The sequence below is a fragment of the Rhodanobacter sp. L36 genome, from assembly GCF_009765755.1.
Taxonomy (GTDB): Bacteria; Pseudomonadota; Gammaproteobacteria; order Xanthomonadales; family Rhodanobacteraceae; genus Rhodanobacter.
Genome location: NZ_LMUV01000011.1, coordinates 1,322,375 through 1,378,603, shown reverse-complemented (window position 1 = coordinate 1,378,603; position 56,229 = coordinate 1,322,375). Strand labels below are relative to the sequence as shown.

At 61.7% G+C, this 56,229-nt stretch carries 54 protein-coding genes (2 of these 54 only partly in view); 29 read left to right on the top strand and 25 right to left on the bottom strand.

Annotation, left to right across the window (positions count from 1 at the left end):
* From GSQ73_RS16000 to GSQ73_RS15990, 3 genes are all read left to right on the top strand, one after another.
* Positions 1 to 613, top strand: partial view of a YggS family pyridoxal phosphate-dependent enzyme gene (locus GSQ73_RS16000; RefSeq protein ID WP_158885753.1) — the 3' portion only. It extends 89 nt beyond the left edge of the window; 613 of the gene's 702 nt are visible here — the last part of the coding sequence; the start codon falls outside the window, past its left edge; the stop codon is at positions 611 to 613.
* Between the two features lie 469 nt (positions 614 to 1,082).
* Positions 1,083 to 1,790: a C40 family peptidase gene (locus GSQ73_RS15995; RefSeq protein ID WP_158886550.1), complete on the top strand. Its 708-nt coding sequence runs from the start codon at positions 1,083 to 1,085 to the stop codon at positions 1,788 to 1,790.
* A gap of 184 nt (positions 1,791 to 1,974) precedes the next feature.
* Positions 1,975 to 2,640 carry a rhomboid family intramembrane serine protease gene (locus tag GSQ73_RS15990; protein WP_158885751.1) on the top strand — a complete coding sequence of 222 codons (666 nt, stop codon included), beginning with the start codon at positions 1,975 to 1,977 and terminating at the stop codon, positions 2,638 to 2,640.
* A 3-nt stretch (positions 2,641 to 2,643) separates the two neighbouring features.
* Here the strand turns inward: GSQ73_RS15990 and rapA are convergent, their stop codons facing one another.
* The 6 genes from rapA to GSQ73_RS15960 form a co-directional block, all read right to left on the bottom strand.
* On the bottom strand, positions 2,644 to 5,484 hold the full coding sequence (rapA, locus tag GSQ73_RS15985; RefSeq protein ID WP_158885749.1) for an RNA polymerase-associated protein RapA: 2,841 nt from the start codon (positions 5,482 to 5,484) through the stop codon (positions 2,644 to 2,646).
* 113 nt (positions 5,485 to 5,597) lie between these two features.
* Positions 5,598 to 6,275 (bottom strand): Fe2+-dependent dioxygenase, encoded by a 678-nt coding sequence (locus GSQ73_RS15980; RefSeq protein ID WP_158885747.1) that lies wholly within the window; start codon positions 6,273 to 6,275, stop codon positions 5,598 to 5,600.
* A gap of 52 nt (positions 6,276 to 6,327) precedes the next feature.
* A complete protein-coding gene (locus tag GSQ73_RS15975; protein WP_158885745.1) occupies positions 6,328 to 8,676 on the bottom strand; it encodes a catecholate siderophore receptor Fiu in 2,349 nt (782 codons plus the stop codon).
* 343 nt (positions 8,677 to 9,019) lie between these two features.
* The gene (locus GSQ73_RS15970) at positions 9,020 to 11,167 is read right to left on the bottom strand and encodes a M13 family metallopeptidase (protein ID WP_158885743.1); all 2,148 of its coding nucleotides are present in this window, start codon (positions 11,165 to 11,167) and stop codon (positions 9,020 to 9,022) included.
* 160 nt (positions 11,168 to 11,327) lie between these two features.
* Entirely contained in the window at positions 11,328 to 13,130 is a 1,803-nt protein-coding gene (locus GSQ73_RS15965; RefSeq protein WP_158886548.1) for a M14 family metallopeptidase, read from the bottom strand.
* Positions 13,131 to 13,132: 2 nt separating this feature from the next.
* The gene (locus GSQ73_RS15960) at positions 13,133 to 13,810 is read right to left on the bottom strand and encodes a DUF502 domain-containing protein (RefSeq protein ID WP_158885741.1); all 678 of its coding nucleotides are present in this window, start codon (positions 13,808 to 13,810) and stop codon (positions 13,133 to 13,135) included.
* A 260-nt stretch (positions 13,811 to 14,070) separates the two neighbouring features.
* Here GSQ73_RS15960 and GSQ73_RS15955 point away from each other — a divergent pair, with 260 nt between their 5' ends.
* The 3 genes from GSQ73_RS15955 (at position 14,071) to GSQ73_RS15945 (ending at position 15,996) form a co-directional block, all read left to right on the top strand.
* Positions 14,071 to 14,556 (top strand): hypothetical protein, encoded by a 486-nt coding sequence (locus GSQ73_RS15955; RefSeq protein ID WP_158885739.1) that lies wholly within the window; start codon positions 14,071 to 14,073, stop codon positions 14,554 to 14,556.
* Between the two features lie 262 nt (positions 14,557 to 14,818).
* A complete protein-coding gene (locus tag GSQ73_RS15950) occupies positions 14,819 to 15,343 on the top strand; it encodes a sigma-70 family RNA polymerase sigma factor (protein ID WP_158885737.1) in 525 nt (174 codons plus the stop codon).
* 2 nt (positions 15,344 to 15,345) lie between these two features.
* The gene (locus tag GSQ73_RS15945; RefSeq protein ID WP_158885735.1) at positions 15,346 to 15,996 is read left to right on the top strand and encodes a serine/threonine protein kinase; all 651 of its coding nucleotides are present in this window, start codon (positions 15,346 to 15,348) and stop codon (positions 15,994 to 15,996) included.
* A 19-nt stretch (positions 15,997 to 16,015) separates the two neighbouring features.
* Here the strand turns inward: GSQ73_RS15945 and GSQ73_RS15940 are convergent, their stop codons facing one another.
* Positions 16,016 to 16,468 (bottom strand): DUF4442 domain-containing protein, encoded by a 453-nt coding sequence (locus GSQ73_RS15940; protein ID WP_158885733.1) that lies wholly within the window; start codon positions 16,466 to 16,468, stop codon positions 16,016 to 16,018.
* Entirely contained in the window at positions 16,468 to 17,334 is an 867-nt protein-coding gene (gene trxA / locus GSQ73_RS15935) for a thioredoxin (RefSeq protein ID WP_158885731.1), read from the bottom strand. The genes GSQ73_RS15940 and trxA overlap by 1 nt, the downstream gene beginning before the upstream one ends.
* Positions 17,335 to 17,470: 136 nt before the next feature.
* Here trxA and GSQ73_RS15930 point away from each other — a divergent pair, with 136 nt between their 5' ends.
* The 8 genes from GSQ73_RS15930 to nadD all read left to right on the top strand — a co-directional run bounded on the left by GSQ73_RS15930 (position 17,471) and on the right by nadD (position 26,171).
* Entirely contained in the window at positions 17,471 to 18,088 is a 618-nt protein-coding gene (locus GSQ73_RS15930; protein ID WP_158885729.1) for a paraquat-inducible protein A, read from the top strand.
* Positions 18,085 to 18,738 carry a paraquat-inducible protein A gene (locus tag GSQ73_RS15925; RefSeq protein ID WP_158885727.1) on the top strand — a complete coding sequence of 218 codons (654 nt, stop codon included), beginning with the start codon at positions 18,085 to 18,087 and terminating at the stop codon, positions 18,736 to 18,738. Before GSQ73_RS15930 ends, GSQ73_RS15925 begins: the two co-directional genes overlap by 4 nt.
* Positions 18,731 to 20,446, top strand: coding sequence for an MlaD family protein (locus tag GSQ73_RS15920; protein WP_158885725.1), 1,716 nt, complete (start codon positions 18,731 to 18,733; stop codon positions 20,444 to 20,446). Before GSQ73_RS15925 ends, GSQ73_RS15920 begins: the two co-directional genes overlap by 8 nt.
* Positions 20,443 to 21,063 carry a PqiC family protein gene (locus GSQ73_RS15915; protein ID WP_158885723.1) on the top strand — a complete coding sequence of 207 codons (621 nt, stop codon included), beginning with the start codon at positions 20,443 to 20,445 and terminating at the stop codon, positions 21,061 to 21,063. Before GSQ73_RS15920 ends, GSQ73_RS15915 begins: the two co-directional genes overlap by 4 nt.
* A 105-nt stretch (positions 21,064 to 21,168) precedes the next feature.
* Positions 21,169 to 23,976 (top strand): leucine--tRNA ligase, encoded by a 2,808-nt coding sequence (gene leuS, locus GSQ73_RS15910; protein ID WP_158885721.1) that lies wholly within the window; start codon positions 21,169 to 21,171, stop codon positions 23,974 to 23,976.
* A 4-nt stretch (positions 23,977 to 23,980) separates the two neighbouring features.
* On the top strand, positions 23,981 to 24,529 hold the full coding sequence (lptE, locus tag GSQ73_RS15905; RefSeq protein ID WP_158885719.1) for an LPS assembly lipoprotein LptE: 549 nt from the start codon (positions 23,981 to 23,983) through the stop codon (positions 24,527 to 24,529).
* Complete coding sequence (gene holA, locus GSQ73_RS15900; protein WP_158885717.1) at positions 24,529 to 25,539, top strand: DNA polymerase III subunit delta; 1,011 nt, start codon at positions 24,529 to 24,531, stop codon at positions 25,537 to 25,539. Before lptE ends, holA begins: the two co-directional genes overlap by 1 nt.
* A complete protein-coding gene (gene nadD / locus GSQ73_RS15895) occupies positions 25,536 to 26,171 on the top strand; it encodes a nicotinate-nucleotide adenylyltransferase (RefSeq protein ID WP_158885715.1) in 636 nt (211 codons plus the stop codon). The genes holA and nadD overlap by 4 nt, the downstream gene beginning before the upstream one ends.
* Positions 26,172 to 26,179: 8 nt before the next feature.
* On the opposite strand, the gene GSQ73_RS15890 is transcribed toward nadD, so the two are convergent.
* The 7 genes from GSQ73_RS15890 to GSQ73_RS15860 form a co-directional block, all read right to left on the bottom strand.
* The gene (locus tag GSQ73_RS15890; RefSeq protein WP_158885713.1) at positions 26,180 to 27,721 is read right to left on the bottom strand and encodes a PepSY-associated TM helix domain-containing protein; all 1,542 of its coding nucleotides are present in this window, start codon (positions 27,719 to 27,721) and stop codon (positions 26,180 to 26,182) included.
* A gap of 10 nt (positions 27,722 to 27,731) precedes the next feature.
* Entirely contained in the window at positions 27,732 to 28,046 is a 315-nt protein-coding gene (locus GSQ73_RS15885; protein ID WP_343160852.1) for a hypothetical protein, read from the bottom strand.
* Entirely contained in the window at positions 27,995 to 28,279 is a 285-nt protein-coding gene (locus tag GSQ73_RS15880; protein WP_158885711.1) for a hypothetical protein, read from the bottom strand. The genes GSQ73_RS15885 and GSQ73_RS15880 overlap by 52 nt, the downstream gene beginning before the upstream one ends.
* 10 nt (positions 28,280 to 28,289) lie before the next feature.
* Positions 28,290 to 30,485 (bottom strand): TonB-dependent siderophore receptor, encoded by a 2,196-nt coding sequence (locus GSQ73_RS15875; protein ID WP_254063428.1) that lies wholly within the window; start codon positions 30,483 to 30,485, stop codon positions 28,290 to 28,292.
* A gap of 148 nt (positions 30,486 to 30,633) precedes the next feature.
* Positions 30,634 to 31,107, bottom strand: a complete 474-nt coding sequence (gene msrB, locus GSQ73_RS15870) for a peptide-methionine (R)-S-oxide reductase MsrB (protein WP_158885709.1) — start codon at positions 31,105 to 31,107, stop codon at positions 30,634 to 30,636.
* A gap of 115 nt (positions 31,108 to 31,222) precedes the next feature.
* Positions 31,223 to 33,094: a 3'-5' exonuclease gene (locus GSQ73_RS15865; protein ID WP_254063427.1), complete on the bottom strand. Its 1,872-nt coding sequence runs from the start codon at positions 33,092 to 33,094 to the stop codon at positions 31,223 to 31,225.
* 71 nt (positions 33,095 to 33,165) lie between these two features.
* Positions 33,166 to 33,591, bottom strand: a complete 426-nt coding sequence (locus GSQ73_RS15860) for an OsmC family protein (RefSeq protein WP_158885707.1) — start codon at positions 33,589 to 33,591, stop codon at positions 33,166 to 33,168.
* Positions 33,592 to 33,735: 144 nt separating this feature from the next.
* Between GSQ73_RS15860 and GSQ73_RS15855 the strand changes: the two genes are divergently transcribed.
* The 7 genes from GSQ73_RS15855 to GSQ73_RS15825 all read left to right on the top strand — a co-directional run bounded on the left by GSQ73_RS15855 (position 33,736) and on the right by GSQ73_RS15825 (position 37,926).
* The gene (locus tag GSQ73_RS15855; protein ID WP_158885705.1) at positions 33,736 to 34,011 is read left to right on the top strand and encodes a GNAT family N-acetyltransferase; all 276 of its coding nucleotides are present in this window, start codon (positions 33,736 to 33,738) and stop codon (positions 34,009 to 34,011) included.
* A 156-nt stretch (positions 34,012 to 34,167) separates the two neighbouring features.
* Positions 34,168 to 34,755 (top strand): DUF1345 domain-containing protein, encoded by a 588-nt coding sequence (locus tag GSQ73_RS15850; RefSeq protein ID WP_158886539.1) that lies wholly within the window; start codon positions 34,168 to 34,170, stop codon positions 34,753 to 34,755.
* 58 nt (positions 34,756 to 34,813) lie between these two features.
* Positions 34,814 to 35,896 carry a nitronate monooxygenase gene (locus GSQ73_RS15845; protein ID WP_158885703.1) on the top strand — a complete coding sequence of 361 codons (1,083 nt, stop codon included), beginning with the start codon at positions 34,814 to 34,816 and terminating at the stop codon, positions 35,894 to 35,896.
* A gap of 76 nt (positions 35,897 to 35,972) precedes the next feature.
* Complete coding sequence (gene rsfS, locus GSQ73_RS15840) at positions 35,973 to 36,356, top strand: ribosome silencing factor (protein WP_158885701.1); 384 nt, start codon at positions 35,973 to 35,975, stop codon at positions 36,354 to 36,356.
* A gap of 17 nt (positions 36,357 to 36,373) precedes the next feature.
* On the top strand, positions 36,374 to 36,844 hold the full coding sequence (gene rlmH, locus GSQ73_RS15835; RefSeq protein ID WP_158885699.1) for a 23S rRNA (pseudouridine(1915)-N(3))-methyltransferase RlmH: 471 nt from the start codon (positions 36,374 to 36,376) through the stop codon (positions 36,842 to 36,844).
* Positions 36,845 to 36,871: 27 nt separating this feature from the next.
* The gene (locus GSQ73_RS15830; protein ID WP_158885697.1) at positions 36,872 to 37,324 is read left to right on the top strand and encodes a GNAT family N-acetyltransferase; all 453 of its coding nucleotides are present in this window, start codon (positions 36,872 to 36,874) and stop codon (positions 37,322 to 37,324) included.
* A 29-nt stretch (positions 37,325 to 37,353) separates the two neighbouring features.
* Positions 37,354 to 37,926: a Maf family protein gene (locus GSQ73_RS15825; RefSeq protein WP_158885695.1), complete on the top strand. Its 573-nt coding sequence runs from the start codon at positions 37,354 to 37,356 to the stop codon at positions 37,924 to 37,926.
* Positions 37,927 to 37,941: 15 nt separating this feature from the next.
* On the opposite strand, the gene GSQ73_RS15820 is transcribed toward GSQ73_RS15825, so the two are convergent.
* Positions 37,942 to 38,793 carry a type II CAAX endopeptidase family protein gene (locus tag GSQ73_RS15820; protein WP_158885694.1) on the bottom strand — a complete coding sequence of 284 codons (852 nt, stop codon included), beginning with the start codon at positions 38,791 to 38,793 and terminating at the stop codon, positions 37,942 to 37,944.
* 147 nt (positions 38,794 to 38,940) lie between these two features.
* Here GSQ73_RS15820 and GSQ73_RS15815 point away from each other — a divergent pair, with 147 nt between their 5' ends.
* Positions 38,941 to 39,717, top strand: coding sequence for a class I SAM-dependent methyltransferase (locus GSQ73_RS15815; RefSeq protein ID WP_158885691.1), 777 nt, complete (start codon positions 38,941 to 38,943; stop codon positions 39,715 to 39,717).
* 24 nt (positions 39,718 to 39,741) lie between these two features.
* On the opposite strand, the gene GSQ73_RS15810 is transcribed toward GSQ73_RS15815, so the two are convergent.
* A complete protein-coding gene (locus tag GSQ73_RS15810) occupies positions 39,742 to 40,134 on the bottom strand; it encodes an MAPEG family protein (protein WP_158885689.1) in 393 nt (130 codons plus the stop codon).
* Positions 40,135 to 40,246: 112 nt separating this feature from the next.
* Between GSQ73_RS15810 and GSQ73_RS15805 the strand changes: the two genes are divergently transcribed.
* Both GSQ73_RS15805 and GSQ73_RS15800 read left to right on the top strand, forming a co-directional pair.
* Entirely contained in the window at positions 40,247 to 41,119 is an 873-nt protein-coding gene (locus tag GSQ73_RS15805; protein ID WP_158885687.1) for a neutral zinc metallopeptidase, read from the top strand.
* 96 nt (positions 41,120 to 41,215) lie between these two features.
* Positions 41,216 to 41,590 carry a YkgJ family cysteine cluster protein gene (locus tag GSQ73_RS15800; RefSeq protein ID WP_158885685.1) on the top strand — a complete coding sequence of 125 codons (375 nt, stop codon included), beginning with the start codon at positions 41,216 to 41,218 and terminating at the stop codon, positions 41,588 to 41,590.
* Between the two features lie 7 nt (positions 41,591 to 41,597).
* Here the strand turns inward: GSQ73_RS15800 and GSQ73_RS15795 are convergent, their stop codons facing one another.
* Positions 41,598 to 42,380, bottom strand: a complete 783-nt coding sequence (locus tag GSQ73_RS15795) for a class III extradiol ring-cleavage dioxygenase (protein WP_158885683.1) — start codon at positions 42,378 to 42,380, stop codon at positions 41,598 to 41,600.
* A 123-nt stretch (positions 42,381 to 42,503) separates the two neighbouring features.
* Entirely contained in the window at positions 42,504 to 44,426 is a 1,923-nt protein-coding gene (locus GSQ73_RS15790; RefSeq protein ID WP_158885681.1) for a DEAD/DEAH box helicase, read from the bottom strand.
* Between the two features lie 149 nt (positions 44,427 to 44,575).
* On the opposite strand from GSQ73_RS15790, the gene fghA reads away from it, so the two are divergent.
* Positions 44,576 to 45,424, top strand: coding sequence for an S-formylglutathione hydrolase (gene fghA / locus GSQ73_RS15785; RefSeq protein WP_158885679.1), 849 nt, complete (start codon positions 44,576 to 44,578; stop codon positions 45,422 to 45,424).
* Between the two features lie 410 nt (positions 45,425 to 45,834).
* Here the strand turns inward: fghA and GSQ73_RS15780 are convergent, their stop codons facing one another.
* Entirely contained in the window at positions 45,835 to 47,160 is a 1,326-nt protein-coding gene (locus GSQ73_RS15780; protein WP_158885677.1) for a DEAD/DEAH box helicase, read from the bottom strand.
* Between the two features lie 244 nt (positions 47,161 to 47,404).
* On the opposite strand from GSQ73_RS15780, the gene GSQ73_RS15775 reads away from it, so the two are divergent.
* The gene (locus GSQ73_RS15775) at positions 47,405 to 48,643 is read left to right on the top strand and encodes an MFS transporter (RefSeq protein WP_158885675.1); all 1,239 of its coding nucleotides are present in this window, start codon (positions 47,405 to 47,407) and stop codon (positions 48,641 to 48,643) included.
* Positions 48,644 to 48,691: 48 nt separating this feature from the next.
* Positions 48,692 to 49,177, top strand: a complete 486-nt coding sequence (locus GSQ73_RS15770; protein ID WP_158885673.1) for a peptidylprolyl isomerase — start codon at positions 48,692 to 48,694, stop codon at positions 49,175 to 49,177.
* Positions 49,178 to 49,373: 196 nt separating this feature from the next.
* On the opposite strand, the gene GSQ73_RS15765 is transcribed toward GSQ73_RS15770, so the two are convergent.
* The 3 genes from GSQ73_RS15765 to GSQ73_RS15755 form a co-directional block, all read right to left on the bottom strand.
* Positions 49,374 to 49,946, bottom strand: a complete 573-nt coding sequence (locus GSQ73_RS15765) for a C40 family peptidase (RefSeq protein ID WP_158885671.1) — start codon at positions 49,944 to 49,946, stop codon at positions 49,374 to 49,376.
* Between the two features lie 88 nt (positions 49,947 to 50,034).
* Positions 50,035 to 51,366: a hypothetical protein gene (locus GSQ73_RS15760; RefSeq protein ID WP_158885669.1), complete on the bottom strand. Its 1,332-nt coding sequence runs from the start codon at positions 51,364 to 51,366 to the stop codon at positions 50,035 to 50,037.
* Between the two features lie 133 nt (positions 51,367 to 51,499).
* On the bottom strand, positions 51,500 to 52,678 hold the full coding sequence (locus GSQ73_RS15755) for a hypothetical protein (RefSeq protein ID WP_254063426.1): 1,179 nt from the start codon (positions 52,676 to 52,678) through the stop codon (positions 51,500 to 51,502).
* Positions 52,679 to 53,042: 364 nt separating this feature from the next.
* Here GSQ73_RS15755 and gorA point away from each other — a divergent pair, with 364 nt between their 5' ends.
* Positions 53,043 to 54,389: a glutathione-disulfide reductase gene (gene gorA / locus GSQ73_RS15750; RefSeq protein WP_158885665.1), complete on the top strand. Its 1,347-nt coding sequence runs from the start codon at positions 53,043 to 53,045 to the stop codon at positions 54,387 to 54,389.
* Positions 54,390 to 54,403: 14 nt separating this feature from the next.
* Complete coding sequence (gene hutG / locus GSQ73_RS15745; RefSeq protein WP_158885663.1) at positions 54,404 to 55,183, top strand: N-formylglutamate deformylase; 780 nt, start codon at positions 54,404 to 54,406, stop codon at positions 55,181 to 55,183.
* Between the two features lie 523 nt (positions 55,184 to 55,706).
* Here the strand turns inward: hutG and GSQ73_RS15740 are convergent.
* Together GSQ73_RS15740 and can are read right to left on the bottom strand one after the other, a co-directional pair.
* Entirely contained in the window at positions 55,707 to 56,135 is a 429-nt protein-coding gene (locus GSQ73_RS15740) for a Rid family hydrolase (RefSeq protein ID WP_158885661.1), read from the bottom strand.
* Positions 56,132 to 56,229, bottom strand: the 3' portion of a protein-coding gene (gene can / locus GSQ73_RS15735) for a carbonate dehydratase (RefSeq protein ID WP_158885659.1). The gene runs 571 nt beyond the window's last position; 98 of the gene's 669 nt are visible here — the last part of the coding sequence; its start codon lies off the right edge, out of view — the gene reads right to left on this strand; its stop codon occupies positions 56,132 to 56,134. Before can ends, GSQ73_RS15740 begins: the two co-directional genes overlap by 4 nt.

Sequence of the window (56,229 nt, the reverse complement as noted above, 5' to 3'; positions counted from 1 at the left end):
GGCTTCGGTCAACATCCTGCCGGTCAGCAAGACGTTCGGAGCGGAGACGGTTCGTTCCGCAGCCAGCCTGGGATTGCATCGCTTCGGCGAGAACAAGGTGCAGGAAATCCGCGACAAGGCGCTGGCGCTGGCCGATCTCGACCTCGATTGGGTGGTGATCGGTCATCTGCAGACCAACAAGGCCAAGGACGTAGCGCGGCTGGCCAGCGAAGTGCAAACCCTGGACCGGCGCGAACTCGCCGAGGCGCTGCATCGTCGCCTTGAGGCGGAAGGACGAACGATCGACGTGCTGGTTCAGGTCAAGACATCGCCGGAGCCGAGCAAGCATGGCCTGCCTCCCGACCAGCTAGCTGACTTTCTGAGAAGCCTGAAAAGTTTTGGCAGCTTGCGCGTCGGCGGGCTGATGACTCTGGCAATCAACTCGCCACGCCCCCAGGAGGTGCGTGATTGCTTCCGGCATTTGCGCGAACTGCGCGACCGGGCGGAGCAGGACGGTCATCGCTTACCCAGGCTTTCGATGGGCATGAGCGGGGATTTCGCGCTCGCCATTGCCGAAGGAGCAACAGAGATACGCATTGGTACGGCTATCTTCGGCGGGCGTGCCAACGCCTGAAGCTTCACGATTCTCGCATTCGCCGGAAACAATTTTCCCTATCGCGAACATTGCCGGAAAAACAAATAATTCAACATCTTGCGACGAAATGCGCAGTAGTTTGCGCTTTTTCAAAACGACGGAGTTCACTTAACCTCAATCGAACATACGGCCTATGTCTTCTTGGTAATTTCACAGCTCAGTCACGTCGTCAGCTCTGCAGACGGCCAATCCTGATGTCGTTCAAGGGATTTCCCGCATGCAAAAAAGATTGACCGCCCTGTTAGCGCTTGCCTCCGCACTGCTTGTGTCCGCACCGTTGCAGGCCCACGCCAAAGCACATCACGCCAAGCCAGTTCACGCAAAGCACGCGCAGCAGAAACAGGCCCACACCAGCCGTGCACACACGAAGCACAGCCAGCTCGCCGCAACCAAGCACAAGGCAGTCGGTCGGCATCATCACCAGACTCATCTCGCTGCTGCCACCCGAATGGCGCACGTCGATGTTCAGACGGCCCTCGACAGCATCGTGCTGAAGCCTGACACCGCACTGACCCTGTCCGGATCGCAATACCTCACCGCGCATGACGCGGGCTCCACCAACACCGTTCCCGCCTGGCTTGGCCACACGCCGTCGTTCGATGCCGCGCAGATGATGGCGCAGGCCGATGTCCCGACCTATTTCGCCAAATTCGGCAACAGCGTTACCGAGACCCGCATTAGCGCATCCAGCAAGGCCAGCGTCGCGATTTCGGATCAGGACGTTTCGGCAGCCGTGGGCAGCGGCGACAACGCCGCCGTGCGTCAGGCGCTGATCGCCTTCGCGATGCAGCTGCGCGACATTCGCTATGTACGCGGCGGTCATGATCCGGCCACGGGTTTCGATTGCAGCGGCTTCGTGCGTTACGTGTTTGCTCACGCCATCGGCATGCAGTTGCCGACCAATTCCGCCTCCCAATTCCTCGCCGGCCTGCGCGTCAAGCGCGCGGACATGAAGCCGGGTGATCTGGTGTTCTTCCACACGCACGGCAAGCGCCGCATTTCGCATGTGGGCATCTATATCTCCGATGGCCGTTTCATCCACTCGCCCACCAGCGGCAAGTCGGTGCAAATCTCCAGCCTGGACGAAGATTACTGGGCCAGGCATTTCGCTGGCGCCAAGCGTCCGCAGGCGATCGCCATGGCTGCACGTGGCTGAGCTTCGCAGCTAGCAGGAACAATCAAATTTCCGATGGCCGCCGCAAGGCGGCTTTTTTATTCCGGCGTAAGAACCGAACGATCCGGCATTGCATCGGTCTATCGGGCGCTCCACATCAAGCATTACGCCATGGCGACAATGCTCCGTCGTAGCTACGCTTGCGCTCCTTCAAGGACATGACCCGATGCCTTTCGATCTTCCACCCGTCACCCGCAACCTGCTGATCGCGAACGTGGTGGTGTTTCTGTTGCAGATGATGCTGCACGATTTGACCAGCTTGGCCTTGACCCAACATTTCGCTCTGTGGCCGCTGGGACCCGATGTCACCGATGCATCGCCCGATGGCAACATGATCACTGGCGGTTTCCGCATTTGGCAGCTGGTCACTTACGCTTTCATGCACGAAAGCTTTCTGCACATCGCATCCAACATGTTCGGGCTGCTGATGTTTGGCGGCATCATCGAGCGCACACTAGGCGCTCGGAACTTTCTCGTCTATTACTTCACCTGCGCCGTCACGGCAGCTCTCGTGCAATTGATCGTGGTGAAATTCTTCATTCCCGGCTTTTATCCGACGCTTGGCGCATCCGGTGCAATCTTCGGCATTCTTCTAGCGCTGGGCATGCTGTATCCACACGAAAAATTGATGGTGATTCCGATTCCCGTGCCGATGCCCGCATGGGTGTTGGTGACTGGCTATGCCGTGATCGAGCTGGTGACAGGCGTAACAGGGACGCTGTCGGGTATAGCCCACTTCGCACACCTCGGCGGCATGCTTGGAGGCATCGTGTTGATCCAGTACTGGCGTGGCCGCCTGCCGATCAAACCGAAGCGCGTGTTTCTGCGCTGACGCTCAACGCAGCGCCAGGAAATCGCCGCTGACCACGAAGCGCACGGCGTCAAGCCGCAGACGTGATTGCGGAAGCGCCGCCAGCAAGGCCGAGCGCTCGTCGGTGACTGCGGTGATTTCCGTGTCGCTGACCGATGGATTGACCGCTTTCAATGCGTGAAGCCGCGAAAGTTCGGCATCCAGCATGTCGGTGGCCAGCGCTAGCGCTTCATCGATGCTGCCCTGGCCGCGTTCGGTGGCAATTTTCTCTGCACGCTCGAGCATCGGCGGCACCAGCTTGCCGAGAAATTTGCGGTAACGCGCGACTTCGATATTGCGATCGCCCGCCTTGCGTAACGCTGCGTCGCTGGGGGTGAAATCCGCACGCTCGGACAAGCGCGTGTCCACCGTTACCACGATCGGCAAGGTCGGCAGAAAACGTTCGGCGTCGAGCTTGCGATCGGCCACGCACTCCAGCACGTACACCGACTGCAGCAGGGCCGTGCGCGCCGGCAGCACATCGTCGACCATGAAGGCGGCGTTGCCCTGTTCGCCGGACAGCGCGAGATCCATCGCGCCGGCGACCAGCGGATGATCGAGACGAAGCAGCGGCAGGTCTTCCCGCGCAAGTGCCACATCACGATCGAACGTCACCGATTGCGGGCCTTCCGCGAAACCGGGCAGGGCATCGGTGGATAGGTATTGCGGATCGAGCAGCAGCACCTTGCCGCCGAGCTCTTCCGGATGAATGCCGAACGCTTCGAGCAAACGCTGCACAAAGGCATCGCGACTTGGGTCGTTGTCCTCGCGCGAGAACGCCTGCTGCAGTTCGTCGGCGTGCAGATCGCGGCTCGCGGCGAGTTCGAGCAGATGATCGCGACCGGCGCTGATCAACTGCGCCATCTGCTCGTGACTTGAACGTGTCTCGGCCAGCAGCACGTCGAGTTCCTGATCGCGGTTGTCGTCGCCACGCGAATGTTCGTCGGCCAGCCGCGCGAGCGGTTCGCCGAAACGACGCAGCAGTTCGCGGCCATCGGCCGGACTCATGCGAAACGCATCCACGCCTTCGTCATACCAACGCGCCAGAACGTGCTGCGCGCTATCGGCGACTGCCACGATATGAATACTGATGTCGTGTTTCTGTCCGATGCGATCGAGACGGCCGATGCGCTGTTCGAGCAGGTCCGGATCGAGCGGCAGATCCCACAGCACGAGACGATGCGCGAACTGGAAGTTGCGCCCCTCTGAACCGATCTCCGAACACAGCAGGAGTCGCGCGCCGTCGGGTTGCGCGAAGTAGGCCGCGTTGCGATCGCGCTGCACGATGCCGAGGCCTTCGTGGAATCGCGCCACGCCGACACCGCTCTTCGTGCGCAGGGTTTCCTCGAGCGCCAGCACCTTCGCCTGGCTGCGGCAGATCAGCAGGAATTTATCCTGCGGATGCGCGTCGAGCAGTTCGATCAGCGCATCGACGCGCGGGTCGGCGCTGTAGTCGACTTCGATCAGCGCAGGCGGCTGCTGGATGTCCGCGTGGAATTCGCCCAGCAACGACTGGCGCGTGCCTTCGCCCAGCTTGCCCGCGTCGATCAAATGCCATTCGGGCAGGCGCTTCGGAAAACCGCCGATGCCCGCGCGACGATTGCGGAACATCGCGCGTCCCGTGCCATGACGGTCGATGAGCGCGGCAAGCAGTTCGCGCGCATTTGCGGGCTTGGTTGACTCGGCGAGCTGCGCGGTGAGTGTTTCATCACCGCGGAACGCCTCGGCCAGCGTCGCGCGTTGATCGTCGTTCAACGCTTCGCCATCGAGCAGTCGGTCGGCAATCTTCGACAGCGTCTGATAGGTATCGGACTCCGCGAGATAACCATCGAGATCGTGATAACGCTGCGGATCGAGCAGTCGCAGGCGCGCGAAATGTCCGCTGCGGCCAAGTTGTTCCGGCGTAGCGGTGAGCAAGACAACCCCGGGGATTTTGTTCGCCAGTCGCTCAACCATCGCATAACGCGGGCTGACGGTTTCCGGCGACCAGGCGAGGTGATGCGCTTCATCGACAACCAGCAAATCCCATGGCGCATCCAGCAATTGCTGCGCATGTTTCGGCGAGTTTTCGAGAAAGCTGAAATCGGCGATCACCAGTTGCTCGTCCTCGAAAGGATTGGTGTCATCACCGGATTGCTCCAGTGCTTCGCAGCGTTCCTCGTCGTAGATCGCAAAGCTCAGGTTGAACCGGCGCAGCAGTTCGACAAACCACTGGTAGACGAGCGTGTCCGGCAACAGCAACAGCACGCGCGATGCGCGGCCGGTCGCGAGTTGGCGCGCGATGATCATGCCCGCTTCGATGGTCTTGCCGAGCCCGACTTCGTCGGCCAGCAGCACGCGTGGCGGGCGACGTGCGGCGGCGATGCCGGCGACGCGTAGTTGGTGCGGAATCAGGCCGATGCGCGCGGCGCCAAGACCCCACGCAGGCGAGCGACGCGCGGCGGCGCGACGTCGCAATCCATCAAGTCGCAATTCGAATTGCGCGACCGGATCAGTGCGTCCGCCGATCAGGCGATCGTCGGCCTGGCTCACGCTCTGCTCGTCGTCCAGCTGGCCTTCTTCGAGTTCACGGCCTTCGCCGCGATAGATCAGCAATTCGTCGCGGATTTCGACGCGTTCGACGAGAAAGGCGATGCCTTTGCCCGCGACGCGCTGGCCGGCGCGAAACTCTGCGCGCAGCAGCGGCGCGGAATCGATCGCATAGGGCCGAAGCACACCAGCTTTCGCGAAAAGTATCTGTACGCCGCGCCCCTCCACGCGGAGAACAGTGCCGAGACCGAGTTCGGGTTCGGCGGAAGAGATCCAGCGTTGACCAGGTACGAACATTGCACAGCCGTGTTGCATCGAGGGCCGACAATTATCCGCTCCATGGCGCCACGAGGGAACAACCGATTACGGATGCAGGCGTCGCATTGTTCCTGAAAACGCGATCTTGCAGCTCAGGTCTCGGCCCATTGCCGCAGCAGGTTGTGGTACACGCCGCTGAGTTGCAGCAGCGCCGCAGCGTCGGCGCCGGAGTGCGTCAATGTCTGGATCGAGGTATCCAGTTCGAACAGGATGCGGCGTCGGCTGTCGTCGCGGATCAGGCTTTGCACCCAGAAGAACGATGCGAGTCGCGTACCGCGCGTGACCTCCTGCACCCGATGCAAGCTGCTCGACGGATACACGATGAGGTCGCCGGCCGGCAGCTTCACTTCGTGCTCGCCGTAGGTGTCGTTGACGATCAGTTCGCCGCCGTCGTAGTCGTCGGGCTCGCTGAGAAAAAGCGTGCAGGAGATATCGCTGCGCAGTTGCTCCGCATCGGGCAGCGCCATCACGGCGCCGTCGACGTGAAATCCGTAATGGCCGCCGCCTTCGTAGCGATTGAAGCGCGGTGGCAGCGTTCGCAATGGCAGCGTGGCTGCGTGATAGAGCGGATGCTTCGCCAGTGCCGCCAGCACGATCGCGCCCAGCTCGCGACGCAATGGCGACGCATCGGACAGCTGCCGGTTTTGCTTCACCGCGGCACCTTGCGGGCCCACGGTTTCGCGGCCGTCGGTCCAGTCGGCCGCTTCCAGCGCGCTACGCAGCTGCATCACGTGTTCGCGATTCAGAACATCGGGAATGTGCAGCAGCATGGCGGTTTCCTGAGCAGACCTTCTCCCGTTGAGGAGAAGGTCTCGTGCAACATCAGAAGCGGAAGTTGGCGGTGAGCATCGCCGACCGCGGCGTGCCCGGAGTGTAACGGTAGCCACTCTTGTTGATCGCCGCGACGTAGTTCTTGTCGAACAGATTGTAGAGATTCAGCTGCAGGTCGAGATGCTTGTTGACCGGATAGCTGGCCATGGCGTCGAACACCCAGTAAGCCTCGGTGAAGGCAGGCGTGCCGACCGCGCTGTCGGTACCGCGTTTCATTTCGCCGGAGTAACGCGCGCCGCCGCCGATGGTGAGATCGAAGGGCAGGTGATAGGTCGTCCATGCGGTGAACGCTGTCTTCGGCGTATAGGCCAGATCACTCGAACCGTCCGTCGTCACGGCAGTACCATCGACGACCTTGGCGTTCATCGTGGTGAAGCCCGTGCTCACGGCCCAATTGTCGGTGATCTTGCCGACGGCGCCGAGTTCGATGCCCTGAACGCGCTTCTTGCCGATCTGGTAATAGTCCAGCGTGGTCGGATCCTGCACCAGATCGTTGGTGACCGTGGTGCTGTAGAGCGCGCCGGTCAGCAGCAGTTTTTCGCCGAGCAGATCCCACTTGGTACCGAACTCGATCGTGCGTGCCTTTTGCGGATCGAGATTCGGATTGTCGGCGCTGTTCGCCGATGTGCTCAACGTCAACGTGTTGCCGCCCGGCGGTTCCTGCGAGACGGCAAAGTTCGCATAGATGCTGCCGTTGGTTGCCGGCTTGTAGAGGATGCCGAGCTTGTAGTTGGGCAGGTTGCCCGATGCGTGACCGGCGGCGCCAGCCACGCCGGTGACGACGGTGCCCACCGGCAACGGTCCGCAAAGTGGAGCACGGGTGGCGCTACACACGACGGTGCTACCGAAATTGGTGGTGTAGTGATCCATGCGCACACCGGCGTTGACCTGCCATTGCGTACCGAATTTCAGTGTGTCGAAAAGGTACGCAGCTTCGGTGTTCGTTTTGCCCTGGCTACCGGAGCCATTCAGACCGTAGATCAATCCGGCAACATCGGGATTCGGATCATAGAGATTCGCCGCCGGCCACACACTGCCATTCAGCGCGCCCTTGCCGATGGTACTGACCTTTTCCTGCGTGAGCTCGATGCCCGCGCTGAGGTCCTGGGTCACGCTGCCGGAGTCGATCGTCGCGGTGACATTCGCCTGATCGGTCAGGATGCGGTTGACCTGATCCTTGAAGGTGGGGTTGCTGCGCGCGATGGTCCAGGTCGATGGATCAGTGGGGTCCGGCGTCAGCAGATTCGCGGCGCTGCCCATGAACGACGTGAGCAGATAGTCCTCGCGCGTGCGGCCCCAGCGCAACGTGTTGTGCAAGGTCGTGTCGGGCGAGAAATCATGCTCGACGATGGCGGTGAACATGTCCGCCTGCACGTTGTCGTGGTCGGCATCGGTGCCGTAGAAATTTTCCGGGTCGACCTTGTCGGCGTTACCGAGAAACGGTCGCGTCGGGTCCGGACTCGTATAACCGGGCAAACCGATCGTTGGCACGCCGCCATCGGGCACGTTGTTCTGCTTCACATGCAGGTAGTCGAGGTAGACGCGAGTCGCAGTCTTTAGTCCGAACGCGAGCGTGGGCGCAATGCCCCAGCGATCGTTCTCGACCTTGTCGCGGCCAGGTACGCCGCTGTCCTGGCCGACCACGTTGAGGCGGAAAGCCGAGCTTGCGCTCAGTGTCTGGTTCCAGTCGGCCGTCGCGCGCTTGTGATCAGCGCTGCCGTACGACACCGATCCGGAAACGCCATTGCCGAGTTGCGGCTGCTTGCTCACCATGTTGATCGCACCCGTCGGCGCGGTGCGGCCGTACTCGTTGCCGTCCGGGCCCTTGGTGACTTCGATCTGCTCGACATTGAAGACATCGCGCGAGATGGAGCCGAGATCGCGCACGCCATCGACAAAGATGCTGCCCGACGTATCGAACCCACGCATGTAGATGGCATCACCGGTATTGGTGGTGCCGTTTTCGCCGACATAGAACGTGCCCACGCCGGGGCTGTTGCGCAGTGCCTCGGTCAGCGTGGTCGCACCCTGCTGCTGGATCAGATCCTTGGTAATCACGCTGATGGTCTGCGTGGTGTCGAGCAACGGCTGGGTGAATTTCGGCGACGACACCTTGTCGACGCGGTAATCCGCAGCACGGTCCGCTTCCACATGGACACCCGGCAGCGTCTTTGCGTTGGTGACCTGTGGACTATCGGAAGAAGTCGTTGCGGCCATGTCGGTGGCACCGACAGGAAAGGCGAATGCCAGCCCGGTCAACAGCGTGGCAGTGGTGGCCATGCAGGCGTTCGAGGATTTGCGGGCGACAGGCGCGTGCTTTCGGCTTTTGATGAAGGCCATGGATTTTCCGTAATGAATGAGTGCGTGTCGACAAGGCCTGATGGGTCTGGCGAATGCGCATGTCTCGCAATGGCTGGATACAGGTTGGGCCGTTGTAACGCGCGCGGAATAAACGATGCGCGGTTGCCAGCGGTCTGGAACCAGGTCAACGCAAGGGCGTTCCCGTCGCGTCTAATCTGGCTCAAGCAGTTGCATACGATATTTTTAATGAGAATGATTTGCAATACCCAAAACACGCCTGGTCAGCTGATCGGCGCGTCGAGGCACAAAAAAAGCCCCGCATTCGCATGCGGGGCCTCAAGTGACACGACACCGCGATCAACGCGGTGATGGGTTTATCGACTTACCAGATCTTCACCTGTTTGTCGTCCGAGCGGACCATCACATCGCCCGCCTTGCACTGGAACGCAGTGGCAAAGGCCGGCATGTTGGATGGCGCACCCATGGCACGCAAGCTCTCGGGCGAGTGCGGGTCGGTGTTGAGCTGCAGGATCTCGGATTTCTCGCGCATGCTGCCGCGCCACACGCGCGCCCAGTTGAGGAAGAAACGCTGGTCCTGCGTATAGCCGTCGATCTTCTGCGCGGCCTCGGTCGGGTTGGCTTTCAAAGCCGTCTGCAGCGCGTCATACGCCACGTTCAGGCCGCCCAGGTCGGCGATGTTCTCGCCCAGGGTCAGCTTGCCGTTGACGTGCAGATCCGGCTTGTCCTTGATCGGCGTGTAGTCGTTGAACTGATTCACCAGCTTGCCGGTACGGGCCTCGAACTGCGTCTTGTCGGCCTTGGTCCACCAGTCGTTCTGGTTGCCGTCGCCATCGAACTGTGAACCCTGATCATCGAAACCGTGGCTCGACTCATGGCCGATCACCGCGCCAATGCCGCCGTAGTTGATCGCGTCATCCGCCTTGGCGTCGAAGAACGGCGGCTGCAAGATCGCGGCCGGGAAGTTGATCGTGTTGTCGCTCGGGTTGTAGTACGCGTTCACCGTCTGCGGGGTCATGCCCCATTCCTTGCGGTCGGTCGGCTTGCCGATGTGCGCAATGTCGTACTGGTAGTTGAACTTGCCGGCGGCTTCGATGTTCGCGTAGTAGTTGTCCGCCTTGATATCCAGACCCGACCAGTCGCGCCACTTGTCGGGGTAGCCGATCTTGGGCAGGAACTTGTTCCACTTGTCGATGGCCTTGGCCTTGGTTTCGGCGCTCATCCAGTCGAGGTTCTCGATGCGGGCCTTCAACGCATTGCGGATGTTGGTGACCAACTCTTCGGCGCGCTGCTTGGCTTCCGGCGTGAACGCCTTGGCCACGTACAACTGGCCGAGCGCTTCGCCCATGCTGCCGTTGACGGTGCGGAGCACGCGCTTCCAGCGCGGCTGCTGCTGCGGCTGACCGGCCAGCGTGGTGCCGTAGAACGCGAACTTGTTGTCCTGGAAATTCTTGCTCAGGTACGGCGAGGCATCGTCAATCGCATGGAAGCGCAGGTATGCCTGCCACTGGTCGACCGGCGTGCTGGCCAGCATCTTGTCGAACTGTGCGAAGAACTTCGGCTGCGACAGCGAGAAGCCCTTGTCGATCTTCACGCCCTGGGCGTCGAAGAATTTGTCCCAGCTGAAATGCGGGGTGACTTTGTCCGCTTCCTTGACGGTCACGAAGTGGTACTCGTTCTTGGTGTCGCGCTCTTCCACCGGTGACAACGAGGCGGCAGCGAGCTGGGTTTCGAACTTCAGCACGTCGTCGGCCTGCTTCTTCGCATCGGCTTCGGCCACGCCGGTGAGCTGCAGCGCCTTGGCGATATACGCCACGTACGCATCGCGGATCGCCTTGTAATCAGGCTGGGTGTAGTAGTCCTTGGTTGGCAGGCCCAGGCCGGCTTCGTTGGCGAAACCGATCTGCATGTCCGCGTGCTTGAAGTCGCCGCCCGCGCCGAACTGGAACACCTGCGCATCGCCTTCGGCGTAACGCTTGATGATGTAGCTGGAGACGTCCGCGCCGTTCTTCAGGCCGGCGATCTCGTCGAGTTTGGGCTTCAGCGGCTCGAAGCCGTTCTTCTCGATGGTGGCCTCGTCCATGCCCGAGCGGTACAGCCAGCCGATCTTTTGCTCGATCGTGCCGGCCTTGGCGCTGTCGGCGCCCTTGTTGGCGTCATCGACGATGGAGTGCTGGGTATTCAGGCTGGCATCGGCCAGCTTGTTGAACGCACCCCAGCTCGTGTGGTCGTTCGGGATCGGGTTGGCGGCAACCCACTTCGAATTGACGAAGCCGTTGAAGTCCTGGCAGGCGTGGATGTTCGGATCAAGCTCGCTGACGTCGAAAATGCTCTTGCCTGCATCGGCGACAGCGGTGGTGCTCGCGGCCGCCGGTGCAGTGCTGGCTGTCGTCGGCGCGGTGCTTGCCGGTGCCGGTGCCGGTGCGGAAGCCTGCTCGCTCTTGCCGCATGCGGCCAGCGACAGGGCCACGGTGACGGCCAGGGCCAGGGGCTTCAAGTATTGCTTGGTCATGGATTTCCCTCTGTGATGTTGTCGCCCATTGGGCGGGTACGGTGAATGGATGCTGGGGCGCGATCTCCCCGGAAATGCAGCCATGCCTGTCCACGCTAGGCCAAACGTCACGGGCCAGACAGTGTCAAAGGTCAGGGGCAGGGCGCAGTGAGATCAGAGGTCATTGGTTGGGCATCAGCGCCTGCAACTGCACGGCATCGAGGCGAAGCACGGGGTACGCGCCGACCTGTTGCACCGCGTACCACGGCGAGCGCTCGAAGAAAAACTCCAGCCGCGCTTCGGCGTTGGCGGCGAAAGCCGGATCATCGTGAAGCTTCTGCTCGAACTCGGTACGAAGCGCGGGACGTTTCGCCAGCATGTCGTGCGCCAGCTTTTCCAGCACGCGCGGCTCGCCGTATTCCTTGGCTTCGAAAATCGTGTCGAGATAACCCCAGCGCAGCAGTGAATCCGGCGCCTGCGGTTCGAGCAGTTCGATGGCCACGTTCGCAGCGCGCTGATCCATCGGCACGATCACCGACCCGGCTGGCAGGGTTACGTCGCGTGTCACGTCGTGCATGACGACATCGCGCACCATCAGGTGACCTTCGAATGGTTTGGCCATCCATTTCGGCTCGTCCAGTTGGTAGCCTCTGGCGTGAATCGTCAATGGCCGTTCGATGCGTCGATAGTGAATGCCGTGTGCGTCCAGCTTGTCGATGATCGCCGTCCACTGCGTCGGTATCGCATACGCCGCCGGCGGCGTGATGGAAACATCCGGCAGCAAGCCATTCCAGTTGTCGATGCTGTATGTCTGCGGCCGTGTCGGGTGGTACTGAATCCACAGGCTGTTGGAGATATCGCTGTGGGTTGTGGTGAATGCGAACCCCTTCAGATCAAAAGGCGTCGATCGCGGGTCGAGCTTGAAGGTGAGCGCCACGCGCGGCTGCGCATCGTGGGCACGAGCGATGGTGTCGGCATCGGCTTTTGCGGTGGCACGCAGCAATGCTGCCGGGTCGCGGTCGATCTGCTCCAGCATCAACTCGACCAGGTCGTAGCTGGCACGCACACGCGTGGCGTACGGCTTGAGCATGTGTGTCTCGATCAGCAACGCCGGGCGATTCTGCAACGCCGCGTAGCCCGTCGAAAAACGTGGGCCGGAACCGAAATTCTCTATGCCCTTGCGCGGATCGCGCCCGTTCTTGAACTCCAGATAGATCGACGCGAGGTGCCCGCGTTTTTCATACGCAGGCAATGCGTGGTCGACGAGCGCATCGCGTTGCCATGCGTCGATCGCCGGATCGAGCTTGTGCGCATCCTCGGTATACCAGGTCAGGTCGTACTGATAATCGGCGCCGTCGGTGGTATGCACGTCGATCAGGAAATCCGGCAGCCAGCGTTGCCAGAGTTTCAGCCACGCGCGCATCTCCGGCGCATCCGCCTTGACGTAGTCGCGGTTGAGGTTGAGGTACTGCGATTGCCCGCGAAAACCCATGCTTTGCGGGCCGTTCTGGTTGATGCGGTTGTACGGCGAACTGTTCTCGTGACCATCCACACTGAACACCGGGATGTAGACCAACACGAGGTGATCGAGCACATGCGGAAATTTGTGCTCGATCGCGATATCGCGCAACAACATCAGCCCGGCGTCCTTGCCTTCGATCTCGCCGGGATGGATGCCCGCCTGCACCAGCACCACCGGCTTGCCGGCCTTGCGTGCCGCCATGGGATCGAACGTGCCGTCAGCGCTGGCGATTACCACCGTCATCGGCCGACCTTCGGGCGTCGTGCCGAACGTCTCCACGCGAATCAAGCCAGGCGCCGTCAGCTGCAACCGCTGCAGGTACGCCAGCGTGTCGGCATAACTCGGCGTGGTGCGGAAATGCGCAATTTCCGCGGGCGTCGTGAAGTCGTGCTGGTTCGAGCTCGTTGCGTGAGCCATCAACGAAGCAAAGCAGAGCAACATGGTCGATAGAACACGAGGCATGCTCACGCGCGATCTTCCGTCTCATCGTGTGGCAGCGACACCGGCGACGCCGGCAATGTTTCGGGCGCCACCGCGCCGCCGGAAATGATGAAGGCCATCGCCTGATCCATCGTCCACTCCGTCGGCGTGAGTTCGTTCAACGGCACCACGACCAGATAACCACCCGTCGGATTCGGCGTTGTCGGTATGAAAACCGACGCCATCTCGCGGCCGCTGCCATCCTCGTTCATTACCCGCGTGACGAAACCGACCGTCTTCATGCCGCGACGTGGAAACTCCACCAGCACCACACGCTGCACGCCGGAGGGCTTGTTCTGCAGCACCGCCATCAGCTTCTTGGTGCCACCGTAAATCGTCTGCACCACCGGGATGCGCGCAAGTAATCCGTCGAACGTGGTGATGAAGCGTTGACCGATCACCCGGTTGGCAATCCACCCAAGCAGATAAAGCGCACCCAGCGTGATCAGCAACGCCAGCACGAACGTCAGCCATTCCGTGTTGAACACCGCTGCCGCTCGCGGCGCCACCGGCGCCAGCGCGGCCAGCAACGCATTCACCAGCGGCGCTCCGATCCCCGCCAGCATTCCCAGCACCAGTTTGAACACCGCCCATGTCACCCATAGCGGAATGAAAGTCAGCAAGCCGGTGAGCAGGTAGCGTTTGACGCGCAGGGAGCGCATGGGGTGATCCGACCGGGAGGATCGTTCATTGTAAACGGGTGAGTTGCTCACCATTCGCCGGATCGAACGGCGCAAATGTTCCCGACGACGGTCGTTGACGGCTGGCGCTTCGTCTTCGTGGCTGGTGATTGGCCGTGAGGTGCTGTTTTTTTCCGATAAGTGTCTTGGGCGGCAAAGGACGCTATCGAATGTCAGAAAGTGCCTGTACCCTCGCACGCGTCGACGTCGGGGCGACGTTCGTCATAACAGGGAGTGTTGGCATGATCAGCGACAATCGTATTTCGGCGGTGCTGTCCGAGCAGGATGTGGCAACGGTGCAAGGGGCGCTGGCGACCATGCGGGAGTTACTTCCGTTTCTGGTCACGCTGTCGGCGCAGGATCGACGCGAGATGCCGCGACTGGGGCTGAAGTCGGTGGGGTTCGACGAAAAGTGCGTCACGTACATGGCGAGCCGGGCGCAGTTCGTCCCTGGCTTCATCAACACCGCCGACTTGCAGAAGGATCGACAACTGCGCAGCCAGTTGATGCGCTTCGCAACCGAACTCCAGACACTGGCAATGAGTGTGGACGATACTTTGCAGTCGGTGTCCAGCGAACTGTGGATGGCTGATCTTGCGTATTACCAGAGCGTGCGCGAGGCGGCGCATCGCGGCCACGAAGATGCGCACGATGTCTACGAAGACCTGTCCCAGGGTTTCCCCGGCCCGCGCGTCGGCCGCGTTGCATCCGAGACAACTGCTGCCTGATCGGCGTGCCGACGGGGACGCCATGAAAAGCCTCCGCCGGCATGAGCGAAGCCACTACTGCGCTTCGTGAGATTTCCAAAGCAGTCACATAGACTTCCGCGTTGTTATTCGCCCCGCGTAGCAACCCTTCTGCTGGCATCGCCATGTCGATGCGGCGCTTGCCGTCGAGGCTTCGCATCCTCGGGTGGAGTTCCTGCCGACTGCACTGTGATTTTTTTCCGTACGCTGCGAATCATGGGTGGAACGGAGGGAAACGACGTCCATGACAGCCAGGCAGCAACAGCGGCGATTCGAGGAATTGCTGCACGAACATCGGCGCATCGTGTTCAAGGTGGCGGGGCTTTACAGCCGCAATGCCGCGGATCGCGATGATCTGGTGCAGGAAATCAGCACGCAGCTGTGGCGGTCGTTCGGTGGATACGACTCGGCGCGGGCGAAGTTTTCCACCTGGATGTATCGCATCGCGTTGAACGTGGCGATCTCGCAGGTGCGGCGCGAGCGCCGGCCGGAGTCGGATCGTTTCGAGCCGCTGGAAACGCATCACCTGGAAACGGTTGGCGGTGGCGACCCGATCGCCGAGCAGGACGAACGGCTGACTGCGCTCTACGCGTTCATCGGTCAGCTCGATCCGCTCAATCGCGCGTTGATCCTGCTGTATCTGGAAGACCGCAATTACACCGAGATGGCCGAGATCCTCGGCATCAGCGAAACCAATGTGGCGACCAAGATCAGCCGCATCAAACAGAAGCTGCGCGGCCAGATGACCGCCGGCGAATCCGGAGCATGACCATGGAACTCGATGACATGAAACTCGCCTGGCAAACCCTCGACCACCGGCTCGAACAGCAGCATGCATTGAACGTGCAGATTTTTCGCGATGGCCGGCTGGACACGATGCGTCGCGGACTGCGGCCGCTGGTGTGGGGGCAGGCGTTGCAGATGGCGATCGGCATCGCCGGCATCTGCATGTTCGCGCCGATCTGGGTGACGCATCTGCATGATCCGGCGGTGCTGATCGCCGGTGTCGTGATGCATCTTTATTGCCTGGGGCTGATCATCGTCGGCGCGATGGTGCAGGGGCATATCGCGCAGATCGATTACGCCGCGCCGGTGCTGACGATCCAGCGCCAACTGCTGAAACTGCGCCGCGTTTATGCGGTCGGCGGCGCCGTCGTGGTGGGCCTGCCTTGGTGGTTTCTTACGGCACCCTTGCTGGTGGTGCTGACGCGCGGCGCGATCATGCAGGTGGCGCCGTCGGTGATCTGGATTCAGCTCGCGGTCGGCGCGGCCGGCCTGCTCGCGACATGGTGGGTGCATCGCTGGACACGCCAGCCGCAACGCGCGGCACTCGCCCGCAAACTCGACCACACCAGCACCGGCAGCAGCATCCGCCGAGCGCAGGCGGCAGCGGGTGACATCGCGCGGTTCGAGCAGGAATAACTACAGCGTCGCGAAGTGCTCAGCGGGCGCGAGGTTTCAGCCGCACGTAAACCTGCTTGCGCACCCGCGCCACGACTTCGCCGCTGGCGGTGACGATGTCTGTTTCGAACCAGCGCAGCACTTTTTCGCCGTTCGCAGCCGCGGCGCGCAATTCATCGACCACGGATGTTTCGAGTTTGAAATGCGCGTAGACATCGGCGCGACCCGGCGCAACGAAATCGATCGCGCCGGACTTGTCCCACACGTAGTAGTCGTTGCCGAGCCGGTGCATCACCAGCAGCATCCAGAACGGATCGGCCATGGCGAACAGGTTGCCGCCGAACTGGCTGCGCACGTAGTTGCGGTTCCACGGACGCAACCGCAATACAACTTTCGCCTCGCTGTAATCATCGCTGAGCGATTGCAGGCGAATGGAATTGAACAGGAACGGCGGCCACAGGTTGAGCAGACGACGGAACGTGGATGCCTTCATCAAAACAGCAACGAGGCCATCTTGCGGCGATAGCGGCCGACAAGTTCTGCATCGTCGAGCGTGGCGAACGCAGCGAGCAAACGTTTCTTTGCCTGACCCTCGTTCCACGCGCGGTTGCGCTGCAGGATCGCAAGGAACTGATCGAGTCCGGCGACAGCGTCGCCTTCCAGCAACAAGCGCACGCCGAGCCAATCGCGCGCTTCCCAATCCGTATCGTCCGCCTGCACGCGTCGCTGCAATTCGGGCAATGGCGGCGCGTCTTTCAGAGCGTGGGCAAGTTCCAGTTCGCTGCGCAGGCGTTGCGCGCGCGCGTCGGTGGCGAGGTTGATCGGCAGCGCGTCGAGTTCCGCTTCGGCTGCACTGATCTGGCCGGCGCGCATCAACGCCACGGCAAGGTCGAGTTTGAGCTCGGCCTTGTCCGGCTCCATTGCGATGGCCTGTTGCAGGCGGCCGATGGCTTGTTCGGGTGTTTCCTTTACCGGTTCCTCGACCACTTCTTCCACTGGCGCTTCCAGTGGCTGCACATGGCGAGAGAGGAATTCGCGCAGCTGGCCTTCGGGTAGCGCACCGGCGAAACCATCGAGTACCTGGCCGTCTTTTACCAACATGACAGTCGGAATGCTGCGAATGCCGAACATACTGGCGAGTTCCTGCTGCTTGTCGACGTCGACCTTGCCCAGGCGAAATGCACCGTGATATTCGGCGGTGAGTTTTTCCAGCATCGGTCCGAGCGTTTTGCACGGTTCGCACCAGCTGGCCCAGAAATCGACCAGGACCGGCGTAGTCAGCGAGGCTTGCAAGACATCGGTCTCGAAAGTCTCCTGCTCCACGTCGAACACATGCGATGTGATGGCGGTGTCAGTCACGTCAAGCTCCATGAGTCGAATGACCCTTCAGGTCAGGGCATCGGATCAGCATATCAAGCGGTCGCGTGCAGTTCAGCGCGGGCACTGCAGATTTGCGAGAATGACCGATGGCAAGCCAGGGAATCCACACGGTCGCATGAGCACGACTCCACACGATGCGCTGATGATCTGCGAGCACTGCGACACGGTGTATCGCCGACGTGTGCTGACCCGTGGCGACGTGGCCAAGTGCGCGCGCTGCCAGGCGATTCTCGAACGTCATCACGGGTTGAGTCGCAACGCGATGCTCGCGCTGGTGCTGACGGCGATGATCATGTTCGTGCAGGCCAACATCTGGCCGATCGTCACGCTCGGACTCAACGGGCAGGAGAACAGTGCCACGTTGTGGGGCACGATCATTGCGATGTGGCAGCAGGACGCGAAAGTCGTTTCGGTGCTGGCGGCCGCGACGCTGTTCTTTTTCCCGCTCGTCAAGATGATCTCGATCGGATGGCTGCTGCTGTTCGCGCGCAGCGGTCGGCGTGCGCCGGGCTTCGTGCCGATGATGGTGACGCTGCATTACGTGGGCCCGTGGACGATGAGCGAAGTGTTCGTGCTTGGCGCGCTGGTGGCGATCGTCAAGGCGCGTGTGTATTTCGACGTGATCGCCGAGCCGGGCATCTATGCGTACGCGGTGCTGACACTGCTGATCACTGTGTTCGCCAGCGTCGACCTGCGTTCGCTGTGGGAACTCACGTCGGAGAAACCCGCGTGAGCGCGCTTCCACGCGCAAGTGATCTGGGCGTAATCGGCTGCCATGTCTGCCGGCTGGTGTCGAGCGACCCGTTCGACCACGATCATCCCGACCACGCCGGGCATGGCGATGTGGCGACCTGTCCACGCTGCGGCTCTGCACTGCACCGGCGCAAGGCAGCGAGTTATTCGCGCAGTTGGGCGCTGCTGATAGCCGCTTTCATGATGTACATCCCGGCGAACCTGATGCCGATCATGCGCACGGCCAGCCTCAACGACATCGACGACAACACCATCCTCAGCGGCGTGGTGGAGTTGTGGACGAAAGGCTCGCCGGATCTGGCGGTCATCGTTTTCACGGCAAGCATCGTGGTGCCCATGCTCAAATTCCTCGTGCTGGGCACGTTGCTGATCACCAGCCAGCGCGGCACCGACTGGGCGCGGCCGCAGCGCGCCAAGCTTTACCGGCTGGTGGAGCTGATCGGTTACTGGTCGATGCTGGATGTGTTCGTGGTGTCGTTGCTGACGGCACTGGTGCGTTTCAATGTGCTGAGCCTGGTCGAGCCGTTGCCCGGCGTGATCTTTTTCGGCCTCACCGTGGTATTGACCATGTTCGCTTCGATGACGTTCGACCCTCGTTTGATCTGGGATGGCAGGGAAACCCATGAGTGACGACCACAGCACCGATCCGAATCTTCCGGCAGGCGATGAGCCGCCGCGAGACGAATTGCCGCGGGACGAGTTGCCCAAACCGGTCATCCGGCACCGGCGTTTCAATGCTTCGCTGATCTGGCTGGTGCCGGCGCTCGCCGCGCTGGTGGGTTTATCGCTGGTGGTCAGCAACCGGTTGCAGGCCGGGCCGCACATCACCATCAGCTTTGAAAGTGCCGAAGGGCTGGACGCCGGCAAGACGCCGGTGAAATACAAGAACGTGGTGATCGGCAAGGTCGACAAGATCCATCTGAGCGATGATCGCAACCACGTACTGGTCGGCGTCGCGCTGGAGAAAAGTGCCGAGAGTTTCGCGGTCAAGGACACGCGTTTCTGGGTGGTGCGTCCGCGCATTGGATTGGGCGGCGTATCGGGCATCGACACGCTGCTTTCCGGCGCCTTCATCGGCGTTGATGTGGGCGACTCAAGCGACGCGGAAGACAGGTTCACGGGCCTGGAAACGCCACCGGCGGTGAACCATGGCTCACCCGGTCGTAGCTTCATGCTGCATGCGGACGATCTCGGCTCGCTGGATATCGGTTCGCCGGTTTACTACCGGCGCATCCAGGTCGGCCGCGTGGTGTCTTACCAGTTGGACAAGGACGGCAAGGGCGTATCGCTGCAGTTCTTCGTCGATGGCCCGAATGACCGCTATGTCACCACGGCCTCGCGGTTCTGGAATGCCAGTGGTGTCGATCTCTCGCTCGGTGCCAACGGACTGAAGGTGAACACGCAATCGCTCGCGTCGGTACTCGCCGGCGGCATCGCGTTCCAGGATCCGCGCGGTCCGCACGACAGCACGCCGGCACCGGAGAACACCAGCTATCAACTGTTCGGCGACGAAACCACGGCGATGGCGCCGCCCGATGGCGAGGCGCATTACATCCGCATGCGTTTCGAGCAGTCGGTGCGGGGCATGGCGGTGGATGCACCGGTGGAATTCCTCGGCATCAACATCGGCAAGGTCGTGTCGATCAACCTCGATTACGACGAAAGCCAGCAGCGTTTCCCGGTGATCGTGGGCGCGGTGGTCTATCCGCAACGCCTTGGCGGCGCGTACGACAAACTGGAAAGCCTCGCCAAGGCGCATGGCGAGAACCCCGATCTCTCGCAGCTGATGGGCCGTCTGGTTGATCACGGTCTGCGCGCGCAGGCACGTACCGGCAATCTGTTGACTGGCCAGCTGTATGTATCGCTCGATTTCGTGCCGCATACGCCGTCGGTGTCGTTCGATCCGAACGCGCGTCCTCTCACCATTCCGACCGTGGCCGGCAGCTTCGACAAGCTGCAGGAACAGCTGGCTCAGATCGTCGACAAGGTGGACAAGATTCCGTTCGACAGCATTGGTCGTAACCTCGACCAGACGCTGGCCGGGCTCAACGCCACCATGAAACAGGTCAACGGCCAGACCCTGCCGGAATTCAGGAACACGCTGAAGGGCGTGCAGAAAACCATGGGCACGGCCAGCGATGCGCTGTCCGGCGATTCGCCGTTGCAGCAGAACCTCGGCGGCACGCTGAGCGAACTGCAACGCATGGCGCGCTCGGTGCGCGTGCTCACCGATTATCTGGGCGGCCATCCGGAATCGCTGATCCGTGGTCGTCGCCCCGATGCCGCGCCCGCCGAACTGAAGCCCGCCACCGAAACGCCGCAAAGGAGTCAACCATGATTCGGACCGGACTGCGCCTTTGGACCTTGGCGACCGCGCTGACGCTGGTCGCCTGCGCCTCGGCACCACTGCATTACTACACGCTGATTCCGCCGGCCGGTGATATCGGCGAATCGGCTGCAGCGGCCAGCGGCCCGTCGATGCCGTTTGAATTGCTGGCTGTGAGCGTGCCGCCGCAGGTGGACCAGCCGCAGCTGGTGGTGCGCGAAGGCGGGCAGGGCGTGGCATTGCTCGACGGCGAACGCTGGATCGCGCCGCTCGGCGATGAAGTCCGCGGCGCGATGTCGGCTGACCTGTCACGTGAACTCCACGCCCAGGACGTGAGCAGCCTGCCGGGCAACGACAAGCCGCTGTTGCGGATCAAGCTGGATGTGCGCCGCTTCGATTCGCAACCCGGTAGTTACGCGCTGATCGAAGCGAGCTGGAGCCTGCGCGTGATGCACGGCGAGCACGAAAACGGCATCGCCTGCAGCAGCCGCATCAACAAGACGGTCGGCCCGGGTTACGACGCATTGGTTCAGGGTCATCAGCGTGCGTTGGCGGAACTGGCCGGGCAGATCGCGGTAGCGGCGAGGTCGCTCGGCAACGGGCAGGCGGCGGTTTGCCCGGTCCCTTGACGGGCCGGTTCAGGCTTGGCGCCCGGGCTGCGCTGGGCTAGTCTGCGCAGTTCACTGCAGCCGGTTGTCATCGCGCTGCGCCAACCGCATTACGGCGTCGGAATCATGCAGGACACACCATTCTCAGGCTCGACCGCAACGGGCGACGTCGCCGAACAGGCCGACGCCACCGGGCAGTACCGGCCACAGTCGCTGGAAGCGACCGCGCAAAGCTACTGGACTGCGCAACACGCGTATGAGGTGAAGGAGGACGACTCCCGCCCGAAGTTCTATTGCCTTTCGATGCTGCCCTATCCGTCGGGCGCATTGCACATGGGCCACGTGCGCAACTACACCATCGGCGACGTGATCAGCCGCTACCAGCGCATGAACGGTCGTAACGTGCTGCAGCCGATGGGCTGGGATGCGTTTGGCCTGCCCGCCGAAAACGCCGCGATCAAGAACAAGACCGCGCCGGCCAAGTGGACCTACGCCAACATCGAGCACATGCGCACGCAGTTGCAGTCGATGGGCTACGCGATCGACTGGTCGCGCGAGTTCGCCACCTGCCGTCCCGAGTACTACGTGCACGAGCAGCGGATGTTCGTGCGGTTGATGAAGAAAGGCCTGGCCTACCGCCGCAACGCGGTGGTGAACTGGGACCCGGTCGACCAGACCGTGCTGGCAAACGAGCAGGTGATCGACGGCCGCGGCTGGCGCACCGGCGCGGTGGTGGAGAAGCGCGAGATTCCGCAGTGGTTCCTCAAGATCACCGACTACGCGCAGGAACTACTCGACGGACTGGACACGCTGCCGGGCTGGCCCGACGCGGTCAAGACGATGCAGCGCAACTGGATCGGTCGCAGCGAAGGGCTGGAAATTCGTTTCGACGTGAACGACGCCGATGGCCAGGCGGTCGATCCGATCACAGTGTTCACCACGCGTCCCGACACGTTGATGGGCGTGACCTTTTTGTCCGTCGCTGCGGAGCATCCGCTCGCGCTGCGCGCGGCGAAAAGCAAACCGATACTGGCGGATTTCATCGCCGAGCTGCGCCAGGGCGGTGTTTCCGAAGCGGAACTGGAGACGCAGGAAAAGCGCGGTATGGACACGGGCCTGCACGCCATCCATCCGATCAGTGGTGAAGAGCTGCCGATCTACGTGGCGAATTTCGTGCTGATGAATTACGGCACCGGCGCGGTGATGGCGGTGCCAGCGCATGACCAGCGCGACTGGGAATTCGCCAGACGCTACAGCCTGCCGATCCGCATGGTGATCGTCGATCGCAGCGTGCTCGATGCGCTGGGGGAAATTCGCCGCGATCTCTCGTCGGGCGCAGGCAACGATGCGATGAGCGCGGCGCTCGACGGTGGCAGGATCGATACGTTCGAGACCGCCTCGGCGGTACGCATGATCGAGGACTTCGAGCAGCGCATCCAGCAAGAAGGCGCATACACCGAACGCGGCTGGCTGGTGAACTCTGGCGAGTACGACGGCCTCGATTTCCAGCAGGCGCTGGACGCACTGGCGAAACGCTTTGAAGCGGATGCGCGTGGCGAGCGTCGCGTCAACTTCCGCCTGCGCGACTGGGGCGTGAGCCGCCAGCGTTATTGGGGCTGCCCGATTCCGGTGATTCGCTGCGCGACGTGCGGCGACGTGCCAGTGCCCGAGGACCAGCTGCCGGTGATCCTGCCCGAAGACGTGGCCGACGCGTATTCGAAAGTCGGCAGCGTGCAATCGCCGATCAAGGCCGACCCCGAGTGGCGCAAGACCACGTGTCCGACCTGCGGCGGCGCGGCCGAACGCGAGACGGATACGTTCGACACGTTCATGGAATCGAGCTGGTATTACGCGCGCTACACCAGCCCCGGCGCATCCACGCAAGTCGACGAGCGCGCCAATTACTGGCTGCCGGTCGACCAGTACATCGGCGGCATCGAGCACGCGATCCTGCACCTGCTGTACTTCCGTTTCTATCACAAGCTGCTGCGCGACGAAGGGCTGGTGAAGTCGGATGAGCCGGCGACCAATCTGCTGTGCCAGGGCATGGTGATCGCCGAAACGTTTTACCGCGACAACGCCGATGGTTCGAAGGACTGGATTAATCCGGCCGACGTGGAACTCGAGCGCGACGAGCGTGCGCGAGTGATCGGCGCGAAGTTGAAATCCGACGGCCAGCCGGTGCAGATCGGCCCGACAGAAAAGATGTCCAAGTCGAAGAACAACGGCATCGATCCGCAGACGATGATCGGCAAGTACGGCGCCGATACCGTGCGGTTGTTCTCGATGTTCGCCGCGCCGCCGGAGCAGTCGCTGGAGTGGAACGAAGCCGGCGTCGAAGGCATGTTCCGTTTCCTCAAGCGCTTCTGGCGCGAAGTGACGACGCATGCGGCGAATCGGGATCATCCGATCGTGGATTCCGCTGTGTTGGATGCCGGTCAGAAAACCCTGCGTCGCCAGTTGCATGAAACCATCCAGAAAGTCGGCGACGACTTCGGTCGGCGTCATGCGTTCAATACGGCCATCGCCTCGCTGATGGAACTGTTGAACGCGCTGAACAAGTTCAGTGATCAGAGCGACCAGGGCCGCGCCGTGCGCCACGAAGCACTGGAATCGATGGTGCTGCTGCTCAACCCGGTGGTGCCGCACATCGCCCATGCGCTTTGGCAAGTGCTGGGCCATGCGGAAAGCGTGCTGGAGGATCAGCCCTGGCCGCAGCCGGATGCGTCGGCGCTGGTACGCGATACGCTCACGCTGGCGGTGCAGATCAACGGCAAGTTGCGCGCTACCATCGAAGTGGCGGCGAACGCCGCGAAGGAAGAGGCCGAGCAGCTCGCGTTGGCGCAGCCGCAAGTGGTGCACTTTCTTGAAGGCCTCAGCGTGCGCAAGGTCATTGTGGTTCCGGGCAAGATCGTCAACATCGTCGCAGGATGACTCCATGAATTTCATGCAAAAGATCCGCCCGATTCAAGCGCCGCTACTGCTGGCGCTGACGTTGGTGCTCGGCGCCTGCGGCTTCCATCTGCGCGAGAACGCCAACCTGCCGCCGCAGATGCAACGCGTGCACGTCAACGTTGCCGGTGGTGGAGAGTTCCAGCGCATGCTGACTCGCGCGCTCGAGGTTTCCGGTGCCACGGTCGAGGACGAAAGTGGTCCGGGCATTGCCGAGCTGCAGGTGCCGGTAGCAAGCTTCAGTACCGATTCGCTGAACAACGGCGGCTATGTGCGCATCACCGAATACGCGGTGCATTACCTGGTGCAGTTCGACGTTGCGGATGCCAACGGCCAAATGCTGATTCCCATTCAGCGCATCAACATGCAGCGCGAATACAGCTACGACGCAAGCAACACCATCGGCAACGCGTCGCAGGTGCAGGAAATTCAGCACAGTCTCAATGCCGATGCCGTGCAGGCGATCCTGTTCCGTCTGCAGGCTGCCGGTAAACACGACATCACCAAGCCGGCGACTGCTTCCAGCACGCACTGATGCCACTCAGCCAGGGCCAATGGCAAAAATCGCTGACGGCCGATCATCTCGCGCCGGTCTACTTGCTGGCGGGCGAGGAATTGCTGGTACTGGAAGCCGCCGATGCATTGCGCGCACAGGCGAAGAAACTCGGCTACAGCGAACGCGAAGTTATCGACGTCGGCCAGCATTTCGACTGGGACGATCTGGCGCGCTCTGCCGCGGGCATGTCGCTGTTCGCCACGCGTCGGCTGATCGACCTGCGCCTGCCCACCGGGCGGCCCGGGACCGAAGGCGCGAAGGCAATCAACGCGTTCAGCGCCGATCCGCCGCCGGATGTCACCTTGCTGATTACAGCAATGGAGTGGAGCAACAAACACGATGGTGCGTGGAGCAAGAAGCTCGACGCCAGCGGCACGATGGTGGTGTTCAACGCGCCGCGTCCGAACGAATGGGGTGCGTGGATCGGTGCACGACTCGCATCGCACAAGCTGACCGCCACGCCGGATGCGATCGCCTTGCTGGCCGAGCGCGTCGAAGGCAATCTGCTCGCCGCTGCGCAGGAAATCGACAAGCTCGTGGTGTTGCATGGCGAAGGTCGCATCGATGCCGCCGAGATGGAAACGCTCGTCGCCGACAGCGCGCGCTACGATGCTTTCAAGCTCACCGATGCCGCATTCGTCGGCGATGGCGCGCGCGCGTTGCGCATCCTTGCCGGGTTGCGTGCAGAGGGCGACGAACTCATCGCGCTGATGGGCTGGCTGGTGAACCAGTTGCAGCTCGCGTTGCGACTGGCCAATGCCAACGACCTCGCTGCGCAGGTTCGCATCGAGCATCTGTGGCCCGCACGCGAGCAACTGTTTCGCAAGGCGCTGCGCCGCGCACCGCGCGAACACTGGCTGCAATGTCTCGCGCGTGCTTCACGTATCGACCGCATGGCCAAGGGCCGCGAATTCGGAAATCCGTGGCAGGAGGCCGAGCGGTTGATCGCCGCCATTGCCGAACCTCGCGCGGCCGCCGCACTGGCATGAAGCCGCTGGCGATTTTCGGCGGCACGTTCGACCCGGTGCATATAGGGCATCTGAACGCGGCGTGGGAAGCTGCCGAAATGCTCGATGCCGAAGTACGCATGATGCCGGCCAGTGTGCCGCCGCATCGCACAGCACCGACTGCCAGCGCGGCTCAACGTGCCGATATGTTGCGAGCCGCGTTGCGCGGCCAGTCCCGCCTCATTCCGGATACGCGCGAACTCGATCGCGCTGGCCCGTCATACACCATCGATACGCTGCATGAACTGCGCGATGAAATCGGCAAGCGTCCGCTAATTCTGTTGCTTGGCGCGGATGCATTTGCAGGTTTGCCGGGCTGGCATCGCTGGCGCGAACTGTTCGACGTGGCGCATATCGCGGTGTTGCAGCGTCCCGGAGTGTCTGCGGAATTTCCCGACGAACTCGAGAAGGCGATGGCCAAGCGCCACCTTCGCGATCTGGCCGGTTTGCGGAAAACTTCGGCCGGTCATGTTGTCCAGCTGCAGATCACGCCGCTGGAAATTTCCGCGACGCGTATTCGCGAACTGCTGAAAGACGGTCGCGACGCGCGCTATCTGTTGCCCGTGGGATTGTTCGACGACGCGTCGTTGCTCGCTCCGTACCGACACGACTAATCGCCGCATCATGCAGGCTCGGCCCACACGCTGTTGGCATCGCCGCCACGCGCGCGCCGAGCCGTGACGCGAGCCAGTTCGACGAAGGCAAAGGCCAGCGCGACTGCAACCACGTCGACGGCGAACAGCGCAGCATGACCGGCCGCGGCGCTACGCCAGAACCACCAGCCCGTCGTGATGCCGTGTGCAATCGGAATCAGTGCGGTGACGATCGCTGCCAGCCAGAGCAGTTCGCGTGCCGCAACAACCGGCGACCGATGTGATGCCCACAACGCGCACATCGCCCAGCTGATGAAGCAACTCCAGCGCACGCCTGCAGGCCATAGTTGCGCTGCCACGAACGCAACCGAAATCGCCACACAGAATCCCAGGCAAATGCCGACCGTCGCGCGCGCCATGTTGATCTGTGCGCGTCCCTGTTCCAGTTGCCGACGTTTGCGACGCGATTCGATCCACAGCAGGTTGCCGGAGTAGAACAGGAAGGCGCCGCCGACTCCGAGCAGGAAATACAGCCAGCGCACAAGCACGTTGCCGTAGTCGCCGTAATGCAAACCATAAACGACGGCAAGCGTTGCGTGGTTTGCGTCGCGCTGTCCGGGCAACTGCGTGGCAAGCGGGGCTCCAGTGGTGGCATCGAGCGCGATAGCGCTCATGGTGCCGAGTGCATGGGCCGATGCGCCGGTGATTTCGACGACGGCGTGCGCGTCGCCTGCGTTTGCGAGTTTGAGATATGCCGGCTCGAAATCATCGACACCTTGCGCGCGAGCCAGTTCGATCGAGCGCGCGTACCACTGGGCCAGCGGCGTCATCGCGTGCGCAACATCCGCTTTCGCGATCGTCGGCGCGGTATCCATCGCGGCGCCGGATGCGGCCATCAACTTGCCGCCGTAGATCAGCGGATCCAGCGCCATCATCAGCACGAACAGAAGGCAAATCACGGCGCCGGTCATGGCGAACATGATGTGGAACGGCAGGCTGAGTACACCGATTACGTTGTGCGCGTCCTGCCAGAAGCGCTTAAGGTTGCGCCCGGCGCGCAGCGCGAAAAAATCCTTCGTCAGTCGCGGCAGGTGGATCACGAACCCGCTGACCAGCGCGACACCGTAGAGCAGGCTTACCCCACCCATCAGCCACGTACCGATCACCGGAATGCCCAGCGAGAAATGCAGCTCGTTGATGAGCTCCGGCAACGCGGCGAGCGGGCGGGTCGGGCCGCCGTCGAGATTGTCGAGACCGGCGTATAGCCAGCTGCCGTGGCGGTTCATCCAGTACGCCACTGGCTGGGGCGATTCATGTCCTGGAAACAGCATGCCGAGAAACTCGTGTGCCTCCGGGTGCTTTGCCAGAACACCATCAAGCAATCGCTGCGCATCGCCCAGCGAACCAATACCGATATCGACGGCGTGCGGCGTTGCCCATTGCTGCAGCGGTTGCTGGAACATGGTGATCGCGCCAGCGTAGAACGCGACGAACAAGGCGAACCCAGCCACCAGTCCGACCCATGAATGCAACGTGGTGAAGCTGCGCAAGGTGGTCGATTTCAATTTCATGCGGAAGGACTCACTGCACCCAGCCGAATGATTGCAGCGCCCAGAGCAGGATCAAGCCAGCCAACGCGATACCGCCAAGCCAGAGCCACGCGTGCCTGCCGTTGCGGAACAGAAAGCCAGTGCAGATCACGCCGATCCACAACGGCAGAAACGCCACGAGGCCCGGCACCATCGTGCGTTGCCAAGGTCCCGGGAACGACCAGCACACCAGCCCGATCAGCGCCGCGCTGACAAAGAATCCGGCCAGCACGCCGGCGCTGGCGCGTGCCCACATCAGTCGTGTTTCCTGCTCGTCTTCGATGAAGAAGTGCGCAGTGCAATCCATGGCAACACGATCATCGTCAGCATGCCGGTACCCAACATTGCGCCGAGCCCGACGCCAATGCCGAATGTGTTAATCCAAGCAGCGATCGACAGCACGCAAAGCAGCAAGGCGAGCGACATCGACCACCGCCGCCATCGATGCATGGACGGCCAAAGGCAGTTCGACGACGTGGCGTAGAAAGCCGTCGCAGCGAGCACGGAAGTCGCCAGAGCCAGCGCGGACAACATGCTCATCGTTCAGTCCTTACCAGCGGTAACGCGCGCTGAGCGTGACCTGGCGCGAGTAGCCGTAGTAACACCAGACATTGCTGTTGCATACGGAAACGTAGTCCTTGTCGAACAGGTTGCTGGCATTCAACTGCAGGCGCCATCCTTTGATGTCGTAGTGAACGGCGGCATCGAACAGCGTGTAAGCAGGCGTCTTCCATTGATTGTAGATGTCGCCGTAGTGATCGCCGACATAGCGCACGCCGCCGCCGAATCCGAGCCCGGCAAGCGGGCCCGAGACAATCGTGTAATCCGCGCCCAGCGATGCCTGCTGTTTCGGCAGCAACGCAATCTGCTTACCCAGCGAGGCCAGGTCGTTGGTCTTGGTGACGCGCGAATGACTGTACGTGTAATCGCCATATACGCTGAGGTTGCTGCCGATATTCCAGCGGCCTTCCAGCTCCAGACCGCGCAAGCGCGTCTCGCCCTGCTGCACCTGGAACAGCGTGTGGTTGGGGTCGATGGTGAGCGCGTTCTGCTGGGTGATCTGGTACGTCGCCAGCGTCAGCAGACCTTGTCCATCGGCGGGCTGATACTTCACGCCGGCTTCGTACTGATCGCCGGTGGTCGGCTTGAATGCATCGCCCGAAAAATTGCTGCCGACCGTCGGCTGGAACGAGTGCGAGTACGACACGTACGGCGACACACCGCTGTCGAACAGATAGTTGAGACCGACGCGCCCGGAGAACGCGTCGTCCTTCTGCGTTGCGCTGGTCTGCACGCCGATCAGATTGTCGGTATCGGTTTTTACATGATCCTGGCGGCCGCCGATGGTGAGCATCCAGCGATCGATCTTGATCTGGTCCTGCAGGTAGACGCCGAGTTGCGTCTGCGTCTGCACGGTTCGGCTGGTATAGGCCGGCACGGTGATCGGGCTGCCGTAAACCGGATTGAAAACGTCCAGCGGCGCCACGCCGAAAGCGAACGCCGACGAGTAGTCGTCATGTCCACGCCGATAGTCCACGCCGGCAAGCAGCGTGTGCTGAAGTGCGCCGGTGTCGAATGCGTATTGCAGGTTGTTGTCGACACCGAAGGTCTTGGTGTGATCTTCATTCGGGAACAGATAGCGCAGCAGCGTGCGCTCGTCCGAGAGCAGGCCGAAGGCACCGACGTTGCCGCCGTTGTTGTCCACGTCGGTCTTGCCGTAGCGCAGATTCTGGCTGAACGCCACGCCGTTGGTGAAGTCGTGATGGAACGCGTAGCCGATCGTGGCGATGGTCTTGTCGTAGTCGTTCTGACCTGGCTCGCCGGTGAAACGGTGGCGCGAAATCTTGCCGTAAGGATTCGGCAGCAAGGTACCTTCGGCGGGAAGAAAACCCGCGGCGGCAGTGGTGTCGCCTTTCTGAAAGCGCGACAACAGGGTTAGCGACGTCGAATCGTCCGGTTTCCAGGTGAGTGCCGGCGCAATGTAGTAACGGTCGTCCTTGATGTAGTCGGTCTCGGTGTCGCTTTTGCGCGCCAGTGCGGTGAGGCGATACAGCCAGTGGCCCGAATCATCCAGCGGCCCGCCGAAATCAAAGGTCGCTTCGTGCAAGTCGTAGCTGCCGACCTGCAGGCCGACTTCATGCAGCGGTTGCTCGGTCGGCTGCTTGCTGACCATGTTGACCATGCCACCCGGCGGCATTTCGCCGTAGACGACCGAGGACGGACCCTTCAGTACTTCCAGTCGTTCGAGCCCGTAAGGTTCAATGCGCGTGATGCCGGTGCCCGATCCGTCGGCCAGCGCAAGGCCGTCCAGGTAACGAGCCGGCGTGAAGCCACGCACCAACAACCAGTCGCTGCGCGAATCGCTGCCGTAACCGCCGCCTTGCGCGCCAGCGGTGTACCACACGGCTTCCTCGATGCCATGCACGCCGCGTTCGCTGAGCTGGTCGGCAGTGATCACCGACACCGACTGCGGAATCTCGACGATCCGCGTATCGGTCTTGGTCACCGAGCCGGTGTCCTTCGCGATCGCTGTGACCTGCACGTTGCCCAGCGTGGTGACGGGTTTGCGTGTAGTCGTTGTGGAATCGGTTGTCGTGTCCTGTGCAGGTTCCGCTGCACGCGTGGCCGAGAAGGGCAGCATTGCGGCGGCGATCAGCGGCAAGCCCAGCAGCGCGTGACGGATGGATGTCGTAAGGAACGGCGCGCGCCGACTGACGCGAAGGTTCGATTCGTAAGGTGTAGACATGGCCGCCCTGCGTGCAGTGAATCAGCGACACCTGCAACGGATGCGGTGACGACTGGAAGGGATGCCAGCGGTCTGTCGCAATATATTGCAAGTGAGAATGATTCTTATTGTAAGCGAAGCGAGCGCACGCGGCAATGAGCAGACGAGGTCAGTGCGCCATATCCGGCTGACCTTCCGGTGATCTGCGTTCGAGTACGTCGGGCAAGGCATCGCCGCTTTCGGTGAAAGCCAGCGACACCGAGTTCAGGCAATGCCGGTCGCCAGTCGGCGGCGGGCCATCCGGAAACACGTGGCCAAGATGGCTGCCGCAGCGCGCACAGACTTCCTCGACGCGGATCATGCCGTAGCTGGTGTCGCGCACGAGCTTGATGTGCGAGGAATCGTAAGGCTGGAAGAAACTCGGCCAGCCGGTGCCGGAATCAAACTTTGCGCTGGAGCGGAACAACGGCAGGCCGCAGAAACGGCACGTGTAGACGCCGTCCTTGTGGTTGTCGAGAAACACACCGCAAAACGCCGCTTCGGTGCCGTGTTCGAGCAGCACGCGACGTTCGTCGGCGGACAATCCGGCCGTGATGGTCTTGCGCTGCGTATCGGTGGGCGGGTTGAGATCAAAGGCGGACATCGCGAACTCCAGTCTGAAAGGCGAGGGCAAGTGTTCTTCGTTTCATTCCAGATGGACGTTACATGTCACCGGATCAAGTGCCGGTGAGTTGGTGCGATCACGACGCCGAAGAAACTCAGGGTGATTCGTGCAACTGCGTCTGCACTTCGTTGATCGAATCGCGAATGCGTTTGCTGAACACTGAATCGTCGTGATGGATCAGCAGCAGATGCTCGGTCGCGCGCGTCATCGCCACGTAGAGCAGGCGGGCTTCATCGGCTTCGGTCTGGCCGGGTTTGGGCAGCGAGCCGAGGCCGGGAATGATCACGAACGGAAATTCCAGGCCCTTGCTGGAATGCATCGTCACCAGCTTGACGCTGTCCCCGGCTGTGAAAAGGTTTTGCTTGCCGACGCCTTCGGCGAGCTGGCTCGGGACGCCGATGCGCTGCAAGGCCTCATGCAGTTTTTCGCCTTCCCATTGATTGCGGAACAACACGGCCATGTCGGAATACGGTCGGCCGTGTGCATGCTCGTCGCGCAGCCGCGCGATCAACACATCGAGCTGTGCGCTGGCCGTGTCGGTTCGCACGAGTTCGGGTAGGGCGCCGCGACGGCCCGCGCTTTCCGGCGAGATCAGCGGAACGCCGTCGTCATCGTCGCCGCGCGATTGCAGCAATTCGCTGGCGAACACGCGTGCCACCGAGAGGATCTCCAGCGTGTTGCGGTAGTTGAGCTTGAGAATCGTGGTGCGGCCCTGCGCCTGCACACCGAGGCTTTTCCAGCTGATGCGACGGCGATCGGCGTTGCCGTAGATGTTCTGCGCATCGTCGTACAACACGAGGAGCGAGTTGGTCGCCGGGTCGATCATCTGCACGATGAGCTTGTACCACTCCGGTTCGAAGTCATGCCCTTCGTCGATCAGCACGGCGCCGTACTGGAAGCGCGGAATCTGGCCGCGATCCACGCCGGCGATCACAGCGGGTGGCAACGCATCGGCGAAAACTTTTCCGTTACCCGATGGCAGCGGCTCGTTGTACGCCACCAGCATTTTCCGGCACCACTTGTGGAAGTTGTAGACCTGTACTTTTTCGCTGAGCCCGCGCTCGCCGATCAGTTGTTCGAGCCGTGCGGCCAGTGTCTTGTTGTAGCAGAGCACCAGGATGGGCTTTCCCATGTCACGCGCGAGCTGCATGGCGCGGAAGCCGAGGATCATCGTCTTGCCGGAGCCGGCGACGCCGTGGATCACGCGATGCTCGCCGCCGATCGAGCGCGCCAGTTGCTCTTGCTGCGAATCCATCACCTTGACCAGGTCGGGAATTTCCAGCGGACGCACGGCCGCGTCGGTGGGACCGAACAGACCGAACTGGCCGCTGCCCGCTTCCACGCGCAATTCCGGAAACAGATGCCAACGCACCCGATCGATCTGCGGCAAGGTCAGCGTGACCGGAAACACTTGCGGGAACATTGCCCACAGCCGTTCCTGAAACGCTTCGGCGTCGACCGTTTCGTACAGTTCATCACGGCAGATCACCAGATGATCGGGCAGCACGTCGCCCAGAGCACCTTCATCGAATTGCTTGCGAGTGATGTTGGCCATCACCACGCCCCAGGCCCACGGCATGATCAGCTTGCCCGTGTGACGCGAGCCCTCGGGATGGCGCAGCGCCGGATCCCGTTCCAGTACCACGCCGATTTCCAGCGCGTACGCGCGCGCTTGCAGCAGCGGGTTGGTTTCCTTCACCAGTCCGCGATCGGTAACCAAAGTGAACTGCGTGCTGTCGGCATGACGGATGGTGTCGACTTTCCAGTCCTTCACTTCCAGAACCAGCAGGCCGCGGCGTGGATGGAATACCACGAAATCCGGATGGCGCTGCTTCACCCCGACCGGCACGTCGTACCAGAGCAGGTAGTCGTCTTCGAGTTTCTGTTCCAGCCGCTCGGAAACGCGCTTCTCGCCGCCGGTCATGCGCGGCAGGCAGCTGTTGCGTGTGGGAATGAGAGTTGCCACCGGAGCCCCTGCGGTTCACGTACCCAGCGGACGTTAGCCGAACCGCGGGGGCTGTCAATGCCGTGCGTGGATCAACTCTCGAGCGTGGCGTCCAGCGAGATGCTCGCCTTGAGTACCTTGGAAACCGGACAGGCCAGCTTGGTTTCCTGCGCGATCTTGTCGAACGTGGCCGCATCGGTACCGGGCACCTTCGCTTTGCAGGTCAGGTGCGAAGTGGTGATCGAGAAACCGTCGCCGTCCTTGTCCAGCGTTACCACGGCCTTGGTATCGATGCTGTCGGCAGTGAGGCCCGCGTTGCCCAGCCCGAGCGACAGCGCCATGGTGAAACACGCGGCGTGAGCGGCGGCGATCAGCTCTTCCGGATTGGTGCCCGGGCCATCTTCGAAGCGCGACTTGAAGCCATACGGCGCTTCACGCAGCACGCCGGTTTCGGTCGAGATGCTGCCCTGGCCGTCCTTGATGCCGCCGGACCAGTGGGCGGATGCGGATTTCTTCATGGGGTTCTCCGTGGGTGATGAACAGAACGGCGAGTATGGCCCGCGATCCATACAGAAAATGCGAACCCAGCGATCGCCTGGCTTCACCTGCGGTTACCGTTCGTGGCACGTATGCTTGCGCCTTTCCGCCGCACAGGATTTCGCATGACACCCGCCATCCAGCATGACCGCGCCGCCCACCGATTCGAAACCATCGTTGAGGGTTCGCATTGCGAACTCGATTACATGCTCGCCGCCGGTGTGATGACGATCACCCACACCGGCGTGCCCGATGCGGTGGGCGGACGCGGCATCGCCTCGGCCCTGGTGGAAGCAGCGCTGACGACGGCGCGCCAGGAAGGTTGGAAGGTCGTGCCGGCCTGTTCGTACGCGGTGGCGTGGATGCGCCGCCATCCCGGCTTCGACGACCTGCGATCCTGAAACCGTTCGCTATCATGGGCGGATACGCGGCTGTCGTGCCGCACTCGGGAGCAGCGTGTGAGCAATGACGAATCGGCTGTGGCAGCGCGGCGCAAGAAGCGCGGATGGCGACCGTTTCGCTATTTGAAATCCCGCCCGAGAACGATTCTCTCGCTGATGATCTTCGTGCTCGCGGCGGCGGCGCTGCTGGCGCTGGATTTCCGTCCGGCCACCGCCGTGCTGCTTGCTTTCGATCTGGCTGCCATCGTGTTCCTGAGCATCATGGCGCACATGTTCAACAAGGCGAACACCGCTCACATGCGCACGCAGGCGAAGGCGATGGACACCGGTCGCTGGGGCATTCTCTGGAGCGGCATCGTGTTGTCGACGGTCGTACTGGTGGCGCTGAGCAACGAGCTGCACGCGGCGAAGGTCGGCGGCGTGCTTGCACTGGTGATCGGTGCGATCAGCGTGGTGCTGAGTTGGTTGTTCCTCAACACCATGTTCGCCATTCACTACGCGCACGGTTTCTACGGTGATTTCGGCGACAAGCACACGGGCCTCGATTTTCCCGAAACGCCGCATCCCGATTACTGGGATTTCACTTATTTCGCGATCGTCATCGGCATGTGCTTCCAGGTATCCGACGTGCAAGTCACCAGCCGTTATCTGCGCCGCGTGGTGCTGCTGCACAGCGTGATCGCGTTCTTCTTCAACGTGTTCATCATCGCGATCACGGTGAACATCGTCGCTGGCCAGAGCTAGCGCGCGATGTCCTTCGCGGTCATCGGCGTGTCAACGAATCGCTGGAGGCTGATGGACCATGAATGATTCCTTCGCACGACGTCTGGGCATCGAGCATCCGCTGATCCAGGCGCCGATGGCGGGTTCCACCACGCCTGCACTGGTGTCCGCGGTGTCGAACGCAGGCGGACTCGGTTCGGTCGGCGCAGGTTATCTGGAACCGCAGGCGATCCTCGATCAGGCGCAGGCGATCGGCGCACTGACCGATCGCCCGTATGCGATCGGCCTTTTCGTGTTGCCCGATGAATTCGATGCGGACATGGCTGCCGTGGCGAAAGCGCGCGAACAACTTGATGCGCTGATGGCACGCGAAGGCCTCGACGTGCGCACCAGCCTGCCGATGCGCTGGGCCCCGCGCGCGTCCGATCAGTTCGCGGCGCTCTGCGAAGCACGGCCCGCAGCAGCGAGCTTCGCCTTCGGCGTGATCAGTCCGACGCAATTGCGCGCGTTGCACGAGCGAGACATCTACGTGATCGGCACCGCGACCACCGTGGCCGAAGCGCTGGCCTGGGCAGATGGCGGCGCTGATGCGGTGTGCGTGCAAGGCGCGGAGGCGGGTGGTCATCGCAGTACATTCCTGCACGATGCGGAGGACGCAATGATCGGCCTGTTCGCGCTGCTGCCGCTGACCGTTCGCGCGCTCGCAGCGCACGACAGGAACATTCCAGTGATCGCTGCCGGTGGCATCATGGATGGTCGAGGCATGCTTGCGACGGAAGTGCTTGGCGCGGCCGGCAGCCAGCTCGGTACGGCCTTCCTCACATGTCCCGAATGTTCCGCCGCCGAGGCGTGGAAGCGCGACCTGCCGCAGGTGCAGGTTCACCAGGTGACCACTATCCGCGGCTTTTCGGGTCGCGCCGCCAGAGGCCTGCGCAACCGCTTTGTCGAAGCCATGCCAGAGGCCGCGCAAGGCCTGCCGTATCCGGTGTTGAACGCACTGACTGCGCCACTTCGACGCGCCGCAGCTGCCGCCGGGCGAGGCGATCTGCTGTCCGAATGGTGCGGCCAGGCGGCTAGCATGGTTCGGCCTCAACCGGCGGCCGAACTGGTGACCCGCCTGATGCACGAGTACCGCCTGGCGAAACGCGAACTGGCACATTGACTTGCCCGCCATGGCGGGGCGGTATACTGCGCCCGCCATCGCACCTGCGATCCGCACGAGGCCAGACCACTTGAGCATGACTCAACGCAGTAAATCGACCGTCACCACACCCGTCCTTCGCAAGCACGTCATCGACGCGCTGGAAGATCTCAAGGCCAAGGACATCCGCGAGATCGACGTTCGCGGCAAAACCTCCATCGCCGACCTGCTGGTCATCGCGTCGGGCACGTCCGCCCGCCACGTCAAATCCATCGCCGACGAAGTCACCCGCGGCGCCAAGAAAGCGGGCGTCATGCCGCTGGGCGTCGAAGGCGAAGTGGAAGGCGAATGGGTATTGGTGGATCTGGGCGACGTGATCGTGCACGTGATGCTGCCACGCATCCGCGAGTTCTACGGACTCGAGCGACTGTGGACGGTGGGCGACCGTGGCCACGAAGCCGACGCTGCCCAAGCTGGCTGAAGCGACAGATCGCCGGCATGCGCGCACGACTGATTGCCGTCGGCGAACGCATGCCCGGCTGGGTCGCCGAGGGTTTCGCGGAATATCGCAAACGCCTTTCGCACGATCTGCCCATCGAACTTGTCGAACTGAAACCCGGCCTGCGTGGCAAGGGTCGCGACGACGTGCGCGCGATGCAGGATGAAGGCGCCGCGATCCTCGCCGCGCTTCCGCACGACACGCATGTCGTCGCGCTCGACGGGCGCGGCAAGGCATGGTCCAGCGAGGAACTCGCCGGGCAGCTCGTCAGCTGGCGCATGGCCGGTCGTGATCTCGCGTTTCTGATCGGTGGTCCGGACGGCCACGCAGCCGACGTTCTCGCGCGTGCAAATCAACGCTGGTCGCTCGGTCCGTTGACGTTGCCACATATGCTGGTGCGGCTGGTGCTGGCAGAACAGCTTTACCGCGCCACCACCATCGTCGCCGGGCATCCCTATCACCGCGCGTGAGCGCCATTCGTCGAGGAGCGTGTCGCCATGTCGTTGCAGATTCGGGAAGCCACACTTCGGGACATCAATGCCGTCACTGTCTTGTTCGATGGCTATCGACAGTTCTACGGACAGCCCGCGGACATTTCGCGCGCACGCGACTTTCTCGCCGAGCGCATCGCCAATCGCGAATCGCTCATCCTGCTCGCGCGTGGCGAAGGCGATGAAGCGGCGCTCGGATTCACCCAGCTGTATCCGCTGTTTTCATCGGTGCGCACGGTGCGCACCTGGCTGCTCAACGATTTGTTCGTTGCGTCCGCAGCGCGGCGCCGTGGCGTGGCTGCCGCCTTGATCAACGCTGCGGTCGATGCAGCGCGCGCACGCGGTGCGGCCAGTCTGTCGTTGTCCACGGCGCTGGACAACGCACCAGCGCAGGCGCTGTACGAATCGATGGGTTGGCAGCGCGACCGACAGTTCTGCGAGTACATGCTCACGCTTTGATTCGTTCGCGGCCTTCGCCTGGAATAACGATGCTCTATCTTGCTTCCCAATCGCCGCGTCGACGCCAGTTGCTGGAGCAACTCGGCTTTCCGTTCAATGTGCTTGATGTCGATGTAGCAGAACACCGCGAACCGAACGAATCCCCACACGATTACGTTAGCCGCGTGGCACGCGACAAAGCGCGCGCCGGCCTGCGAAAACTTGCTGGTATCGAAGGTGTCTGCGTGCTTGGTGCCGATACCGAGGTGGTGTTGGACAATGATGTTTTCGGCAAGCCGGCCAGTGACGCCGACGCCGCTGCGATGTTGCGTCGGCTGTCGGGGCGACCGCATGCGGTCATCTCGATCGTGTGGCTGGTCAGCGCCTCTGGCGAGCAATGCGCGGTGAGCACATCGCAAGTTCGCTTCGCCGCGCTCAGCGAAAAAGTGATCGCTGACTATGTCGCTACCGGCGAGCCGTTCGGCAAGGCTGGCGCTTATGCGATCCAGGGCCGTGGGGGTATGTTGATCGAGCATCTCGAAGGCAGCTATTCCGGCGTCATGGGGCTGCCGGTTTTTGAAACGTCGCAGTTGCTTCGCGAGTTCGGCATCTTGCCAAGGTGATGTGTCGAGCTGCGATCAACCCGGCTTGATCACCAAGAACCAGGCCAGCATCGCCAGCGCGTTGTTCGTTGCATGCGTGAGCACGGCCGGCCAGATCGAGCCGGATTTCAGGCGTATCCACGACAGTGCCAGCGCAAGCAGGAACAGATCGGGCAGCGCGTACCACTGGAGTTTCAGTCCCGGCAGGTGGATGAGCACGAACAACAGCGACGTGACAGCCACGGCCCAGCCCACCTGCCATCGACGCATCAGGGCGGACAGCAGCAGGCCGCGAAAAAGCAGCTCTTCGACGATCGGCCCCAGCGTAGCCACCATCAACGCAAGCACCACGCGCGTTCCAATTTGCGCCTGCGCGCCAAGCTGCTGGATGTCCTGCGACACCGGATGATCGCCGGCCAATACGTGTGTCACCGCGCCACCAAGCATCGGTGCGGCAATACCCAAAGCGATCGCCACGATGAAAAACGCGGACGCGTTTGGCATCGCAAAACCGAATCCCGGCGGGTCCGGCATCGACCAGAATCTCGGCCATTTCTTCCACGCCATCCACAACGTCAGCAGCGCCGAGCCGACCAGTACCGCAATGATCAGCGCTGCATGGATATCCGGCTGTTCGAGCGTGGTCTGGACGCGCGGCTCCAGTCCTGCGAGCGCCGCCCATCCTCCATGCAGAAAGGCCTGCACGCCGACGATGACGGCGACCACCAGTCCGGCAACCAGGCCCAGCCCGATCTGCAGCAGGAAATACATCGCGATGAAGCCGATCGCCACGCCAAGACCCGGCGCACGCGGCGATGCAGACGGCGGCGACGCTCGCATCGGCAAGGGCGGCGGCGACGTGGGTACGTTGTGGAGGAGAGTGTCCATTCGAGTCGTGGCAATCCTTGGCGAGCCGTGATGTGTACAGTGCGAATGCATGTTCGCATGCCTGGCGCCAGCGATATATTAGGGCTGCTTTCCTCGCCGCCGAGTTCGGGTAGCGGCCAACGACAATCGGATAAAGGGGGCGTGGGCATGACCATCGATTTCGGCAGGGCGGCAGGTGACTACGCACGACATCGCGCAGGGTTTCCCGAGGCGTTCTTCGATCGACTAATGAGCGACGGAACCGTGCGACGCGACGACGTCGTGCTGGATCTGGGAACAGGCACCGGAACGGTTGCGCGCGGACTGGCGTTGCGCGGATGCGATGTCACCGGGCTTGATCCTTCCGCGCCGCTGCTGGCGCAGGCAGCCGAACTCGATCAGGCCGCTGGCGTCACGGTGAAACAAGTGCGAGCGCGCGTGGAGAATGCCGAGTTCGATCCGGCATCGTTCGACGTGATCACGGCAGGACAGTGCTGGCACTGGTTCGACCGACCCAAGGCAGCCACATTGGCGCGCCGCTGGCTGAAAGCGAACGGACGCCTGGTGATCGCGCATTTCGACTGGCTGCCGCTGGCTGGCAATCTGGTGCAGGCCACCGAACGCCTGATCCTCGCGCATAACCCGGGCTGGACCATGCACAGTGGCAGCGGCATCTATCCGGCGTGGATGAAAGATGTGGCCGAAGCGGGTTTCGTCGAACTGCAGACCCACTCATTCGACATCGATGTGCCTTACAGCCACGAAGCATGGCGGGGGCGCATCCGTGCCAGCGCCGGTGTCGGCGCGAGTCTCGACGATGCGAAAGTGCAGCGATTCGATGCGGAGCTCGCCGCGCTGATGGCGAAGAATTATTCCGCGCAGCCGATGGCAGTTCCGCATCGGGTCTGGTTTCTCAGTGCGGTGAATCCCGGCCAGTCCGACTAAGCGGATCAGATCAGCGCGGCGCCATCAACCCAGCATCATGGCGCGCCCGACGCCGAAGCACGCCAGCAACAGCAGCACAGCCCAGGCCACCATCGAAACCGTGTAACCCCCGGCGCGTTTTTCGGCGGCGCCGAGATACGCCACCGCGTACCACACGCGCCCGACGAGCCACACCAATCCGATCAATCCGGCCCAGCCGGTGAAACCGTAATTAGCGGCCAGCCACAGTAGGGGCAGGAACATCACGGTGTTTTCCAGCGTGTTCATCTGCACGCGATAAGCGCGCTCGAACGCAGGATGGCCCACTGTCGCCGGCGCCTTGATGTCGTACTTGTAGCGTGCCTTTCCGGCCACCCAGACGGTACCGAACAACAGCAACATGGTGAGCAGGGTAACCAGGGCGGGCAGCTGAGTCATCGGTGGGTCCTCGTGAAAAGTCACCTACTGTAACTGCAGCGAATGCGTGGCGTGATGCCGCGCAAGGCGCTATCTTCGCGCGGACATCGACAGATTGATCAGCGAGGGACGTATGGATTGGCAGAAGGGTGAAAGCAGCGACAACGTCGAGGTCGACAGCGGCGGTGGTGGCGGTGGCGGCCCGCGCTTTGGCGGCGGTCGCGGCATGGGTCTGGGCGGCTTGATCGTGCTGGCGCTGATCGGCTGGATCTTCTTCAAGAATCCGCTGGCATTGCTCGATCAGGGCGGCGGTCAGTCGTCGTCCTACGCGCCTACGCAGGCGGGCACGCCGGCGCAGGTCGATCCGCAGCAGAAGGAGTTCGTCAGTCGCATCCTCGGCTCGACCGAGAAAACCTGGGGCGATATTTTCGCGGCCAGCGGCAAGACGTATGTCGATCCCAAGCTTGATCTCTTCACCGGCGGTGTGAATACGGCATGCGGCGCGGCTTCCACTGCGGTCGGTCCGTTCTATTGCCCGGGCGATCAGAAAGTCTATCTCGACGTGGCGTTCTTCCAGGAATTGCAGGATCGCTTCCACGCCTCCGGCGATTTCGCGCGCGCGTATGTGATCGCCCATGAAGTCGGGCACCACGTGCAGAAACTGACCGGCATCTTCGACAAGGTCGATGACGCCCGGCGCCGCGGCGCGCCGATGGATGGCGCCGATGGCTTGTCGGTGCGGCAGGAATTGCAAGCGGATTGCTTCGCCGGCGTGTGGGCAAACCACAGCCAGCAGCGCCTGCAATGGTTGCAGCCAGGCGACATCGAGTCGGCTTTGAATGCAGCCAGCCAGATCGGCGACGATAACCTGCAGAAGCAGGCGCAAGGTCGCGTGGTGCCCGACTCGTTCACGCACGGCACGTCGGCGCAACGCGTGAAGTGGTTCAAGGCCGGTTTCGACAGCGGCGACATGGGCCAATGCAATACGTTTGCCGGAGAACCTTGAGCCGGTTGCATCAAGTTTTCGAAAGCCCGCCGATTGGCGGGCTTTCATCTTGTGCGTTGACGAACGCCGCGTCGTGATTGTCTGTCAGTCGAACCGATGAAACATCCCTGCCTCCATTGCGGCGCGTGCTGCGCTTATTTTCGCGTCGCATTCCATTGGTCGGAAGCCGATGCGTCGCTAGGTGGCGTCGTGCCGTCTGAACTCACGGAGAAACTTGATCCGCATCGTCTCGCCATGCGCGGCACCAACGCCTCGAAACCGCGTTGCGTCGCGTTGCGTGGCACGGTGGGCGAGGCGGCGCATTGCGGCATCTACGCGGAGCGACCCTCGGTGTGTCGCGAGGTACAACCGTCCTGGGAATCAGGCGCGGTAAGCGCGCAATGCGACAAGGCGCGCCTCGCTCATGGACTTGCGTTGCTCACGCCGCAGGACTGGTTGCAGCCATACGACACCGATGTAACGTCCGACTGACTGCGACTCAGTCGAATCGGTAGATGTCCATCGCCAGGAAACCCATGTCGACGCCTGCATCGATGCGCTGCGCATGTGCCTTGTCGCCCGCCGCACCCAGTGCGACGAACAGCGGCAGCAGATGTTCATCGGTGGGATGCGCGCGTTCGGCGAACGGCGCCTGCTTTCGATAGTCGAGCAGTGCATCAACATCGCCTGCCGCCAGCTTTTGCTCGATCCACTCGATGAAAGGACGCACGTACGGCGCCTGCCGCTCGTCGCTGTAACCCGCGCCGAAGTCATGCAGGTTATGCGTGATGCTGCCCGAGCCGATCACCAGCACGCCTTCGTCGCGAAGCGGTGCCAGCGCCTGGCCGATCGCGTATGGATGCGTGGGCCCGAGTTCCGGCTGAATCGAGATCGTCACCACCGGAATGTCGGCGGCGGGATACAACAACCGCAGCGGCACCCAGGTGCCGTGATCGAATCCGCGTTCTTGATTCGCAACCGGCGCGAGCCCGGTTTGATCAATCAGCTCGATAACGCGCGCAGCGAGCTGTGGATCGCCTGGAGCCGGATAACGCACTTCGTAGAGCGCCGGCGGAAAGCCGCGAAAGTCGTGGATGGTCGGTGGTGTCGCGGCAACCGCAACTTGCGGCTGACGCGACAGGAAATGCGCGCTGGCGATCACGATGGCTTTGGGCCGCGGAAGCGCAGCGGCGAGTTCCGCCAGCCGTTTACCGGTGAGGCCCGCGTGCAGCGCGGTCATCGGCGAACCGTGGGAAATGTACAAACTGGGCAAGGCGGCCATCGAAGCGCTCGCTGAAAGGGTTGCCCATGAAGTATGGCAACACGACAGGTTTTTCAGCGCCAGCTATGGGAAACGTTCCGTCGCCCGACTGAAACAATCGGAGACGGAAATAATCCATGCAACTTACTTGCGATGCGGCGGCTTGCTGCCGTGCCGCGGTTTCGCATCGCCACCTTTGAAGCCACCGGGCTTGAATCCGCCGGGTTTCTTGAAACCGCCGGGCTTGTGCGAAGGCGCAGAAGCATTGCCGGCGTCGGTATCGGTGCCATCCCATTCGTGGATGCGCAACTGCTGCTGCACCACCCACACTTTTTTCAGGTGTTCGAACACTTCGTTGGGCATGCCGTCGGGCAGGTCGATCAGGCTGTAATGGCCACGAATGCTGAGGCGTCCGATGAACTGGCTCTCGAGCCCGGCTTCGTTGGCGATGGCGCCGACGATGTTGCCCGGTTTCACGCCGTGCTCGTGACCGACTTCGATGCGGTAGGTTTTCTTGCCTTCCTCGGTGGCATGAGCGCGGGTCGGGCGCGGCGAGAAATCGCGCGACGGCGCGCCATCATGCGCAGCATTCGGCCGATGATCGCGTGACGGTCGCGAGATCGCGTCGCGTTCGACTTGGGCGCGCTTGTCATCGGGGCGGCTGCGCGGCGGCTTGTCACGCGATGACGCTTCGCGCATGGCTGGTTCGTATTTCTCTCGCTTCGGCTGTGGCGCCAGCAGCAACGGCTGGTCGCCCTGCGCGATACGCGCCAGCGCGGCAGCGATCTCGATCGCCGGCACGTTGTGTTCCTGCTCGTACTGCTCGATCAGCTTCTGGAATTCGCCCAGGCTGCCTTGCGCGAGCATGTCGCTGATGCGCTGCTTGAACTTGCCGATGCGCACGTCGTTGACCACATCGACCGATGGCAACTGCATCTGCTCGATCGGCTGGCGCGTGGCGCGCTCGATCGCGCCCAGCATGCCGCGCTCGCGCGGGCTCACGAACAGGATCGCCTCGCCGCTGCGACCGGCACGACCGGTGCGGCCGATGCGATGCACGTAGCTTTCGGTGTCGTACGGAATGTCGTAGTTGAACACGTGGCTGATGCGATCCACGTCGAGTCCGCGCGCGGCGACGTCAGTGGCAACCAGAATGTCAAGCTTGCCGTCCTTCAACTGCTGGATCACCCGCTCGCGCTGCGGCTGCGCGATGTCGCCGTTGATCGCCGCCGCAGCCAGGCCGCGTGCCTGCAGTTTGCCGGCGAGCTCCTCGGTCGCCTGCTTGGTGCGCGCAAAGATGATCATCGCGTCGAACGGTTCGGCTTCGAGAATGCGCGTCAACGCATCGAGCTTGTGCATGCCGCTGACGAACCAGTAGCGCTGGCGGATGTTCGGCGCGGTGGTGGTCGAGGACTTGATCGTGACTTCGACCGGATCCTTCAGATGGCGCTGCGCGATCTTGCGGATGACGCTGGGCATCGTCGCCGAGAACAGCGCAACCTGACGTTCCGGCGGCGTGGCCTGCAGCACTTTCTCGACGTCGTCGATGAAGCCCATGCGCAGCATTTCGTCGGCTTCGTCCAGCACCAGAAAACGCAACTCGGAAAGATCCAGCGTGCCCTTGTCCATGTGATCGATCACGCGGCCGGGCGTACCGACGACGACGTGCACGCCGCGCTTGAGCGAGTGCAACTGCGGACCGTAACTCTGGCCGCCGTAAATCGGCAACACCTGAAAACCAGGGATGTGAGCGGCGTAACGCTGGAATGCTTCGGCCACCTGAATGGCCAGCTCGCGTGTCGGCGCCAGCACCAGCGCCTGCGGCTTGCCGGCGCGCGGATTGATGCGCGACAGAATCGGCAACGCGAATGCGGCAGTCTTGCCAGTGCCGGTCTGCGCCTGGCCGAGCACGTCGCGGCCTTCCATCAGCGGCGGAATCGTGGCGGCCTGAATCGGTGACGGCGATTCATAGCCGACATCGGCGAGGACACGCAGAACGTCGGGATGCAGTGCGAGTGCGCCAAAGCCGGACGGAACCGGGGCGTTGTCGGAGACGGGGGATGACATGGGAACCTCGAAACAGGGAGAGCGGCAGCCGGAGGTGTGGCGCGCAAGCGGCGCATTCTACCATTTCAGGTGCGGGCGCGCCGCTGGTTTGGCTGAACGGTCCGGCACGCGGCGTTATGATCGGCGGTCCCTGTTCCGCGAGGAAGCTCATGACCACGATCGAGACCATCGGCGAACAACGCTGCCACGGCGGTATTCAGGGGTTTTACCGGCATGTGTCCGAATGCTGCGCGGGGCCGATGCGCTTCGCCGTGTACCAGCCGCCGCAGGCTGCCAGTCAGCGTTGCCCGGTCGTTTATTTCCTCGCCGGGCTGACATGCACCGAGGAAACAGCCGCCATCAAATCCGGTGCGCAGCGTGTCGCGGCCGAGCTGGGCTTGATCCTGGTCATGCCCGACACCAGTCCGCGCGACACGGGCATCGAAGGAGCGACCGGCGATTGGGAATTCGGCGAAGGCGCGGGCTTCTATGTCGATGCGACCGAAACGCCGTGGTCGTCTCGCTTCCGCATGCACAGCTATGTCGCGCACGAACTGCCGGCATTGATCGCCGAACACTTTCCGGCGGACGTTGCGCGCAGCGGCATCTTCGGCCATTCCATGGGCGGGCATGGTGCGCTGACCATCGCGTTGAAACATCCATCGAACTATCAATCCGTTTCTGCCTTCGCGCCGATCGTGGCGCCGAGCGAAGTGCCTTGGGGCAGGAAGGCAATGCCGCGTTATCTCGGCGACGATCCGGCGGCGTGGGCGAATTACGACGCCTGTGAACTGGTGCGCCGCCAGACATTTCCGGGCACGATTTTGATCGATCAAGGCGAGGCCGATGCGTTCCTGGAAGCGCAGCTGAAACCGGAGCTCTTCGATCAGGCTTGCGCCGAAGCCGGGCAAGCATTGCTGCTGCGACGTCATCCGGGTTATGACCACAGCTACTACTTCATCGCCAGTTTCATCGAAGAGCATCTGCGTCACCATGCGCAGGCGCTGAATTCAGCGTGATCGCGCGGAGACGCAGCGAACCGGCATGCGTTCGCTTGAAACCGACGACGCATCGATTCTGCAGAGGTTTCGCGTGCGGAAGCGCGCGCACCTGAGTCCTTGGGAACCCCTGCGCGACGATCGTCATTGCACGCTCGAAGGCTGTCGAGAGTTCATCGCCGACGCGAGCGAAAAGATCGCGCAGGATCGTTGCTATTTGTTCGCGGTGTTCAGCGCGGATGAGGCGCGGATCATCGCGACATTCAACCTCGCCAACATCGTGCGAGGTGTTTTTCAGGCGTGTCATCTCGGATATGCGATAGCGACGAATCAATTCGCAACGATGTTCAAGACCCCTTGCCACCAGACTTCTGAAACGACGTGGCGGCCATCAGGCCGCCACGAAGATCATGTGTTGAACAGGCTCGCGCTTAGGCCTTGGCGGCCGGTCGCGGCTTTGAGCGGCGACGCTGATTGCCTGCGGCGTGGTCACTACGACCCGGCGCAGCATAGCCATTCGGACGAGCCGATGTGGACGTTTTGCCCTGGCGCGGCTGACGCTGCGGCGCGCGTTGCTGCGGACGCTGCACCGGACGCGGTGCGCCGGCATCCAGACGCAGCGGTGTCGACGGCTCGTAACCAGCCACGTTGTTGATCGCGATATCCTGGTTGAGCAGCTTGCGAATATCGCGCAGCAAGCCGGATTCGTCATGGCTGACGAGCGAAACGGCAAGCCCTTCGGAACCGGCGCGACCGGTGCGGCCGATGCGATGCACGTAATCCTCGGCAACCATCGGCAGATCGAAGTTGATCACGATCGGCAACTGGTCGATGTCGATGCCGCGCGCCGCGATGTCGGTGGCAACCAGCACGGTGACGCGGCCGCTCTTGAAATCGCTCAAGGCGCGGGTGCGTGCGTTCTGGCTCTTGTTGCCGTGGATTGCAGCCGTGCGCAGGCCGGAAGCGTTGAGGTACGTCACCAGTTTGTCGGCACCATGCTTGGTGCGGCTGAACACCAGCGACTGGCGGCGGCTATCAGCCGATAGCAGGTGCAACAGCAGGTCGCGCTTGCGTGACGCGTCGACCGGATGCACCTGGTGGCTCACCAGCGTCGTAACGGTGTTCGGCGCGGAGACCGAAATCTCGCGCGGGTTGTGCATGAACTCCATCGCCAGCGACTTGATCGCCGGTGCGAAGGTGGCGGAGAACAGCATGGTGTGACGCTTTCTCGGCAACGCCACCAGGATGCGCTTCAGCGCAGGCAGGAAACCCATGTCGAGCATGCGGTCGGCTTCGTCGAGGATCAGCGTTTCGACGCCGGAAAGATCCAGCGTGCGCTGCTGCATGTGATCCATCAGGCGACCCGGCGTGGCGATGACCACGTCCACGCCGCGACGCAGCGCATTGATCTGCGGACCCATGCTGACGCCACCGAAAATCGTGGTGGCACTGACCTGCATGTGCTTGCCGTAGTCGCGCAGGTTCTCGTGCACTTGGGCCGCCAGCTCGCGGGTCGGGGTAAGGATGAGCGCGCGCGGACGGCGCGTCATGGTCTGGCCGCTGGTCGACAACCGCTGCAGCAGCGGCAGCACGAAGGCTGCGGTCTTGCCGGTGCCGGTTTGCGCGGCAGCGAGCAGGTCATGACCTTCCAGCGCGGGTGGAATCGCGGCGGCCTGGATGGGGGTGGGCTTCGTGTAGCCGTAATCGGCGAGCGCACGCAGCAACGCGGGCGCAAGGCCCAGCGAATCGAAAGACATTGGAAACACTCCTGAGCAACCCGGAGTGTTGATACCGTGTTGCAGACTTGGGGAAAGAGCGGCAAAGCCGCAGCAGTCAGAACGACTGCGGCGCGCAGTATAGACCAATAACCGAAACCGTGCCTGTCGCCATTACAGTCGCGTCGGCGCATGCGCAAGATAGAAAGAACATTGGCGCGTTGCACGTCGCATCGAACTCATGCATACATAGGCGCTCGTCGAACTTTTCAGCCAAGGAATCCAGATGTCGTTTCTTGCACCTCTGCGCGAACTCGATACCGCCCAAAGGCACACGGTGCTCGCAAGCTTCCTCGGCTGGACACTCGATGCGTTCGACTATTTCCTGCTGACCTTCGTGATCCTGGCGGTGGCAAAGGATTTTCACACCGACAAGGACGCGGTTACCTACGGTTTGTTTCTCACCCTGGCCGCGCGGCCCGTCGGTGCACTCTTGTTTGGACGGCTCGCCGATCGTTTCGGACGCCGACCGATCCTGATGCTGGATGTGATTCTCTTCTCCGTGTTCGAACTGGCGACGGGATTCGCGCCCACGCTGACGGTTTTTCTGGTGCTGCGTTTCCTGTTCGGCGTGGCGATGGGTGGCGAATGGGGTTTGGGCGCCTCGCTGGCGATGGAAACCATTCCGCCGAAGGCACGCGGCGTGGTTTCGGGCCTGTTGCAAAGTGGCTATCCCTGCGGATTCTTTCTCGCGGCGCTGGTCAACTGGCTGCTCATCGATCACATCGGTTGGCGCGGCTTGTTCATCGTGGGCGCATTGCCCGCGCTGCTGGTGCTTTACATACGACGCACAGTGCCGGAGTCGGCGGTATGGAAGGCTTCTCAGGCGGAACACGGCAAGCAGAGGCTTTTCGAATCCATGCGCGGCCACTGGAAGCTGGCGATCTACCTGACCTTGTTGATGGCCACGTTCAACATGTTCAGTCACGGCTCGCAGGACCTGTATCACACGTTCGAAGAAGAGAGCCTGCACTTGGCGAGCGGATCCGGTGCGGCCTTCATGCTGGTCGCGATGTTGAACCTGGGTGCGATGGTCGGCGGTCTGTGCTTCGGCGCGTGGTCGGAGCGGATCGGCCGGCGCAAGGCGATGATCATCGCCGCGCTGCTCGCGATTCCGGTCATTCCCCTGTGGACGCACGGCGGCTCGCTGCTGTTGCTCGCCTTGGGTGCATTCCTGATTCAAGTGATGGTTCAGGGCGCCTGGGGTGTCGTGCCGACCCATTTGAACGAGCTGTCCCCCAACGCGGTCAGGGGTACGCTTCCCGGCTTCGCCTACCAGGTAGGCAACCTGCTTGCCGCTTATACCGGCAATGCGCAGTTGAAGATCGCCAAATGGCACGGCGGCGATTTGGCGTTCTCGATGGGCTTGTGGATCGCAGTCGTCGCATTGGTGCTGGCGTTACTCGTCTGGCTCGGGCCCGAAGCGCGCGGCATCGGTTTCGGCGGCACGAAACCGGCCGAATGATGACGTCGCTGCTAGAATCCGCTGTTTGATCCCTCGACGAGACACGCAATGAAGGCTGGCAAAGACAAGGTCATCGCACTCCACTACACCTTGACGGTAGACGATGAAAAGGTGGAGAGCTCGCACGATCGCGACGAGCAGTTGTGGGTTCTGCTGGGTCACGGTCAGCTGATTCCCGGCCTCGAAGCGGCATTGGAAGGTCATGAAGCCGGCGACACGCTGCAGGTCGACGTGGCAGCCGCGGACGGCTACGGCGAGCGCCAGGAAGGTCAGACCCAGCGCATGTCCAAGAAATATTTTCCGCAAGCCGATCGCCTCAAGCCCGGCATGGTGACCTTGCTGCGACTGAAGGAAGGTGGCCAGCGTGCAGTGACGGTGCAGAAGGTTGGCATGAGCACCATCGACATCGACCTGAATCACCCGATGGCCGGCAAGGATCTGCACTTCGACGTCAGCGTCAGTGAAGTGCGTGAAGCAACGGAAGAAGAAATGGCGCACGGTCATGCACACCCGCCTGGAGCGGATGCGCACTGAAGAGTGTCAGTATTTGAAAGACTGAAGACGGCGCCTCAGGCGCCGTTTTTTTTGTGTTTCGAACACGAGAGCGAATGGCGAAGCTGTCTGATCCGTCGCTGGGTGAATGGCGAACACGGGATGTAACCAGCAGCAGTGGGCGGAATTGGTGACGAAGATCTAAAGGCTCGGTTGTTCGCTTCGTCCTACTACGCGCTCAGTCGAGCACGCGTTTGCCGTAGGCAAAGTGATCCCGCCAGTACGGCCCATCGATGTCGTCCAGTCGTACTGTGCCGCCACTGTTTGGCGCATGCACGAAACGGCCTTTCCCCACGTACACACCGACGTGACTGATGCCGCCGTGGATGGCGAAAAACACAAGGTCACCACTCGCCAGCTGCGTCATCCGCTGCACCTTACGGCCATCCATCGCCGACATGTCCCTGGACGTCCGAGGCAATGTCCTGCCTGTCGCCGTGCGGTAGATGTAGTCGATAAGCCCGCTGCAATCGAATCCACCAGCCGGCGTATTTCCACCCCAGCGATACGGCGTGCCGACCAACGCAATGGCGCGAAACAAGACGTCGTTGGCCGCGCCTTCACTCGCTGCAGATGGCGCCATCGCGGGAAGATCGGACAGCGACGAATGCGATGGTTTGAACGTGGCTTCGCGGCGGTGTGGCGCGCTTGAGCAGGCTGCCAGCAGCAGAATCGTTCCAAGAACCAGATAGCGAACGGGCCGCCTATGCGACGACGGGAATCCGATGGGAGACACTGATTCCGTACGCATGTAGCGATCCCGGCTGGAGTCGCGCCGAGGTTAGCAAATCAATGAGTTGGAAGGAAGTCGTAAGAGACTGGTCGAAACTTGCGGGAGACTACCGCTTGCCCACTTCGATATTCTGCTCCGACAGCGTGTGGCCGCGAATGTCCCATGCCCTGAGTCGGTAATTCCCGGGTCGCAGATAGAGCTTGCTGACCATGTCACCTTGCAAAAAAGCGTAGCGATCCGCTGCAATCGCATCGTCCGACTCACCTGTGTAATGCGCGTCCACAACGCACGGCACCGTGACCTTGCAAAGCGTGGTGCTGATCGGAAGTGGAACCCGTTCGTCGTTCAGCGAAAGCCACTCGGGGCGCTGCGTGTTGACGAAGTGCGAGAGCATGGACTGAGTGCGCACCATGTCGTTGACGATATTGGCAGGTTGGGAATAACCACTTTCCACCGCTCCCGATCCGCTGGCAGGAAGAATCACGTTGAGGTCATACAAATCCGGATGCGCGCTCCATGTCTTTCCGGTCGCACGATTGACCAGCACCGTCGGTTGTCTGGGCTCAAACGTATCGGCGAGCTTTTGATATGCATCCATCACGCTGGGAATCTGTTCGCGAAACTGCGTCTGGTCGATGGACAGCGGTTCGATATGGGTAAGCGTCTGAAGCTGCGTGGCCATCGGCAACGTATTCCCAAGGCGTCCCTTCGCCTTGTCGATGTGAGCGTAGCCCGAGTGCACGAACAATCGCGCATGGGGATCTTTGGAGAAGACCTTTTTGTAGAGATTGTTGGCCTGGCCCGCTTCGCGCTCCTGAAGTGACGAATTCTCCACATCGAATGACACAACCGTAAAGCCCAGCTTCAAGGCGACGCGAATGATGTCGCCGTAGGAGGGCTCTCGCAAATATTCGGTTCCGCTCGATGCGATCGGATAACCCCTGTGTGCCAGAGCGTCATCCTCGCTGACGAGTGCCTCGGCCGCGAAATAGTTGAAACCTATTGCGCGCAAACGTGGCAGGAGTTCCAGCGTCAGCTGCCGGGTGTGGGCATCGTGATGTGCTTCGTTGATCATCACGATACGACGGCCTGCGGCAAGCCCTGTAATGACATCGCCGGCACTCGCCATCTTCCAGTCGCTCGCGGTTGGAAGCTCGATGTCTCCGGATTCATGGCTTTTGAGCGGAAAGTCTCGAAGGGCTTCGTTGTAGAGCCCGAGCTCGTCCTCGGTCGAGGCGAACATCTGCATACCCAGCGGTCGATCGGCCGCCGGCAATGTCGGCATTGTTTTGACGAGAAAAATGTATCGGGCTAGATCGTTCGGTTGTCGCGCGAGCACGTTAAACATTTCGATTGTCGCAGGGCTAAAGTTCTGCGCGAATGCCGACGTAGATATCAGTGCCAGGATGCACATTAGGAAAAACTTTCCGAGCATCATATTCGAGCGCCTACTATTGAAATCTTGCGAATTTACACGTTCAACGGGCAACGAAAATTTTTTCGTGAGAACCAGCTAATTGATAGCAATCAAGATGAATCTTTTTCTGTATGGACATTTTCGTGGTCAATGTTCATTGACCACGTACGTCAATGATCTGATTTGAAAGCAGCGTTCCGTCAACACTCGATGACTGCAGCCGATACTTGCCAGGTCGAAGAAACAGCCGACTCGTGTTGTAAGGGTCCGAAAAAACCAATCTGTCCGCTGGGCTCGCTTCATCGCCTTCGCTAGCGTAGTGCGCATCGACGACACAAGGGAAATTCAATCTGCACAAAGTCGCATTGATATTGACCGTTCGACGAAGTCCGCGAAGAGTCAGCCAAGGGGGGCGCTCCATGTTGGCTAAAGTCATCAGCGAATCCCCGGAAACTCGAGCTAATTCACTTTCATTTCTTGCACCGTGTTGCCGATAAGTTGTTCCAAACGATTTTATGTTCAGGCTAGCCGGAAGGATGACATTGACATCGTAGAGCTTCGGCTCGGCGCTCCAAAGTGCCCCTGTGGCGCGACTGATCAGCACGATGGGTCGATCTGGTTTGAACTCGACGATCAGCTGATGGTAAGCGTCCGACCTGTCCGCTGATAATTCCAGAAACTGGGTTTGGTCGACCGACAAAGGAATGATGCCGGTAAGCCGTTGCAGATAGGACGCCATGGGATCGACGTTGCCCAAGCGCTCCCTGTTTTTGTCGATATGCGCAAAACCGGCGTGCACGAAAAGGCGCGCCGAAGAGTCCCTTTTGAAAACTCTGGTGTAGAGATTTTCGGCCTGCCCGATTTCGCGACCTTGCGTAGAGGCGCTGTCGGTGTCATATGGAACGATGACAAAACCGAGCTTGATGGCTTCTCGCAGTATGTCCCCGTAAAGCGGCTCGCGAAGATATTCCGACCCGCTGGTCTTTATGGGATACCCGCGTTTGACCAGGTCTGGATCTTTTTCACCGATGGCCTCGGCGGCAAAATAGTTAAACCCGAGTGATTTCAAACGTGGCAGAAGGCTGAGCGTCAGTTCGCGGGTGTGTGCGTCGTAGTGTGCTTCGTTGACCATCACGATGCGGCGACCGACCGCAGCTTTTGCGATGGCGTCAGCAGCATCCACGGCTTCCCAATCTTTCGCGGCAGGGAGCACCAGATTGGGTACTTCCCGGACTCGGATCGGAAAACCGTAAACGGCTTGGTCATACAGGCCCAGTTCCGTTTCCGTCGAAGCGAGAAGCTGCATGACCAAAGGCTGGTACGCCTTGGGCATGCTTGCCGTCATTTGGGTCAGATACGCATATCGTCCAAGGTCGGTTTTCTGTCGAGACAAGTTCTGAAAGAGCTCGAGTTGAGCTCGATCAAATGATTGCGCGTTCGCTGACGCTGTAGCGAATGCTGAAAGAGCCAATACGGATGAGAGAAGTATTTTTGTCAGCATACGAGCCCACCCGGACATCCAACTGCAAGCGTGCGCATGAAATATAAGTGAAACAAGAGCCAATGCGTGACAAAAATGCCCGGCTTTGGCTGTTGATTATGGATTGTTGCCTCGATCGCGACCATCCATCTTGCGAACAGTGACGAATTTGGCCTCGATCAAGTAGGGTTGATTGTTGATTGTCGAGAAAATCCAGATGTCCTCAAATCCTGACCTGATCGTGCTCGGTGCCGGATCCGCGGGCCTCGCAACCGCTTTCCGTGCAGCGCAACACGGCGCCAGAGTAGCGTTGGTCGACCCGCGCGAACTCGGTGGTACCTGCGTCCATCGTGGATGCGTGCCGAAGAAAGCGCTGTGGTTTGCTGCCCAGTGGGCGCAACTGCAACAGATGGCCGTCGATGTGGGTTTTGATTCCCGGCCTGGCGAACTCGACTGGGAACGATTTCGCGAGTTGCGGCGGAAATATGTCGATGGAATAGAAACTCGCTACGCACAGCGCCTGCAGGACGCAGGCGTCGAGTTGTACCGGTGCGAGGGGCGCTTCATCAAGCCGGATACAGTCGAATTGTCGGATGGTCGCAAGCTGCAGGCGAAACAGATCGTGATCGCCACCGGCGCGCGTCCACGTCGATTACAGCTACCGGGCTTCGATCTGGGTATGGTGTCCGACGACATATTTGCGCTGCACGTCCGGCCAAAAAAAGTAGCGATTGTTGGCGGTGGCTACATCGCGGTCGAATTTGCCTGCCTGCTGCAGGCACTCGGCAGTCAGGTGGACTTGCTGGTGCGCGATCGTCTGCTTGACGGGTTCGACGAAGAACTGGTCGAGGAATTGGCTGGCCAGATGACCGCGCAGGGCATTCGCATGGTTCGACACAGCCATATCACGGCGGCGCATCGCGATGATCGCGGCATCGTGTTGATGGATGAAGGAGCGGACGCTCTTGGTCCTTACGAAGCCGTGATCTGGGCGGTTGGAAGGGTGCCGAACACGGAGTCGCTGAACTTGTCGGCGGCGGATGTGCTGGTTGACGAACATGGCCACGTCATCACCAATGCGCGGCAGGACAGCAATATTTCCGGTATTCATGCTGTCGGTGACGTCACTGCGAACAAGGCCTTGACTCCGGTAGCAGTGGCCGCTGGCCGCCATCTCGCCGACCGCCTGTTCGGCGGTCTGGACGATGCGCATCTCGATAACGAGAACATCCCCAGCGTCGTGTTCGCCAAGCCGCCTCTCGGCATCGTGGGATTGACCGAAGCGGAGGCGCGCAAACGCCATGGCGCGGCAGTAACTGTTTATCGAAGCCGCTTCACGCCGATGCAGGTGGCGTTGACCGGGCGCAAGGATCACAGCCTGATGAAGCTTGTCTGTGTCGGCGACGACGAACGAGTGGTCGGCATTCACGCCATGGGACCCGGTGTCGATGAAATGTTGCAGGGATTTGCGGTGGCGCTGAAGCTTGGTGCGCGCAAGCGCGACCTGGATGCCACGGTGGCGATTCATCCCAGTTCCGCCGAAGAGCTTGTATTGATGAGCTGAGTACAATGGCGCGCATGACCCACTTCACTCTGCAACGCGGTCGCGCGCCGCTTCTGATCAGCCTGCCGCACGACGGCCGTTTTATTCCCGACGACATTGCCAAGCGCATGTATCCGGCAGCGCGTCGCTCGCCGGATACGGACTGGCACGTGGGCCGGTTGTACGAACCGCTTGCAGCTTCGATAGGCGCGAGCGTGTTGAAGCCGCGGATGTCGCGCTACGTGATCGATCTCAACCGACCTGCCGATGGCCATGCGTTGTATCCGGGTTTGCGCGAAACAAGCTTGGTATCGACCGTCGGTTTCGGCGGCGAGCCGCTGTATCGCGAAGGGCTCGAACCGGATGCCGACGAAGTCCAGCAGCGGATACGCGATTACTGGCTGCCGTATCACCAGGCGCTCGCCGACGAGCTGGCAAGGCTCTGCGAATTACACGGCAGCGCGGTATTGTGGGAAGGCCATTCGATTCGCAGTCGCGTGCCGATGCTGTTCGAAGGGCGCTTGCCGGATTTCAATCTCGGTACCGTATCAGGCGAGAGTTGCGACGCAGCTCTGCAGAGGCGATTGACCGGCTGCCTTGAATCGCAGTCGTTGTTCAGTCATGCGGTCAACGGCCGCTTCAAGGGTGGTTACATCACGCGTCACTATGGACGTCCAAAACACGGCGTGCAGGGCGTGCAGCTCGAACTCGTGCAGTTGAATTACATGGACGAGGAAAGCTTTGAATACGACGACGTGAAGTGCGTCGCCGTGCAGGAATTGATCGGACGCATGCTGCAGCAGTGCGTGGCTTAGGCGCAGGTTTTTGCCGGTCACGTGACCTTTTTCGAACCTTGTTAGGTTTGTGCAAAGGCATTCACATATTCAGCGTCGGTACGATGTCGGGCTGCAATGGTCGTTACGTCGCGCCACCCGAGCAGCCGGGTTCCGGCCGGGTTCGCGATACACATCGTGCGAGGCTGGACATCATGCGTAAATTTGCGATCGCTTCCCTGCTTGCTGCAGGCATTGCCGTTTCCGGTTCCGTGCTGGCACAGGCCACCGCCCCACAACCAGCTCCTGCGCCGACTCCCGCGCCCGCGGCTGCTCCGATGGCTTCACCGGCGCCCGCTGCAACTGCTGCGCCTGCTGCGACCACTGCGCCCAAAACCCATCACAAGAAAAAGCATCACAAGGCATCGACGACCGCGCCTGCTTCATCCAGTACGGCAGGCTGACCTTCGAGTTCGAATAAAAGAAGCGCCAATGGAAAAACCCGCCGGTTCGCCGTCGGGTTTTTTGTGTCCTGAAGCAATCGGTGATGACTTGGCGCGATTGTCTAAAGTGCCGGTGCTTTCAACGCTGCGATGCATTTCAGTTCGATCGCGATGGGCGTCGGCAGGGCAGTGATTCCAACCGTCGTGCGACATGCATCGACATCTGCGAAATGGCTGGAGTAAAGGCGATTGTAGGCAGCAAAGTCGCGCGACATGTCGGTCAGAAAAACGGTAACGTCGACCAGATCGCTCCATGCCGCACCGCTTGCTTCGAGGATCGCGCGGACATTCGCGAACACCTGGAGGCATTGTGCGTCGATGTCATAACTCACCAGCCGCCCTTCGGCGTCATGCACGTTGCCAGGGATGATGTTGCTGCCGGGTTGGCGAGGGCCGACGCCAGAGATAAACAGCAGGTCCCCGACACGTCGCGCGTGCGGATAAGCGCCGATCGGCGCGGGTGCCGAGGTGGTGCGCACGATGTCGCTCACCGCGTACTGGCCGGCGAACGAACCAGCCGTTGCAACGCGCGTTCGTACTGAGGCTCCAGCCCGGCGCGCGAATCGACGTGCATGTCCAGATCGT

Excerpts from the sequence above, each read along its gene's own strand:
- GSQ73_RS15880 (WP_158885711.1), bottom strand. The coding sequence starts at position 28,279 with ATGAGCATGTTGTCCGCGCTGGCTCTGGCGACTTCCGTGCTCGCTGCG.
- GSQ73_RS15795 (WP_158885683.1), bottom strand. The coding sequence starts at position 42,380 with ATGGCCGCCTTGCCCAGTTTGTACATTTCCCACGGTTCGCCGATGACC.
- GSQ73_RS15760 (WP_158885669.1), bottom strand. The coding sequence starts at position 51,366 with ATGATGCTCGGAAAGTTTTTCCTAATGTGCATCCTGGCACTGATATCT.
- gorA (WP_158885665.1), top strand. The coding sequence starts at position 53,043 with ATGTCCTCAAATCCTGACCTGATCGTGCTCGGTGCCGGATCCGCGGGC.
- GSQ73_RS15825 (WP_158885695.1), top strand. The coding sequence starts at position 37,354 with ATGCTCTATCTTGCTTCCCAATCGCCGCGTCGACGCCAGTTGCTGGAG.
- GSQ73_RS15875 (WP_254063428.1), bottom strand. The coding sequence starts at position 30,485 with ATGTCTACACCTTACGAATCGAACCTTCGCGTCAGTCGGCGCGCGCCG.
- GSQ73_RS15855 (WP_158885705.1), top strand. The coding sequence starts at position 33,736 with ATGACACCCGCCATCCAGCATGACCGCGCCGCCCACCGATTCGAAACC.
- GSQ73_RS15810 (WP_158885689.1), bottom strand. The coding sequence starts at position 40,134 with ATGACTCAGCTGCCCGCCCTGGTTACCCTGCTCACCATGTTGCTGTTG.
- GSQ73_RS15920 (WP_158885725.1), top strand. The coding sequence starts at position 18,731 with ATGAGTGACGACCACAGCACCGATCCGAATCTTCCGGCAGGCGATGAG.
- GSQ73_RS15915 (WP_158885723.1), top strand. The coding sequence starts at position 20,443 with ATGATTCGGACCGGACTGCGCCTTTGGACCTTGGCGACCGCGCTGACG.
- GSQ73_RS15850 (WP_158886539.1), top strand. The coding sequence starts at position 34,168 with ATGATCTTCGTGCTCGCGGCGGCGGCGCTGCTGGCGCTGGATTTCCGT.
- GSQ73_RS15820 (WP_158885694.1), bottom strand. The coding sequence starts at position 38,793 with ATGGACACTCTCCTCCACAACGTACCCACGTCGCCGCCGCCCTTGCCG.
- GSQ73_RS15815 (WP_158885691.1), top strand. The coding sequence starts at position 38,941 with ATGACCATCGATTTCGGCAGGGCGGCAGGTGACTACGCACGACATCGC.
- GSQ73_RS15930 (WP_158885729.1), top strand. The coding sequence starts at position 17,471 with ATGAGCACGACTCCACACGATGCGCTGATGATCTGCGAGCACTGCGAC.
- GSQ73_RS15980 (WP_158885747.1), bottom strand. The coding sequence starts at position 6,275 with ATGCTGCTGCACATTCCCGATGTTCTGAATCGCGAACACGTGATGCAG.
- lptE (WP_158885719.1), top strand. The coding sequence starts at position 23,981 with ATGAATTTCATGCAAAAGATCCGCCCGATTCAAGCGCCGCTACTGCTG.
- GSQ73_RS15790 (WP_158885681.1), bottom strand. The coding sequence starts at position 44,426 with ATGTCATCCCCCGTCTCCGACAACGCCCCGGTTCCGTCCGGCTTTGGC.
- GSQ73_RS15845 (WP_158885703.1), top strand. The coding sequence starts at position 34,814 with ATGAATGATTCCTTCGCACGACGTCTGGGCATCGAGCATCCGCTGATC.
- rsfS (WP_158885701.1), top strand. The coding sequence starts at position 35,973 with ATGACTCAACGCAGTAAATCGACCGTCACCACACCCGTCCTTCGCAAG.
- GSQ73_RS15775 (WP_158885675.1), top strand. The coding sequence starts at position 47,405 with ATGTCGTTTCTTGCACCTCTGCGCGAACTCGATACCGCCCAAAGGCAC.
- holA (WP_158885717.1), top strand. The coding sequence starts at position 24,529 with ATGCCACTCAGCCAGGGCCAATGGCAAAAATCGCTGACGGCCGATCAT.
- GSQ73_RS15965 (WP_158886548.1), bottom strand. The coding sequence starts at position 13,130 with ATGCCTCGTGTTCTATCGACCATGTTGCTCTGCTTTGCTTCGTTGATG.
- rlmH (WP_158885699.1), top strand. The coding sequence starts at position 36,374 with ATGCGCGCACGACTGATTGCCGTCGGCGAACGCATGCCCGGCTGGGTC.
- GSQ73_RS15770 (WP_158885673.1), top strand. The coding sequence starts at position 48,692 with ATGAAGGCTGGCAAAGACAAGGTCATCGCACTCCACTACACCTTGACG.
- GSQ73_RS15960 (WP_158885741.1), bottom strand. The coding sequence starts at position 13,810 with ATGCGCTCCCTGCGCGTCAAACGCTACCTGCTCACCGGCTTGCTGACT.
- GSQ73_RS15885 (WP_343160852.1), bottom strand. The coding sequence starts at position 28,046 with ATGGATTGCACTGCGCACTTCTTCATCGAAGACGAGCAGGAAACACGA.
- GSQ73_RS15765 (WP_158885671.1), bottom strand. The coding sequence starts at position 49,946 with ATGCGTACGGAATCAGTGTCTCCCATCGGATTCCCGTCGTCGCATAGG.
- rapA (WP_158885749.1), bottom strand. The coding sequence starts at position 5,484 with ATGTTCGTACCTGGTCAACGCTGGATCTCTTCCGCCGAACCCGAACTC.
- hutG (WP_158885663.1), top strand. The coding sequence starts at position 54,404 with ATGACCCACTTCACTCTGCAACGCGGTCGCGCGCCGCTTCTGATCAGC.
- fghA (WP_158885679.1), top strand. The coding sequence starts at position 44,576 with ATGACCACGATCGAGACCATCGGCGAACAACGCTGCCACGGCGGTATT.
- GSQ73_RS15805 (WP_158885687.1), top strand. The coding sequence starts at position 40,247 with ATGGATTGGCAGAAGGGTGAAAGCAGCGACAACGTCGAGGTCGACAGC.
- GSQ73_RS15955 (WP_158885739.1), top strand. The coding sequence starts at position 14,071 with ATGATCAGCGACAATCGTATTTCGGCGGTGCTGTCCGAGCAGGATGTG.
- GSQ73_RS15975 (WP_158885745.1), bottom strand. The coding sequence starts at position 8,676 with ATGGCCTTCATCAAAAGCCGAAAGCACGCGCCTGTCGCCCGCAAATCC.
- GSQ73_RS15860 (WP_158885707.1), bottom strand. The coding sequence starts at position 33,591 with ATGAAGAAATCCGCATCCGCCCACTGGTCCGGCGGCATCAAGGACGGC.
- leuS (WP_158885721.1), top strand. The coding sequence starts at position 21,169 with ATGCAGGACACACCATTCTCAGGCTCGACCGCAACGGGCGACGTCGCC.
- GSQ73_RS15780 (WP_158885677.1), bottom strand. The coding sequence starts at position 47,160 with ATGTCTTTCGATTCGCTGGGCCTTGCGCCCGCGTTGCTGCGTGCGCTC.
- GSQ73_RS15755 (WP_254063426.1), bottom strand. The coding sequence starts at position 52,678 with ATGCCCAAGGCGTACCAGCCTTTGGTCATGCAGCTTCTCGCTTCGACG.
- GSQ73_RS15945 (WP_158885735.1), top strand. The coding sequence starts at position 15,346 with ATGGAACTCGATGACATGAAACTCGCCTGGCAAACCCTCGACCACCGG.
- GSQ73_RS15970 (WP_158885743.1), bottom strand. The coding sequence starts at position 11,167 with ATGACCAAGCAATACTTGAAGCCCCTGGCCCTGGCCGTCACCGTGGCC.
- nadD (WP_158885715.1), top strand. The coding sequence starts at position 25,536 with ATGAAGCCGCTGGCGATTTTCGGCGGCACGTTCGACCCGGTGCATATA.
- GSQ73_RS15800 (WP_158885685.1), top strand. The coding sequence starts at position 41,216 with ATGAAACATCCCTGCCTCCATTGCGGCGCGTGCTGCGCTTATTTTCGC.
- GSQ73_RS15950 (WP_158885737.1), top strand. The coding sequence starts at position 14,819 with ATGACAGCCAGGCAGCAACAGCGGCGATTCGAGGAATTGCTGCACGAA.
- GSQ73_RS15940 (WP_158885733.1), bottom strand. The coding sequence starts at position 16,468 with ATGAAGGCATCCACGTTCCGTCGTCTGCTCAACCTGTGGCCGCCGTTC.
- GSQ73_RS15890 (WP_158885713.1), bottom strand. The coding sequence starts at position 27,721 with ATGAAATTGAAATCGACCACCTTGCGCAGCTTCACCACGTTGCATTCA.
- GSQ73_RS15830 (WP_158885697.1), top strand. The coding sequence starts at position 36,872 with ATGTCGTTGCAGATTCGGGAAGCCACACTTCGGGACATCAATGCCGTC.
- GSQ73_RS15990 (WP_158885751.1), top strand. The coding sequence starts at position 1,975 with ATGCCTTTCGATCTTCCACCCGTCACCCGCAACCTGCTGATCGCGAAC.
- msrB (WP_158885709.1), bottom strand. The coding sequence starts at position 31,107 with ATGTCCGCCTTTGATCTCAACCCGCCCACCGATACGCAGCGCAAGACC.
- GSQ73_RS15995 (WP_158886550.1), top strand. The coding sequence starts at position 1,083 with ATGGCGCACGTCGATGTTCAGACGGCCCTCGACAGCATCGTGCTGAAG.